The 57671-nt window shown below is 44.6% G+C and carries 49 protein-coding genes (1 of these 49 running past the window's edge); 17 read left to right on the plus strand and 32 right to left on the minus strand.

Features of this window, described 5'->3' with window-relative positions; translation table 11 throughout:
* Positions 1-378 precede the first annotated feature (378 nt).
* From ispH to murJ, 6 genes are all read right to left on the minus strand, one after another.
* Positions 379-1344, minus strand: a complete 966-nt coding sequence (gene ispH, locus ACQEXR_RS04110) for a 4-hydroxy-3-methylbut-2-enyl diphosphate reductase (protein ID WP_171052205.1) — start codon at positions 1342-1344, stop codon at positions 379-381.
* A 24-nt stretch (positions 1345-1368) separates the two neighbouring features.
* Positions 1369-1800, minus strand: a complete 432-nt coding sequence (gene fkpB / locus ACQEXR_RS04115) for an FKBP-type peptidyl-prolyl cis-trans isomerase (RefSeq protein WP_138972108.1) — start codon at positions 1798-1800, stop codon at positions 1369-1371.
* Positions 1801-1941: 141 nt separating this feature from the next.
* Complete coding sequence (lspA, locus tag ACQEXR_RS04120; protein ID WP_331427579.1) at positions 1942-2451, minus strand: signal peptidase II; 510 nt, start codon at positions 2449-2451, stop codon at positions 1942-1944.
* A 74-nt stretch (positions 2452-2525) separates the two neighbouring features.
* Positions 2526-5354 (minus strand): isoleucine--tRNA ligase, encoded by a 2829-nt coding sequence (ileS, locus tag ACQEXR_RS04125; RefSeq protein ID WP_427019796.1) that lies wholly within the window; start codon positions 5352-5354, stop codon positions 2526-2528.
* 55 nt (positions 5355-5409) lie between these two features.
* Positions 5410-6354 (minus strand): bifunctional riboflavin kinase/FAD synthetase, encoded by a 945-nt coding sequence (gene ribF / locus ACQEXR_RS04130; RefSeq protein WP_138972111.1) that lies wholly within the window; start codon positions 6352-6354, stop codon positions 5410-5412.
* Between the two features lie 85 nt (positions 6355-6439).
* Positions 6440-8008: a murein biosynthesis integral membrane protein MurJ gene (murJ, locus tag ACQEXR_RS04135; protein ID WP_427019797.1), complete on the minus strand. Its 1569-nt coding sequence runs from the start codon at positions 8006-8008 to the stop codon at positions 6440-6442.
* Positions 8009-8255: 247 nt separating this feature from the next.
* Here murJ and rpsT point away from each other — a divergent pair, with 247 nt between their 5' ends.
* Positions 8256-8516, plus strand: a complete 261-nt coding sequence (rpsT, locus tag ACQEXR_RS04140; protein WP_038206410.1) for a 30S ribosomal protein S20 — start codon at positions 8256-8258, stop codon at positions 8514-8516.
* 98 nt (positions 8517-8614) lie between these two features.
* On the opposite strand, the gene ACQEXR_RS04145 is transcribed toward rpsT, so the two are convergent.
* The gene (locus tag ACQEXR_RS04145; protein ID WP_331417597.1) at positions 8615-8911 is read right to left on the minus strand and encodes a metalloregulator ArsR/SmtB family transcription factor; all 297 of its coding nucleotides are present in this window, start codon (positions 8909-8911) and stop codon (positions 8615-8617) included.
* Between the two features lie 174 nt (positions 8912-9085).
* On the minus strand, positions 9086-9976 hold the full coding sequence (nhaR, locus tag ACQEXR_RS04150; protein ID WP_138972114.1) for a transcriptional activator NhaR: 891 nt from the start codon (positions 9974-9976) through the stop codon (positions 9086-9088).
* Between the two features lie 410 nt (positions 9977-10386).
* On the opposite strand from nhaR, the gene ACQEXR_RS04155 reads away from it, so the two are divergent.
* Both ACQEXR_RS04155 and ACQEXR_RS04160 read left to right on the plus strand, forming a co-directional pair.
* The gene (locus ACQEXR_RS04155; protein ID WP_331417577.1) at positions 10387-11532 is read left to right on the plus strand and encodes a Na/Pi symporter; all 1146 of its coding nucleotides are present in this window, start codon (positions 10387-10389) and stop codon (positions 11530-11532) included.
* A gap of 121 nt (positions 11533-11653) precedes the next feature.
* On the plus strand, positions 11654-12802 hold the full coding sequence (locus ACQEXR_RS04160) for a flavohemoglobin expression-modulating QEGLA motif protein (RefSeq protein WP_427019798.1): 1149 nt from the start codon (positions 11654-11656) through the stop codon (positions 12800-12802).
* 64 nt (positions 12803-12866) lie between these two features.
* On the opposite strand, the gene ACQEXR_RS04165 is transcribed toward ACQEXR_RS04160, so the two are convergent.
* Genes ACQEXR_RS04165 through rppH form a run of 5 tightly spaced genes read right to left on the minus strand, consistent with a single transcriptional unit; the run spans position 12867 to position 18175 of the window.
* A complete protein-coding gene (locus ACQEXR_RS04165; protein WP_426951087.1) occupies positions 12867-13718 on the minus strand; it encodes a thymidylate synthase in 852 nt (283 codons plus the stop codon).
* A gap of 9 nt (positions 13719-13727) precedes the next feature.
* A complete protein-coding gene (gene lgt, locus ACQEXR_RS04170; RefSeq protein ID WP_269377394.1) occupies positions 13728-14549 on the minus strand; it encodes a prolipoprotein diacylglyceryl transferase in 822 nt (273 codons plus the stop codon).
* A 58-nt stretch (positions 14550-14607) separates the two neighbouring features.
* Positions 14608-15372, minus strand: a complete 765-nt coding sequence (locus ACQEXR_RS04175; protein ID WP_427019826.1) for a sulfite exporter TauE/SafE family protein — start codon at positions 15370-15372, stop codon at positions 14608-14610.
* Positions 15373-15407: 35 nt separating this feature from the next.
* Positions 15408-17654 carry a phosphoenolpyruvate--protein phosphotransferase gene (gene ptsP, locus ACQEXR_RS04180; protein ID WP_426951088.1) on the minus strand — a complete coding sequence of 749 codons (2247 nt, stop codon included), beginning with the start codon at positions 17652-17654 and terminating at the stop codon, positions 15408-15410.
* Positions 17655-17656: 2 nt separating this feature from the next.
* On the minus strand, positions 17657-18175 hold the full coding sequence (rppH, locus tag ACQEXR_RS04185; RefSeq protein WP_138972120.1) for an RNA pyrophosphohydrolase: 519 nt from the start codon (positions 18173-18175) through the stop codon (positions 17657-17659).
* 632 nt (positions 18176-18807) lie between these two features.
* On the opposite strand from rppH, the gene mutH reads away from it, so the two are divergent.
* Entirely contained in the window at positions 18808-19473 is a 666-nt protein-coding gene (gene mutH / locus ACQEXR_RS04190; RefSeq protein ID WP_427019799.1) for a DNA mismatch repair endonuclease MutH, read from the plus strand.
* Here the strand turns inward: mutH and ACQEXR_RS04195 are convergent.
* Positions 19470-19781, minus strand: coding sequence for a DUF6482 family protein (locus ACQEXR_RS04195; protein ID WP_138972122.1), 312 nt, complete (start codon positions 19779-19781; stop codon positions 19470-19472). The genes mutH and ACQEXR_RS04195 overlap by 4 nt on opposite strands.
* Positions 19782-19909: 128 nt before the next feature.
* Here ACQEXR_RS04195 and ACQEXR_RS04200 point away from each other — a divergent pair, with 128 nt between their 5' ends.
* Entirely contained in the window at positions 19910-20944 is a 1035-nt protein-coding gene (locus tag ACQEXR_RS04200) for an NADP(H)-dependent aldo-keto reductase (RefSeq protein WP_427019800.1), read from the plus strand.
* A 37-nt stretch (positions 20945-20981) separates the two neighbouring features.
* On the opposite strand, the gene ACQEXR_RS04205 is transcribed toward ACQEXR_RS04200, so the two are convergent.
* The 5 genes from ACQEXR_RS04205 to brnQ form a co-directional block, all read right to left on the minus strand.
* On the minus strand, positions 20982-21233 hold the full coding sequence (locus tag ACQEXR_RS04205; protein ID WP_138972123.1) for a DUF1127 domain-containing protein: 252 nt from the start codon (positions 21231-21233) through the stop codon (positions 20982-20984).
* Positions 21234-21735: 502 nt separating this feature from the next.
* Positions 21736-23070: a cyclic-di-GMP-binding transcriptional regulator VpsR gene (gene vpsR / locus ACQEXR_RS04210; protein WP_426951090.1), complete on the minus strand. Its 1335-nt coding sequence runs from the start codon at positions 23068-23070 to the stop codon at positions 21736-21738.
* 305 nt (positions 23071-23375) lie between these two features.
* Entirely contained in the window at positions 23376-24893 is a 1518-nt protein-coding gene (gene lysS / locus ACQEXR_RS04215; RefSeq protein ID WP_138972125.1) for a lysine--tRNA ligase, read from the minus strand.
* Positions 24894-24931: 38 nt separating this feature from the next.
* Positions 24932-26030 (minus strand): peptide chain release factor 2 gene (prfB, locus tag ACQEXR_RS04220; protein ID WP_138972126.1). Its coding sequence is split into 2 segments (ribosomal slippage): positions 24932-25954 and positions 25956-26030, totalling 1098 coding nucleotides; the frame shifts between segments, so codons are not numbered across the junction.
* Positions 26031-26191: 161 nt separating this feature from the next.
* Complete coding sequence (brnQ, locus tag ACQEXR_RS04225; protein ID WP_138972127.1) at positions 26192-27505, minus strand: branched-chain amino acid transport system II carrier protein; 1314 nt, start codon at positions 27503-27505, stop codon at positions 26192-26194.
* Between the two features lie 316 nt (positions 27506-27821).
* Between brnQ and ACQEXR_RS04230 the strand changes: the two genes are divergently transcribed.
* A complete protein-coding gene (locus ACQEXR_RS04230) occupies positions 27822-28529 on the plus strand; it encodes a tRNA1(Val) (adenine(37)-N6)-methyltransferase (protein WP_427019801.1) in 708 nt (235 codons plus the stop codon).
* 89 nt (positions 28530-28618) lie between these two features.
* Positions 28619-29857 carry an ATP-dependent RNA helicase SrmB gene (gene srmB / locus ACQEXR_RS04235; RefSeq protein WP_138972129.1) on the plus strand — a complete coding sequence of 413 codons (1239 nt, stop codon included), beginning with the start codon at positions 28619-28621 and terminating at the stop codon, positions 29855-29857.
* 303 nt (positions 29858-30160) lie between these two features.
* On the opposite strand, the gene prfC is transcribed toward srmB, so the two are convergent.
* The gene (gene prfC / locus ACQEXR_RS04240) at positions 30161-31750 is read right to left on the minus strand and encodes a peptide chain release factor 3 (protein WP_138972130.1); all 1590 of its coding nucleotides are present in this window, start codon (positions 31748-31750) and stop codon (positions 30161-30163) included.
* A 211-nt stretch (positions 31751-31961) separates the two neighbouring features.
* On the opposite strand from prfC, the gene ACQEXR_RS04245 reads away from it, so the two are divergent.
* Positions 31962-34013, plus strand: a complete 2052-nt coding sequence (locus tag ACQEXR_RS04245) for a putative bifunctional diguanylate cyclase/phosphodiesterase (protein WP_426951093.1) — start codon at positions 31962-31964, stop codon at positions 34011-34013.
* A gap of 7 nt (positions 34014-34020) precedes the next feature.
* Here the strand turns inward: ACQEXR_RS04245 and rimI are convergent, their stop codons facing one another.
* Positions 34021-34464 carry a ribosomal protein S18-alanine N-acetyltransferase gene (rimI, locus tag ACQEXR_RS04250; protein WP_427019802.1) on the minus strand — a complete coding sequence of 148 codons (444 nt, stop codon included), beginning with the start codon at positions 34462-34464 and terminating at the stop codon, positions 34021-34023.
* Positions 34465-34466: 2 nt separating this feature from the next.
* Complete coding sequence (locus ACQEXR_RS04255; protein ID WP_426951095.1) at positions 34467-34865, minus strand: DNA polymerase III subunit psi; 399 nt, start codon at positions 34863-34865, stop codon at positions 34467-34469.
* A 55-nt stretch (positions 34866-34920) separates the two neighbouring features.
* Between ACQEXR_RS04255 and ACQEXR_RS04260 the strand changes: the two genes are divergently transcribed.
* Positions 34921-35370, plus strand: a complete 450-nt coding sequence (locus ACQEXR_RS04260) for a hypothetical protein (RefSeq protein WP_427019803.1) — start codon at positions 34921-34923, stop codon at positions 35368-35370.
* A 58-nt stretch (positions 35371-35428) separates the two neighbouring features.
* Here the strand turns inward: ACQEXR_RS04260 and glmM are convergent, their stop codons facing one another.
* The 4 genes from glmM to rlmE all read right to left on the minus strand — a co-directional run bounded on the left by glmM (position 35429) and on the right by rlmE (position 40399).
* Positions 35429-36769 carry a phosphoglucosamine mutase gene (glmM, locus tag ACQEXR_RS04265; protein ID WP_269377414.1) on the minus strand — a complete coding sequence of 447 codons (1341 nt, stop codon included), beginning with the start codon at positions 36767-36769 and terminating at the stop codon, positions 35429-35431.
* A gap of 30 nt (positions 36770-36799) precedes the next feature.
* A complete protein-coding gene (gene folP / locus ACQEXR_RS04270) occupies positions 36800-37630 on the minus strand; it encodes a dihydropteroate synthase (RefSeq protein ID WP_269377415.1) in 831 nt (276 codons plus the stop codon).
* 66 nt (positions 37631-37696) lie between these two features.
* Entirely contained in the window at positions 37697-39661 is a 1965-nt protein-coding gene (gene ftsH, locus ACQEXR_RS04275) for an ATP-dependent zinc metalloprotease FtsH (protein WP_426951099.1), read from the minus strand.
* A gap of 108 nt (positions 39662-39769) precedes the next feature.
* Positions 39770-40399 (minus strand): 23S rRNA (uridine(2552)-2'-O)-methyltransferase RlmE, encoded by a 630-nt coding sequence (gene rlmE, locus ACQEXR_RS04280; protein WP_138972137.1) that lies wholly within the window; start codon positions 40397-40399, stop codon positions 39770-39772.
* 113 nt (positions 40400-40512) lie between these two features.
* Between rlmE and yhbY the strand changes: the two genes are divergently transcribed.
* Positions 40513-40809 carry a ribosome assembly RNA-binding protein YhbY gene (gene yhbY / locus ACQEXR_RS04285; RefSeq protein ID WP_138972138.1) on the plus strand — a complete coding sequence of 99 codons (297 nt, stop codon included), beginning with the start codon at positions 40513-40515 and terminating at the stop codon, positions 40807-40809.
* A gap of 88 nt (positions 40810-40897) precedes the next feature.
* Here the strand turns inward: yhbY and greA are convergent, their stop codons facing one another.
* Positions 40898-41371: a transcription elongation factor GreA gene (gene greA / locus ACQEXR_RS04290; protein ID WP_138972139.1), complete on the minus strand. Its 474-nt coding sequence runs from the start codon at positions 41369-41371 to the stop codon at positions 40898-40900.
* Between the two features lie 546 nt (positions 41372-41917).
* Here greA and ACQEXR_RS04295 point away from each other — a divergent pair.
* Together ACQEXR_RS04295 and dacB are read left to right on the plus strand one after the other, a co-directional pair.
* Positions 41918-42949 (plus strand): porin, encoded by a 1032-nt coding sequence (locus ACQEXR_RS04295; RefSeq protein WP_427019804.1) that lies wholly within the window; start codon positions 41918-41920, stop codon positions 42947-42949.
* 104 nt (positions 42950-43053) lie between these two features.
* The gene (gene dacB, locus ACQEXR_RS04300) at positions 43054-44484 is read left to right on the plus strand and encodes a serine-type D-Ala-D-Ala carboxypeptidase (RefSeq protein WP_427019805.1); all 1431 of its coding nucleotides are present in this window, start codon (positions 43054-43056) and stop codon (positions 44482-44484) included.
* On the opposite strand, the gene ACQEXR_RS04305 is transcribed toward dacB, so the two are convergent.
* Positions 44463-45308, minus strand: coding sequence for a magnesium transporter (locus ACQEXR_RS04305; protein ID WP_427019806.1), 846 nt, complete (start codon positions 45306-45308; stop codon positions 44463-44465). The genes dacB and ACQEXR_RS04305 overlap by 22 nt on opposite strands.
* Before the next feature lie 425 nt (positions 45309-45733).
* Complete coding sequence (gene tyrS / locus ACQEXR_RS04310) at positions 45734-46921, minus strand: tyrosine--tRNA ligase (protein WP_138972143.1); 1188 nt, start codon at positions 46919-46921, stop codon at positions 45734-45736.
* Between the two features lie 129 nt (positions 46922-47050).
* On the opposite strand from tyrS, the gene ACQEXR_RS04315 reads away from it, so the two are divergent.
* Positions 47051-48337, plus strand: coding sequence for a peptidoglycan DD-metalloendopeptidase family protein (locus ACQEXR_RS04315; protein WP_426951104.1), 1287 nt, complete (start codon positions 47051-47053; stop codon positions 48335-48337).
* Between the two features lie 32 nt (positions 48338-48369).
* Here ACQEXR_RS04315 and ACQEXR_RS04320 read toward each other — a convergent pair whose 3' ends face one another.
* The 3 genes from ACQEXR_RS04320 to erpA form a co-directional block, all read right to left on the minus strand.
* A complete protein-coding gene (locus ACQEXR_RS04320) occupies positions 48370-51486 on the minus strand; it encodes an efflux RND transporter permease subunit (RefSeq protein WP_138972145.1) in 3117 nt (1038 codons plus the stop codon).
* An 11-nt stretch (positions 51487-51497) separates the two neighbouring features.
* Positions 51498-52580 carry an efflux RND transporter periplasmic adaptor subunit gene (locus ACQEXR_RS04325; RefSeq protein ID WP_427019807.1) on the minus strand — a complete coding sequence of 361 codons (1083 nt, stop codon included), beginning with the start codon at positions 52578-52580 and terminating at the stop codon, positions 51498-51500.
* A gap of 252 nt (positions 52581-52832) precedes the next feature.
* Positions 52833-53174 carry an iron-sulfur cluster insertion protein ErpA gene (erpA, locus tag ACQEXR_RS04330; RefSeq protein WP_006878298.1) on the minus strand — a complete coding sequence of 114 codons (342 nt, stop codon included), beginning with the start codon at positions 53172-53174 and terminating at the stop codon, positions 52833-52835.
* Between the two features lie 252 nt (positions 53175-53426).
* Here erpA and hemL point away from each other — a divergent pair, with 252 nt between their 5' ends.
* The 4 genes from hemL to ACQEXR_RS04350 all read left to right on the plus strand — a co-directional run.
* The gene (gene hemL / locus ACQEXR_RS04335; protein ID WP_331427537.1) at positions 53427-54719 is read left to right on the plus strand and encodes a glutamate-1-semialdehyde 2,1-aminomutase; all 1293 of its coding nucleotides are present in this window, start codon (positions 53427-53429) and stop codon (positions 54717-54719) included.
* A gap of 257 nt (positions 54720-54976) precedes the next feature.
* Complete coding sequence (locus ACQEXR_RS04340; RefSeq protein WP_426951107.1) at positions 54977-56062, plus strand: AI-2E family transporter; 1086 nt, start codon at positions 54977-54979, stop codon at positions 56060-56062.
* 79 nt (positions 56063-56141) lie between these two features.
* Complete coding sequence (rsmC, locus tag ACQEXR_RS04345) at positions 56142-57164, plus strand: 16S rRNA (guanine(1207)-N(2))-methyltransferase RsmC (protein WP_427019808.1); 1023 nt, start codon at positions 56142-56144, stop codon at positions 57162-57164.
* Positions 57165-57373: 209 nt separating this feature from the next.
* A protein-coding gene (locus ACQEXR_RS04350) for a response regulator (RefSeq protein ID WP_427019809.1) crosses the window boundary here: on the plus strand, positions 57374-57671 show its start. The gene runs 3089 nt beyond the window's last position; the window shows 298 of its 3387 coding nt (coding positions 1-298); its start codon is at positions 57374-57376; the stop codon falls past the right edge of the window.

Below are 57671 nucleotides of genomic sequence, written 5' to 3' on the forward strand. Positions count from 1 at the left end.
TCACCGTCGATAGAAATATAACATGGAGTTGGCATAGTAAAATCCTTAGAGGTTGTGTGTAATAACACTAACTCTTAATCAAAAAGCGTGCCAAAATGAAAATGTATATATTTCAACAATTTAAGCATTTGTTAATATACGAGCTGGGCAACTTTTTGCTCGAATCGAGCAAGATCTTGCCCAGATCGAGCAAAAAGTTGCCCGGAAGCAAGAAATGCACCGAGGAGACTGTGAATTATCACAAATGATGAAAAATCAGAAAATACCCCACTGCTATAGAGGGGTCGTTCGCAACAGTATGGTTTGCTATCCAGTGTGTTGCGAACACGTTAAGTGATAGGAGTTACTGTGACCGGTGGCTTTTTGTTGTTGTGAACATTAATCGATTTGCTTAATCTGTAGCTCTTTCGGTACTTCAAAGAACATATTCTCTTCACGCCCTTGAATCTCTTCTACCGAGCGAGCACCGACCAACTCTTTTATTCGGTCTAGGATTTGGTTGACCAACTCCTCTGGAGCAGAAGCACCCGCGGTCACCCCGACTTTCGTTTTGCCTTCAAACCATTCCGACTTGATGTCTTCCGTGCAGTCAGTGAGGTAGCCCGGCGTTCCTAGCTTTTCTGCCAGTTCTTTAAGGCGAGTAGAATTTGAAGAGTTTTTAGACCCGACGACAATCATAACATCCACATCCTCTGCCATTTCGCGCACCGCGTCCTGGCGATTTTGCGTTGCATAACAGATGTCATCCTTGCGCGGACCCTGAATGTCAGGGAAGACACGACGCAGCTCGTCAATGACATCTGCAGTCTCATCCACTGATAGCGTTGTTTGGCTCACATAGTGCAGGTGGCTTGGATCACGCACCTTATCTTTAAGAGCGATTACATCCGCTGGCGTTTCCACCAAGTACATACCGCCTTTATCACTGGCGTATTGCCCCATTGTACCTTCAACTTCAGGATGTCCAGCATGACCAATCAACACGACTTCCATATGCTTACGGCTCGCACGAGCTACTTCCATGTGCACTTTAGTCACTAAGGGACAAGTTGCGTCAAAAACGGTGAGAGCACGCTCTTTGGCCTCTTTGCGTACTGCTTGAGACACACCATGAGCAGAAAAAATAACGATATTGTCATCTGGAACTTCATGCAACTCTTCAACAAAGATCGCACCACGCTGCTTGAGGCCTTCCACGACAAAACGGTTGTGAACCACCTCATGGCGTACGTAGATTGGTGGTTGGTACATTTCTAATGCACGTTCAACAATGCTGATCGCACGATCAACACCGGCACAAAAACCGCGAGGGTTGGCTAATAGAATTTTCATTTCATTGCTCATGGCGTTGTTTTCTTCTTTGGGCGGTTATTCTACTGACAAAATCTCAACTTCAAAAGTCACATCCTGTCCTGCTAGCGGATGGTTGAAATCTACGGTCACAGAGTCGCCAGCTATTTCGGTAATAATGCCAGGAATTTCCATTCCGTCTGGACCAGAAAAAGCCATGATGGTGCCCACTTCCACTTCCGCGTCACCAACAAACTTAGCACGGTCCATATGATGAATATTGTCTGGATTTGGCAAACCAAACGCATCTTGAGCTTTAAGTTCAATGGCCTTTTGGTCACCTGAGTTAAGACCCAGCAAACACTGTTCAAAGTTTTCACTAAGGCTACCATCACCAATCACTAGTTTGGCTGGTTTGCCCATGTTATGGGTACTGTCGGCAACAGACCCGTCTTTCATTTTGATCGTAAAGTGCAAAGTTACTGCTGAATCTTGGGCGATTGTAGTCACGTTACTGCTTCCTTGGTGTCGTTATTGTTTTAATAGAGGTGTCGCCGTCAAATTGGCGCTCGGATTCAAACTAGACGGGTATACTAAAAAGCGCCATCGTAATCAACCGACAGCGCTTAGGGTTATTCAATTCATCACGAATTAAGCTTTGGCGTCGTCTTTTTTACGAAAGCCATCTAAGATAATCATCGCAGCACCAATACAGATAGTAGTATCAGCCAGATTGAATGCTGGCCAATGATAATTACCCCAGTAAAAGTCGAGGTAATCGACCACAAAACCATGGACGACACGATCGAAGACGTTACCTACCGCACCACCAATAATCATAGCGTAGGCGATATTGTTCCACTTTTCGGCCGCTGGAAGTTTACTCATCCAGTAAGTCAGCATTGCGGTGACTGCAAATGCAATCCCAGTAAATAGCCAACGTTGCCAGCCAGCCTGATCGCTCAGGAAGCTAAACGCAGCGCCGTAATTATGAACATAAAGGAAATTGAAGAAAGGCAGTACCTCTATTCGATTTGCCCATCCATAACCCATATTATCCATCACAAACAGTTTAATACCGATGTCCGCAAGGAAGATAACCAACGCTAGCCATAGCCAACGTACACCTGATTGTTTAAGAGTTAATGTTTGCTCGTTCATACAGTTCCTAAAAGTAGCCCCAGTAAATACTGGGGCTATTTAATTTCTGAAAAGTTCAGTTACGCTACTGCGAATTATGCAAATTTACGTACTTCGCCTTCACCATCTACGTTCGATACACAACGACCACAGATCTTCTCATGGCCTTCGATCGTACCAACGTCTGGAGTATGGTGCCAACAGCGGTCACACTTCTCGTTTTCAGTCGCTTTAACTTCAACAAACAGACCTTCAACATCAGTCGCTTGTGCTGCTTGAGATTTTTCACCTAGAGACTTAACCAATGCGGTTGATGTCAGTAGTGCAAAACGCAGTTCGTCTTCTAGCTTACCTAGCTTAGCCAGTAGTGCATCGTCGGCATATAGCGTGACTTCAGCTTGTAGAGAGCCACCGATTGTCTTGTCTTTACGAGCGTCTTCTAGCAGCTTGTTTACGCTACCACGAATCACCTGAATCTCAGCCCAGAACTCGTTGTTCAGCTCTTCACCTTCAGTCAATCCGAACAGGCCGTCGAACCATTCACCAGTGAAAACAAACTTATCGCGCTCACCTGGCATTTCATTCCAGATTTCATCCGCTGTAAACGACATGATAGGAGCCATCCAACGTACCAACGCTTCTACGATGTAGTAAAGCGCCGTCTGACAGCTACGTTGAGCATGTCCGCCACGTTTTGCTGTGTACTGACGGTCTTTGATCACGTCTAGGTAGAATGAACCCATCTCAATCGAACAGAAGTGCATCAAGCGCTGAGTCACTGCGTGAGTGTTGTACTCGCCGTATGCTTTAACAATTTCTTCCTGAGCCGCTAGTGCGCGACCAACAGCCCAACGATCAAGTGCAACCATTTCTTCTGCAGGAACAATATCCGTTGCAGGGTTGAAACCACTTAGGTTCGCAAGGAAGAAACGTGCTGTGTTACGGATACGACGGTACGCATCAGCAGAGCGCTTAAGAATTTCATCAGATACCGCGACTTCGCCAGTGTAGTCTGTTGATGCAACCCATAGACGCAGAATATCTGCACCTAGCTTGTTCGTGACATCTTTCGGTGCAACTACGTTACCAATCGATTTCGACATCTTACGACCGTGACCATCTACAACGAAGCCGTGCGTTAACACTTGCTTGTATGGCGCTTCACCTTTCATCGCGATAGATGAAATCAATGACGACTGGAACCAACCACGGTGTTGGTCAGAACCTTCCAGGTAAAGATCTGCGCTGTTGCCGTTGTACTCTTCACGAGCGTCAACCACTGAATAGTGAGTAACACCTGAATCGAACCATACGTCTAGAGTATCAAGTACTTTCTCGTATTTATCAGCGTCATCACCAAGTAGATCTGAAATTTCTAGATCCCACCAAGCTTGGATACCTTTTTCTTCAACAAGTTGAGCAACTTTCTCAACCAGTTCAATTGTGTTTGGATGAAGCTCTGCAGTTTCTTTGTGAACGAATAGAGCGATCGGCACACCCCAAGTACGTTGGCGTGAGATACACCACTCAGGACGACCTTCAATCATACCTTCGATACGACTTTGACCCCACTCAGGCATCCACTCCACACCTTTGATTGACTCTAGTGCTTTAGCACGTAGACCTGCTTGGTCCATCGATACAAACCACTGAGGTGTTGCACGGAAGATGATTGGAGTCTTATGACGCCAACAGTGTGGGTAGCTGTGCTCATAAGCGTGGTGATGAAGAAGCGCGCCTTTTTCTTTGAGCGTTTCAACGACCGCATCGTTCGCTTTGAATACGTGTTGACCAGCAAACAACTCAGTATCTGGTAGGTAAACGCCATTTGAACCTACAGGGTTAGCCACTTCTAGGTTGTATTGGTTACCTACTGCGAAGTCTTCTTGACCGTGACCTGGCGCGGTATGGACAACACCTGTACCCGAATCAGTAGTGACGTGATCACCTAAGATCGCTGGCACGGTAAAGTCATAGAATGGGTGATTGAACTGAAGCAATTCAAGATCGCTACCCTTAGCAAAACCTAGGTTGTGGAAGTGCTCAATACCAGCACGATCCATGACATCTTTCGCTAATTCAGACGCAACGATGATGCGCTCTTTAGACTCACCTTCAATTTGGACAAGTACATACTCTAGATCACCGCGTAAACATACTGCGCGGTTTGCTGGCAGTGTCCACGGTGTCGTCGTCCAGATAACAATTGAGATATCACCTTCGCCTTCATGACCTTCAATAAGATTAAACTTCGATAGTAGAGCCGCAGCATCTGTCGCTTTGAAGCGAACATCAATCGAAGGAGAAACTTTGTCTTTGTACTCTACTTCAGCCTCAGCAAGTGCCGAACCACAGTCCGTACACCAATGAACTGGCTTGAAGCCTTTCAGTAGATGACCATTGTCAGCGATTTTACCTAACGCGCGGATGATATTTGCTTCGGTAGCAAAATCCATCGTGCGGTAAGGCTTATCCCACTCTCCCATGATACCTAGACGCTTGAAGCTCTCTTTTTGACCTTCAACCTGACCTTGAGCGTATTTACGACACTCTTCACGGAACTCTGCCGCAGAGATCTTTTGGCCTGGTTTGCCTTTCTTCTTCTCTACCATTAGTTCAATTGGTAGGCCGTGACAGTCCCAACCTGGAATGTACGGTGCATCAAAACCAGAAAGTGTTTTGGATTTAATAATAATGTCTTTAAGAATCTTGTTTAGTGCGTGACCAATGTGAATGTCACCATTCGCGTATGGAGGACCATCGTGTAGAACGAAAGATTTTTTGCCTTTCTTCGCTTTACGGATTTCACCGTAAAGGTCTTCTTTGTACCAACGCTCAAGCATCTCTGGCTCACGATTGGCCAGATTGCCGCGCATCGGAAACCCTGTTTCAGGAAGGTTCAGGGTATCTTTATACTCACTCATCGATTCTTAATTCCGTTGTGTTGGGTGACAGTTAGACATTATGCCAAGCAGCGAACTAAACCGCTTGGTCTTTACGCTGACGCAGCCACACCCTTGCTGCTTCAGCATCCAATTCAATTTGTTGTTTCAAAGCTTCGAATGACTCAAATTTATGCTCATCTCGAATCTTATCTAAAAGTACGATTTCCAACTGTTTGCCATATAAATTGGCTTTAAAGTCGAATAAATGTACTTCTAGTTGCTGACGTACACCGTTAACCGTCGGTCGGTTACCAATGTTCGCCACACCTCCAATAGGCCCATCATCAAGACCTAATGCCTCAACGGTATAAACACCTGACACTGGAGATACGCAACGTTTTAGTGGGATATTTGCCGTAGGGAAACCAATGGTTCTACCCAATTTACGACCATGAGAGACTCGACCACTAATACTATAATGACGTCCTAACATTTGCGCAGCTTCATCAAGCTTATCTTGCGCTAATGCCCGACGTATTGCAGTGCTGCTAACCCGCAACTCAGCTAAGCGAAAGCTTTGTGTGCTGACCACTTCAAAGCCGTACTTTTTTCCTGCTTCTTGCAGCATCGCAAAGTTCCCCTTACGACCATGACCAAAGCAGAAATCATCGCCTACGACGAGAAACTTAACACCCAAACGCGCTACCAACAAGTCACTAATAAATGCCTCAGGGGTTTGATTGGCGAACTTAAGGTTAAAGTTTACACAAAGCAACCTTTCAATATTCAATTTACTCAGTTGAACAAACTTATCTCTGAGGCGTGTCAGCCTCGCTGGTGCTTTATCTTTAGCAAACAGTTCCAATGGCTGAGGGTCGAATGTCATTACCGTCGAGGGCAGACCTAATTCCTTAGCCTGTTCAGACACTTGTCGTAATACTTCCTGATGTCCAAGATGAACACCATCGAAGTTTCCGATCGTCAATACACACCCTTGATGGTGGGGTTTGATATTGTGAATACCTCGAATCAATTCCATTGGGGACTGCTAAAAACCTATCTATTGGCTATAAATACTGTCTAAAAGAGTAAACATTGCGTGAAACTGACGGATTATATACTAATCAGGTTCGCTCTGTCGCTGCTTTTAAGTCTTTTAAACGTATACCCATAACCAGAAGTGCCACCAAATAAACGCCTGCACCTAAACCAATCAGCATAGACAACCACATCACGCGATGAGCTAAACTCCAGCTCAGCCAAATACTCATCTCTTCCAACTGCCACATGATCGCTGTGACCATTAAGCCACCCGCAATAATTAGCTTGCCAACAAAGATGAGTGTTTTGCGTGTTAACTGGTAAACACCTGCGATATGCAAACCTCTATATAGTAGAGTCATGTTGACCAAAGCCGATAGTGCCGTCGCAATAGCCAGACCGACATAGCCATAAAAATAAGCGAAGATAGCATTGAAGACCATGTTCGTTACCATTGCGATAATGCCGTACTTCACAGGCGTTTTTGTATCTTGGCGAGAATAATAACCAGGGGCGAGAACTTTAATCAGCATAAAGTTGAGTAAACCAGACGCATAAGCCATCAATGACATCGAAGCAAACTCGACATCTTGTGGCGTAAATTCCCCACGCATGAACAGCACCATCAACATAGGTTTTGCTAGCACCATCAAGCCCAACATCGCGGGAATACCCAGTAGTGTCACCATGCGTACGCCCCAGTCCATTGTCTGGGCAAAACCTTCGTTGTGAGCATCGACGTGTTTGCGTGACAGCGCGGGTAGGATGACTGTCGCAATGGCTATACCAAATAAGCCAAGAGGAAATTCAAGCAGGCGGTCTGAGTAATAAAGCCAACTGATCGATCCCGTTTGAAGGAAGCTGGCGATAAAAGTGTCAAACAGCAAGTTTATCTGACTCACTGATACGCCAAATAACGCTGGAATCATTAACGTGCGAATTTTGACCACACCAGGATCTCGCCATCCCCACTGAGGTTTAACCATCACTCCTGCTTTTATCAAAAATGGGATTTGAAAAAGGAACTGGACTAAACCACCGAGGAACACACCAATCGCCAAACCAATTTCTGGTTGAGCTAGCTGAGGAGCAATAAACCAGGCCGATAAAATGATCATCACATTGAGGAACACTGGGGTAAATGAAGAAACGGCAAATTTCCCCATGGTGTTAAGTATTGCCCCAGAAAGAGCGACAAACGTGATGAACCATAAATATGGAAAGGTAATTTTGAGCATCAGGCTGGCCAGAACAAACTTTTCTGCCGACGGGCCGCCATGCATCCAATCTAAAAACCAGCCAAAACCAAATAGAGCCGTCACGATTCCCGAACCTAAGACACCAAACAATGTCACTATCGAGACAAGAACCCCTAAGGTACCTGCGGCCCTCGCAATAAGTTGGCGAGTTTTATCCATATCTCCCGCAGCATGATACTCAGTCAGAACAGGAACAAATGCCTGAGAGAATGCACCTTCAGCAAATAAACGCCTGAGGAAGTTGGGAATTTTATTGGCAAAGAAGAAAACATCAGCGCTTGCACCCGCCCCCATCAGGTTGGCAACAACAACATCTCGCACTAGGCCAAGTACGCGAGAAATCAGGGTCATGGCACTCACTATCATGCCAGACTTGAGTAGGCGTTTACTCACAATTACCTCGGGAATCAAAAATTTCGCTCTACTTTACACTAGGAATGTCATAACCAGAGCAGATTAGTATTAGCATTGAAAAAAAAATACTGTTAGAATCCCCGCCATCTTAACCGTGAAGACCTTTCAATCCAAAATTTGTTTGGCTCGATTGGTTTTTGCACAAATTATTTGACATTTAAGAGCAAATAGGGGATATTCCTCGCCCTTAAATTGTCACTGAACTAAGTTTTTGGGAGTTAGACCCTTGGCAAATAGTAAATCTGCTAAGAAGCGCGCTATCCAGGCTGAGAAACGTCGTCAGCACAACGCTAGCCGTCGCTCAATGATGCGTACTTACATGAAGAAAACTGTTGCTGCTATCGAAGCAGGCGACAAAGCTGCTGCAACTGAAGCTTTTGCTACAGTTACACCAATCCTAGACCGCATGGCTACTAAAGGCCTTATTCACAAGAATAAAGCTGCACGTCATAAGTCTCGTTTCTCTGCTGCAATCAAGGCTCTTTAATAGAACTCTGATTATACAGTGAAAGAAAAAACCGGCCTTGGCCGGTTTTTTTATATCTGCTATTTGTAAATGAGTAATTAATTGCTCATCACCTGTTCTTAATTATCACAGTAAAGCTCGTGTAGTAACTGAATCATAGACTTCACTTCTTCACTGCTTAATGTGTAATAAACCATTTGAGCTTTTTTTCGAGTATGAACCAGTCCATCTCTTCTTAACCAAGCCAAATGTTGCGACAACGCTGACTGGCTCAATTCCAGTTTGCAGCACAACTCTCCAACGGATAGCTCTTGGTTATGGAGCAGGCACAAAATCTGAAGACGTCGTTCATTCGCCATCGCCTTGAGTAGCACCACTGCCTTTGCAGAGTTTTTTTCCATCTCTTGTAAATCCATCACCAATGACCTCTTGATACAAGCATAACTTTGACAAAAATTTTCAGCCTTACAGAAATAACTAACCTTCTGTACTAACCAGATTCGCACGATTAATAATTATGTTTAAGCGAATCATTCAAATATTAATTCAACTGAGAAAAATAATCTATTCAGTTTAATTAACCATCTGGTTTAATTAAATAAACTCGTAAAATCTACATCACAAACATTCTTTACAGCAGGGTGTTGAATCATCCTTTCAGCGAATATCACATAATACTCTTCTTTCAGTTCATCAATATGGCCTATCAACTGCAATGGGAGATCACTTTCTACTTCTTTAACGTAAATAGACGGCGCTAAGAAGATGACATCATGATGGTAACGGGCAAATGCTTTCATTAATGCCACATCATCAAACTCACCAAGGATATTCGCTTGAAGACCCTGTCGATCAAACCACTGTAATACTTTGCGGCCCATTGCGGTACGACTACCAGGAATAAGCAATTTACGCTGCTCTAATACAGCAGGAAAACTGACACTATCCACATTACCTGAACAGAAGAAACTCATATTGCACTCACCAAGTTTCTTACTATAGAGGCCAGGGCTTTGGCTCGAGTCAACCGGACAATCAGATAAAATCATATCCAGCTTATGCTGGGAAAGCTGTTCAAGTAGCATTTCATGAGTCGACTCAAAACACCGTAAATGGATGCTATTATCATCAGGCACAGTGGTTAACAAAATTTTGCTCACCAAACGTTTAGAAAGCGCATCAGCCACACCAACATCAAAGAGTATGTTGGCTCGTTGGCTGTAATTAACGATGTCGAGCATCTCATAACTTAGGCCAAACATTCTATCGGCATACTTAAATACCAATTGGCCAAGCTCTGTAGGTTCAATACTGCGACCATTGCGTTTCGTTAACTTACCGTCCATTCGATCTTCAAGCGCTTTAATTTGGCCAGTAACCGTCTGCGGGGTCAAAAACAGAGCATCGGCCGCTTTTGTTACAGAACCTTGCTTGCAGACCATCCAGAAGTAATAGAGGTGGTTGTAATTTAAATGCGACATCGCGATGACTCTTTTGGTTCGAATGGATAAGGTTATAACAAATGCTGAGCATGACAACAATAACTCGGAAAAACTTACACATTTACAGATTACCGTATGTTTTACCGAGCTTTTAAATTCAATTATTACAAACCAATGTAATAAATGATTCACCAAAAGGATTTTTTCTCCTTTTTTTTTGATTTTTCTCACATTGAACAACCACTAACGGTCTAAGCGAAAATAACTTTAAAATCAGAATCTTACATAAATTGTAAAGTTCAAAATACAGCTATATTCGTTTGTAATGATGAAAAACAAAGCGGTTACACGGAACTGTAATATTACTGAAATATTTCATCTCTACCATCAGCCTCAGTTTCAACAACAGACCAAAACAAAGACATTAACGGTCCACGGAGAAAATGATTATGAACCAAGCTACTACTACAGCGGCGCCAATTTCGAGCACTACTCGCTGGTTGCGCTGGGCTAACTTGGCATTCATGTTGTATCTGCTACTTCTAGCGGTATCGATGGTTGGCAGTGGTTTTAAATGGGCGACTGGCGATCAAGCTAAAGTTCTATTTGAATTTGCCTCTCACCCTGTAGCAGGTTTGATGATCGGCTTAGTCGCAACAGCACTGATCCAGTCTTCAAGTACAGTAACTTCAATTATCGTGGGCCTCGTTGCCGGCGGTCTTCCGGTAGAAACAGCTATCCCTATGGTGATGGGTGCGAATATCGGCACAACAGTGACAAATACGCTTGTTTCATTAGGACACGTTCGTTGCAAAGAAGAGTTTAAGCGCGCTTTTGCCAGTGCAACTATTCACGACTTCTTTAACCTTCTTGCGGTTGCGATCTTCCTACCTCTTGAAATGATGTTTGGTATTTTAGATAAGATTTCTCATTGGTTAGTTTCTCCGTTCCTAGCAACGGGTGATATGAGCATCAAAGGTCTTAACTTCATCAAACCAATCACTAAACCCGTTGTTAGCGCAGTGAAAGAACCGCTAAGCACATTTGGTGACACGATTGGTGGTGTCCTGCTTATCGCACTGGGTATCGCAACTATCTTCGTCGCAATTACTGTAATGGGTAAGTTGATGAAGAGTCTAATGGTTGGCCGTGCGCGTGAGATCCTAAAAAATGCGATTGGTCGTGGTCCAATTCACGGCATCACGTCTGGTTCAATTGTTACTGTGCTGGTTCAGTCTTCATCGACAACAACAAGCCTGATGGTTCCACTGGTTGGTACTGGTGTACTAAAAGTTCGTGATGTATACCCATTTACACTAGGTGCTAACATCGGTACTTGTATTACCGCTCTACTAGCAGCAACAGCAGTATCTGGCGAGTTCGCAGTATTCGCTCTTCAAATTGCTCTGGTTCACTTAGTATTCAACATCATGGCAACAGTATTAATCTACGGAATTCCATTCCTACGTGAAATTCCTCTTAAAGGTGCTGACTTCATTTCTGATATGGCAGTTAAGAATAAAACGGTCGTTATAGGTTACTTACTATCCGTATTTATCTTGCTACCTGGTGTGATTCTGGCAATGACTGCATAATCAGCCAATACGATTTCTGAAAGGAGAGCCCATGCTCTCCTTTTTTGTTATTTATGGATCGGTTTTCATTGGTAAAAAATCATCAGCTGATACACACTGAAGAAAAACAGCGACGTACACTATGATGGACCATAAAGAAAACGAACAACTACTCGCCGTGGCAGGGCAAATAGATCAACAACTGTCATCACTCGTTGAAGATATCGATATCTTAAGCAGCGTAACGCCACAAAATTATGCCGAAGAGAGGCAGCGTTTTTTCGATAATCGATTTTCTATCGAGCCTAACTTTGTCTATAAAGAGCAGACGTTTGATGTTCATCAAGCCAAGCGAGATCTTTACTCTCTTCCTATCGAAAACATCGATAATGAAAAACTCCGTTCACTCTATGCTGAAGTGATTCAATCCTATGCCGATAAGCTTGATCAGCTCAGTTCTATTGGTTGTGCGGACTTCTTGTATAACTCGCTACGCTATTTTGGTGAGCCAAGCAGTAAGGACGTGCGAAATGCGCATTTCTTGCTACATCTGCCCATTGACGAAGATACTTCTCCACGCCACAACAGTGAAGAGATTGCCGCGTTTATGCAGCAGTTTTGCTTCCAGCATGGCTATTCAGGGGAGATAGAAATCAACGATAGCATGATCGCCAATGCATTAGTGTCAGGCACCAAAGTAAAAATTAATGCGTCGGCAAGCATCTCTGCGAATGAACTTCACGCCCTCGCCCACCATGAATTAGGTGTCCATCTGTTAACCACTTTGAATGGTCAAGCACAACCACTGAAGTTGCTGAGTCTAGGTTGTCCTGTCAATACGACTACTCAAGAAGGGCTGGCTATCTTATGTGAGTTTCTTTCTGGTCACTTTAGTCTGCAACGCCTCAGAACATTGGCACTTCGTGTTGTCGCAGTAGAATCGATGATCGTTGACCGCGATTTTAGAAATACCTTTATGCTACTTAAAGAGCAGTATAAAGCGGACGATATGACGGCATTTACGATTACAAGCCGTGTATACCGTGGCGGAGGCTATACCAAAGATTACCTCTATCTCAGAGGGTTTAGAGAGATTCTCAACGCCTATGAGCAACTCGGTGAGGATTTTAATTTGCTGCTGGCAGGTAAAACGGAGATACGCTATTTCTCTACCATAAAATCTTTAGTCGAGGACGGTATCCTTATTCCTCCTAAGTTTATTAGTCCGGCTATCGCTAATCCTGCGCTTACGGATCCTATCTACAAGTTTGTCGCCAACGCGCTGAAATAACCATCTGAAAAACAAAAAAAAGGGCTCTTGGAGCCCTTTTCTCATTATTCAAAATTAAACCGTGTTACACCGAAAACGGATATTGAATCGGATCATGGTACTCATAACCTTCAACCCAAAAATCATCCAGTGTCACCCAAGTTTCTAAATCTTCTAGACTCTTAATCTCAGGGTTAATATGGAAGCTCGGCGCTTTTAGTGGCTCACGTTTTAACTGCACATCACGCATCAACTCCAATTGGTCTTCATAGATATGTGCGTTAACAATCTTATGATACGCCTGACCCGGCTTCTTATCGGTAATTTGCGCCATAATGGCTAAAAAGACGTAGACCTGAACCATATTGAAATTAAGCCCAAGAGGAACATCACAGGAGCGTTGAGTACTGTTTAAATAAAGCGTATCACCCAGTAACGAGAAGTGATGACTGTACATACAAGGGCGCAAGCAACCCATATGGAACTCACCAGGGTTGTAGAAGTTTAGAATTTCACCGCGATCATCAACACCACGAGTCAGATCATCTACAATTTTACGCAGTTGGTCGATATGACCGCCATCAGGTTTGGCCCATGCTCGCCCCTGAACACCGTAAACGCGCCCCATATCATCGTCACCTTTACGGTAAGGGTTATTTAGCCAAGCTTCATTCAGATTCGCATTTGCATCCCACGTTTTCGTACCTAGTTTGCGAAAGTCCTCAGCGTTATCGTAACCACGAATATAGCCAAGTAGCTCAGCAACGGCGGCCTTCCAGAAGCTTTTTCGCGTTGTCACCAATGGAAACTGGTTATTTGCCACGTTGTACGTTAGATCCGCATTGATAACTGTCAGGCAACGTTTGCCAGTACGTTCGTTTTCAATCCACTCACCTTGGTCAACGATTCGCTGACAGAGATCTAAATACTGTTTCACACCAATTCCTTACTTCGCTTGTTGTGGTAATTCATCTTTGTAATGGCCACGTTTATACGCCCAAACCATCATCAGAATCCCGATAATCACCATAGGTAGTGAGAGGATTTGTCCCATTGAGATAAATCCACCAAATAGACCTAAGTGGGCATCCGGTTCGCGCACGTATTCTACAAGGAAACGGAAGGTTCCGTAACCCGCGAGAAACAATCCAGACACCGAACCGAGCGGGCGAGGTTTTTTGATAAACCAGTTTAAGATGAAGAACAGTACCACACCTTCCAACGCCATCTCATAAAGCTGAGACGGATGGCGAGGCAAAGGACCACCATTAGGGAAGACAAACGCCCATGGCACATCGGTTACACGTCCCCACAGTTCGCTATTCATAAAGTTACCCAAGCGTCCCATACCTAAACCAAATGGCACTAACGGCGCGATAAAGTCAGCGACACCAAAAAAGGTTCGGCCATTTTTCTTTGCGTACCAGAACATGGCGCTAATCACACCAAGGAGACCACCGTGGAACGACATTCCCCCCGTCCAGACCTTAAATAAATAAAGTGGGTCTTGAAGGAAAAGGTCAAAGTTATAGAAAATTACATAGCCAACACGGCCACCGATCACAACCCCTAAGAAACCAGCAAATAGCAAGTCAGATACCTGCTCTCGCGTCCAGCCACTATCGGCTTTATCAGCTCGTCTATTGGCAAGCCAGAGCGCGAAAGCAAAGCCGACTAAATACATCAATCCATACCAACGGATAGATAGCGGTCCAATGGAGACAAGCACTGGATCAATATTTGGAAAAGTTAGATATCCCTGAGACATAGGATTAATACTCTTTATAAAGTTCAGATTATTTCGAAACGTATAAGATGAGAGCGCGTTATAGCAACATAGTTCCGGCAACAAACATTAAAAATAGTGCAAAGATTTTTTTCAATGTAGGTGTAGGTAATGAGGTAGCAAGCTTAGCACCAATGCGCGTGGTGAGCATAGAGGTGGATGCAATTGCGATTAAAGCAGGTAGATAAACGTAACCAATGCTATACGCTGGCAAATCCTCAATCTTGTAACCATGGAGAATAAAGCCGACCATTCCTGAAATGGCGATAAGGCAACCACACACTGACGACGAACCCACTGCTTTGCGCATTTCGATACCATGGCGGTTTAAGAACGGAACCGAGAGAGAACCGCCACCAATACCAGCGAGACTCGAAATAACACCAATACCCGTGCCATAAAACATAGTGGCAGTGCTGCCTGGCATGCTCTTAGATGCTTTACCATGAATAGAAAATAACATCTGAATAGCCAGTAACAATACGATAACCCCGAAGACTCTCGGTAAGTGTTGAGACGGAATCCATTCGGCGACATTCGCGCCTAAAAACCCGCCAACAACCACGCCTGGCATCAACCACTTGACCACGAACATATCGACATTACCAAGTCTAAAATGATTGAGTGCAGATGAACCAGAGGTCGCAATAATACTCGCTAATGACGTAGCCAGAGCAATGTGCATACTAATATTTGCATCGATACCGGCCGTAGGGAGCATGAACAATAAGGCTGGAACAACAATGAGCCCACCACCAATCCCCAACAAACCAGCCATGACGCCGACCACGGCACCGAGAGCCATAAAAGACAAAAGTAATTCTATCGACACATTGAACCCTATTTGTTACCTGCTCGAATAAAGCCTGCGAAGCCCTTATCCTCAAAAAATGACTGCATCATAGTATAAATGTTATGGCCATAAGGTTGCATCAGAGCTTTGTCAGCCAGTTGTTGCAATTCTCCAGTTTCGGTATGACGCAACAAGTACTTCACCTTAGCAACGTTTGAGGTATTCATACTTAGACTTCGGTAACCTAAACCGACCATCAATAAAGCGCCAATTGGGTCACCGGCGAGCTCTCCACAGATACAGACTGGAATATTTAATTCCTGACAGGTCGAATGAATATGCTTAAGGGCCATGATCACCGAAGGGTGCATTGACTCATAAACATCCGCTACACGTGAGTTGTTGCGATCAACCGCTAGTAGATACTGAGTTAAGTCATTAGTCCCGATAGAAACAAAGTCGACTTTATTGGCAATCAACGGCAGCAGATAGATCATCGATGGAACTTCGATCATCACTCCGATTTGTGGCATACGAATGCGTTCATCTAATAGCACCACTTCTTGGTGAGCGCGTTCTATTAGAGCAATCGCATCATCAAGCTCTTGAGCCCCAGAAACCATAGGTAACAAGATACTTAAATTCTGATGAGTGGCACTCGCACGCATCATAGCGCGGATCTGCATCAAGAAAATATCTGGATGATCCAATGTAAAACGAATCCCACGCCAGCCTAAAAATGGGTTGTCTTCCTCAATGGGTAGATATGGCAATGCCTTATCACCACCCACATCCAAGGTACGCATCACCACACGTTTATCTGGATAGGTGTCTAACACAGCTTGATACTGCTGAGTCTGCTCTTCTTCTGACGGAAACCTGTGTTGAAGTAAGAAAGAAATCTCGGTTCGATAAAGCCCTACGCCGTCGACACCTTGGTTAATCGCAATATTGGCATCAGCACTCAAACCCGCGTTCAACATCACCTCAATTCGCTCACCGTCTTTGGTAAAAGCGGGGTCTTCGATGCGTTGATTAACCTTGTTAGCCAATTCACGCTCTTCATTAGCTAAAGCACGGTACTCGCGTAGTAACTGTTTGTTTGGTGAAATCAGTATTTTTCCGCTGTAACCATCGACGATACCCAACTTGCCTTTTATCGCTTTAGGGTTAAGGTTAGCCCCCATAACCGCGGGAATGCCTAATGCACGTGAAAGAATCGCAGCGTGAGAATTGGCCGCTCCTTCCAGTGAGATAACCGCGAGTAACTTATCTTTGGGAATCGAAGCGAGCAAACTTGCTGTCAACTCCCTCACGACTAAAATAACGGGTTTATCAATGACCGTTCTATCTTGATCCGTGTTGTACAAGAAGAACAATAACCGTTGCCCCAATTCGCGGATATCCTGAGCTCGTTCTCTGAGATAAACATCCGACATACGAGCAAAACGGTTAGAGTAGGATTCGACCACTTGACGCAATGCCCAGTCCGCTCGGTCTCCCTTGTGAATCTGCGCCTTTAAATCTTTACGCAACATAGGATCATTAAGCAGGTGGGTAAACAGATCGAAAATCGCTAGCGCATCTTTATTGATCTCGTTATCAAGTCGCTTACGCATTCGGCGAAAATCATTCAACGCCTCTTCGATCGCCAACAGTAACCACTCTTGTTCGCGCTCAATATCCAACGTCGATGCAGGATAAACATTCGTCAGATCAGGCTGGGTGTCATCCCACCAAAAATCACCTATCGCTACCCCTGATGAAGCGGGTACGCCACGTATTGCTTGCTGTTTTTTCTCAAGACGCCAATGCCCCTGAGTTTGGGCATGCGCAATGATAACCGCAAGCTGAGCAGCCAGCGTGACTAGGAATGACTCCTCCATCTCATTAAATAAGCGAGGCGTTTTTTGCTGAACCACCAATACACCGAGAACTTGCTTACGATAGATAATTGGCGTGCCAAGGAAGCTTTGATAAATCTCTTCACCAAGCTCAGAAAAGTACTTGAAATCGGGGTGTTTTGAGGCTTCAGCAATGTTAAGAGGTTCGGCACTACGCTTAACCAAACCAACGAGACCTTCACTAAAGCGAATGTGGATTTTGTCGCCTTTGAAACGCAGGCCTTGAGTCGCCATTAACTCTAAGCGCTGCATCTCTTCATTGGCGAGATAGACAGTGCAACACTCAGTGCTCATCGCACTGCATGTTTGTTTAACCAAGATATCTAAAGCCTGATGAACTTCATCGACTTTAGAAACTTGTTCAACTATTTCCCTTAGTTGAGAAAGCATGTCTATCCTCTTTTGTGTTTACGTTTGCCTTTCACTCTGCGTTCTTTAAATGGCATTGCCATTGATGCAAACTCTTTCATTGCCCGACGATAAACATCGCGCTTAAAAGAAACCACTTGTCTGACTGGATACCAATAACTTACCCAACGCCAACCATCAAATTCAGGGGAACTACCACGTTGCATGTTGATCCTTGATTCATCACAATCTAAACGCAGTAGAAACCATTTCTGTTTTTGGCCGATACAAACAGGCTTAGAATCCCAACGAACTAGCCGCTTAGGTAACTTGTACCTCAGCCAATGACGACTCGTCGCTACGATTTTTACGTCTTTTTTGCTAAGACCAACCTCTTCATATAACTCCCTGTACATTGCTTGTTCAGGGGTTTCACCTTCATCAATCCCTCCCTGAGGGAATTGCCAAGAGTGTTGTCCGTATCGTTTTGCCCAGAAGACCTGACCATGGCTGTTACATATTACAATACCCACATTTAAGCGGTAACCATCGCCATCTATCACTGGCCAACCTCTATTAAATTCTTAATTACAGTGATTTTTCCACATATCCCCAATATGAGCAAACTTACTAGTGTGACTAACACAGAAAATATTACTTTGGACACCCAAAATGGATAACTTTTAATCAAACCAAAGGTTACTCACACAGTTGTGAGACATAGCCCACATTTATTCACCTTTTCTGTGTATAAGTATGTGAAGAATCAATGAGAAAGTGATCAATAAGCATACAGATTGAGAAGGAAACACATAAAAAACATGAAAATAATAGAAATAAGTAAAATAAAAACAACAACTTAAATATTAAAACCAAATATCATAAAGGCCTATCGTTAGAGCAATTCATCTTCATGATCAGATCGGTCAAAGATCCACCAGCAGTGCATTTATCCACACCACTATCATCAATAGTCACCATCCGAGCCAAAACTCAAGCTATTTTGTCTGCCTAAACCCCTGTTAATTCATACATACTTGCAAAAAAATCACTTTTTTTCGTCATCACCTGTGGATAACTAGTTGAACGTTGATCTTTTCACCAATTTTTCGAACTGTTCGATCTTTGCTTGTTGGTCGTAATTTGAAAGTAATTCGCTACAATAAGCACATTAAACCAATCGACACCAACCGATATGAAATCAGAGCCTAAGTCCGAGCAAGAGTTACTCTCCAGAGCCTGCGATATTGCGGGGATGTCCTTTCAAGAGTTAGCAGCAGAAGCCGACATTGATGTGCCACCCGATCTTCGCCGAGATAAAGGATGGGTTGGACAACTATTGGAGTGGCATCTAGGAGCAACCGCAGGCAGCAAGCCACAACAAGATTTTGAACAGCTGGGAATTGAACTAAAGACAATCCCGATCAGCTATACCGGAAAACCACTCGAAACGACTTTTGTTTGTGTCGCTCCGCTGATCGGTGTTCACGGCCTGACTTGGGAAACCAGCCACGTGCGTAATAAACTGTCACGCGTGCTTTGGGTGCCAGTTGAAGGAGAACGAGAGATCCCCCTTTCGGAAAGGCGAGTGGGCTCTCCTCTTATCTGGTCCCCAACGGAGGAAGAAGAACAGCAACTGCGCACTGACTGGGAAGAATTAATGGAAATGATCGTGCTCGGTCGTGTTAAACAGATCACCGCACGCCACGGAGAAGTACTACAACTTCGTCCGAAAGCAGCAAACAGTCGTGTTCTAACAGAGGCCTATGGTGCCAGTGGAAAGCCAATAAAAACCCTGCCGCGAGGTTTTTATTTAAGAACCCAATTTACGGCAAAGATTTTGGAGAACAACTTCATTTAGTGGGTTGTGATCAATATCTCTTGATCATGATACGAAGGGCCATCACCTAAACCACATTCATCATAAGCATTGTGTAAACGAAGATATGCCCTCTCCACTCCCAAACGATTGAGTTCATCTTTGACTTGTTCTAGTGAGTCAAAGTGAACGGGGTCATCGTCGATTCTTATTGGTTCGAGTTTGTGCTTGTATTCAACTGCGAGCAAATATTGAGATAGGTCTGAACAGCTTATAACAAACACCTTAGGTGGTTGGTAACTTTCTTTGTGCTCACCATGAATCCACTTATGTAATTGAGTTTTTTGCATTCTTCACCTCCAGTATTCAATAGTAGTCAACTTGCGCAATTTTGCGAATTTGTTAGCTGTCCCCTTTTCTATTGATACTCGATTCCCCTATAGTGGGATCATATCTCTCTTTACAACAAGGAAGGTCGATGCAATACAACAAGCTACCTCACTCCACATTGGAGATTAGTAAGATCTGTCTTGGCACGATGACATTTGGTGAACAAAACACCGAGCAAGAAGCATTCAGCCAACTGGATTATGCATTGGAACGTGGTGTGAACTTCATTGATACCGCTGAAATGTATCCTGTTCCACCGCAAGGACAATCACAGGGTCTAACGGAGCAATTCATTGGTAATTGGCTAGCGAAATCCGGAAAAAGAGAAAAAGTCGTCCTCGCAACAAAAGTCGCAGGCCCGCGTAATGTTCCCTACATCCGCGAAAATATGAGCTTAGATCGTCGCAATATCCACTTAGCCATCGACGATAGCTTAAAACGTCTGCATACCGACTATGTTGATCTTTACCAACTGCATTGGCCACAACGAAAAACTAACTGTTTTGGTCAGCTGAATTACCCTTATCCTGACACACAGGAAGAAGTAACGCTAATAGAGACACTTGAAGCGCTAGCTGAGCTAATTAAGGCTGGGAAAATTCGCTATATCGGCGTATCGAATGAAACGCCTTGGGGTGTGATGACATTGCTGAGGCTAGCGGAAAAGCATGAGCTTCCGCGAATCGTATCAATTCAAAACCCTTACAACTTGCTCAATCGTAGTTTCGAAGTTGGCTTATCAGAAATCAGCCACTATGAAGGTGTTCAATTGCTCGCCTACTCACCATTGGCCTTCGGTTGCTTAAGTGGAAAATACCTAAATGGACATAAACCAGAAGGGGCTCGCTGTTCTTTGTTCGAACGCTTTGTCCGCTATTTTACTCCACAAGGTATTGAAGCCACTCAAGCATACGTAAATCTGGCGAGAAATCATGGCTTAGATCCTGCTCAAATGGCGTTAGCTTTTGTCAATCAAAGACCTTTTGTCGCAGCCAATATCATTGGTGCGACAAACTTGGATCAGCTTAAATCAAATATTGATAGTTTAGATGTCGTTTTAACCGATGAGTTGCTTCAAGGTATTCAAGAAATTGGGACGACTTACTCCAATCCTTGTCCATAGTATTGAGTCGGGCAGGCGAAGCCACCTGCCCTTTTGATTACGTCGGTATTCGCGCGCTTAGCACACGACGAAGATGACGAATGCGACGTTCGGCTTTAACACTGTCTGGCTCAGAAAAGCCGATTGGGCGTCCATCTAGCTCAAGACCAATATCACGTAACAAATGCTCATTATTCCATGGAATATCGAACGCACTGCGACGTAATTTGCGTTTCCATTGCTTCTCTTCACGACGTAGATCAGCTTTTACCAATAGCGTTGCTAGTTTTAGATATACAGAATGACTCATGAGTTTTCTCCAGTTGAGTTTGGTAGCTGGGAAAAGATCAACGAACCGATAAAGATCAATAGGGTGTTTTAATTCGCTGCTTTCCCGCAGCCAATTAAAAAATGTGGATACGGACTAATTACATTAGGTCAGTTAGTTTTCGATCGGCGCCAAACGCACTGCATTTGAAGTCAGCCATCTTAGAGATGGTTAGATCGATAGAGACACAAATAAATGATTTAACAGTGATATGTTTCATTGTGTGCCTCCTAGCTAATGTAATAATCCAAAGTTTGATGGGTATGAGCTCTAGCTCATGGTTAAATTCTAACCATGAAGGTTATAAATTCAACCCTTTTTTGTCGATAAGATTAAAACAATTTTTTAACCCAAAAATAACCAAAATGGATGGTTAGATATAATATATTCAACTTAGTTATATCTGTATGACAGAGCATTATCCGTGCCAAATAAAAAAGCCACACTCGGGAAGAGTGTGGCTTTTTATTTACAAAACAAACAATTAGACAGTAATGTCAGAGATCAGGTTATGTTTGTTCAACAAACGATACATTGTTGCACGTGATACACCGAGCTCTTTGGCTGCCATAGACACTTGCCCTGCATGCGATTCAAGAACCAAAAGTAGTGCATCTCGCTCGCTGCGCTCACGAATGCTCTTGAGGCTACGGCGGCTATCACTGCGCTTTGGTAAATCGAGGTGAACTTCATCTAACATCACGGTATCCGACATTAGCACCACTCGTTTAATCTGGTTCATGAGTTCACGAACGTTACCAGGCCAATGGTAGCGAGTTAATGCACGGGTCGCTTCTTCAGTAAAGCTGCGGGCCTGAGCATTGTACTCTTTCGAGTACTCCTGCAAGAAATGGCGAGCCAAAATTGCAACGTCTCCTGCACGCTCTTTCAGGCTAGGGACATTAATGCGCAATACATTGATATAGTGATAAAGCTCTTCATTGAAGTCACCATCAATCAATGCTTTTTCGATATCGGCTGAGTTAGCAGCTAAAACACGCACATCGACCTCTTTACGGCCTGATGCTGTATCAACCATACCTTCTTGAAGGAATCTGAGCAGATTGAACTGCTGAGATTTCGGTAAAGTCAAAATATCATTAAGGAGGATCGTTCCTCCGTGCGCTTTTTCAAGAATCGAGGGTTCACTTAAATCATCACGATTGATACCAAATAGATCGCTCTCAATACGGCGCTCTGACATCGCTCGACAGTTCACAGAGATGAATTCTTTGTTTGCTCGGGCAGACGTTCGATGAACAGCTCGAGCCACCGTCTCTTTTCCTGTACCACTCTCACCATATATAAGAATGCTGACGTCAGTTGGACCAATACGTTTAATCTGATCACGGAGACGTTTTACTGGGATAGAATCACCAATCATTCCCATGTCACTTTGATTGCCATAATGAGGCCATACTTTCTTCTCTAGCTTGAGCATTCCAAGCTGGTGTCCGATTGTACTAAGAAGCTGCGCATCTGGAATTGGTGCAGTAAAAAAGTCGATACAGAAGTTAACAATGAACTGACAGATAGTATCTGAACTCAATTGAGACTCTCTGATAAACGCTAACCAGCGAACTTGCTTATGTTTGCTAACTAGGTTTGCTATACCGTTAAGACTAAACTCATCATGGCTTAGATCGACGATGCCAATACAAGGGCCTGTTTCAGTAAACAACGCATCGGCCTTTCGTAAATCTCCACACTGAGTACATCTCCAACCTACCTGCTCTAACACTGAAAGCCACGGTTCGTAGGTCCCTCCCACTACGACCAAAGAACCCGGAATGGAATCCATTCGGAATTGACTACCCATGAAGCATATTCCTTATTATTGATAATATGAATACAATGTGTGCTTAGGCACATATAAATCTATTTGGTTACATTATAGAGACTCTGGCAGAGAATCTGTCTCAATAATAAGACTAGAGGTTGAATCGCCTTTTTTCCATACATTGTGAGAGTAGATTCAAACTATTTTACCGCCATAAATAAAATTTCATTATCTTACCGAATGGCATCCTTCCCTATCTCTGAATCACTTAGCGACAGAAAATCACCAAACTGGCGATAGAAATAAAAAAACCACCCGAAGGTGGCTTTTAAACTAATTGGTACTTACGCTTGAGGACGCATCGCAGGGAATAAGATTACGTCACGGATCGTATGAGTATTGGTAAATAGCATCGCTAGACGGTCGATACCAATACCTTGACCAGCTGTTGGTGGTAGGCCGTGCTCAAGAGCGGTGATGTAGTCTGCATCGTAGTACATAGCTTCATCGTCACCAGCATCTTTTGCATTTACCTGAGCTTTAAAACGCTCATCTTGGTCTTGTGCATCGTTAAGCTCAGAGAAGCCGTTTGCTACTTCACGACCACCAATGAAGAACTCAAAACGGTCAGTAAAGAACGGATTATCATCACTACGACGAGCCAACGGAGAAATGTCAGCTGGGTAACCAGTAATGAAGGTAGGTTGAATTAGCTGAGGTTCTGCTGTTTCACCAAAGATCTCTTCAAGTAACTGACCACACGTCCAGAAAGTTTCCACTTCAACATGAACAGACTTGGCAATCGCAACCATCTTGTCGCGATCTTGAAGATCCGCTTCGGTTAGAGCTTGAATTTCTGCATGCTCAGGGTTGTAATGTTTGATCGCTTCAAACATGCTCATTCGAGCGTATTTACCACCAAACTCAACCGTTTCATCACCGTAAGGCATTGATGTCGAACCTAGCACGTCCATCGCAACCGTACTTAACATCTCTTCAGTCAGATCCATCAGATCTTTGTAATCAGAGTATGCTTGGTAGAATTCCATCATAGTAAATTCAGGGTTATGACGTGGAGATAGACCTTCGTTACGGAAGTTACGGTTGATCTCGAATACGCGATCAAAACCACCAACAACTAAACGCTTTAGGTATAGCTCAGGCGCAACACGCAAGTACATGTCGATGTCGAGTGCATTATGGTGAGTAACGAATGGACGAGCCGTCGCACCACCAGGAATAACATGCATCATTGGTGTTTCAACTTCTAAGTAGCCTTTTGAGCTCATAAAGTTACGAATCGCTGAAACCAGTTTAGAACGAATGATGAATGCTTCACGAGAATCTTGGTTAACAATAAGATCAACATAACGCTGACGGTAACGCATCTCTTGGTCAGTCAGACCGTGGAACTTCTCTGGAAGTGGACGAAGTGCCTTAGTTAGCAATTCGTATTCTTCCATGTTCACGTAAAGATCGCCTTTACCAGATTTATGTAGCGCACCTTTAACACCAACGATATCGCCGATATCAAGACCTTGGTATTTGTCTTTTAGAACTTTTTGAACGTCTTTATCTGCGTAGGCTTGGATACGGCCAGACGTTTCTTGAATCACTAGGAACGGACCACGCTTAGCCATGATACGGCCTGCAACCGCGACGACATGGTTTAGCTCTTCTAGCTCTTCCTTGGTCTTTTCACCGAACTCTTTTTGAAGGTCGCCCGCTAGCGCGTCACGACGGAAGTCGTTTGGGTGGCCGTTTGCTTTACAGCTCTTACGGATCTCGTCCAATTTAGAGCGGCGTTCTGCAATCAGCTTGTTTTCTTCTTGTACGTTGTCGTTTTGAACAGCATCAGTCATTTTCGATGTATCCTGTTTCGTAAGTGTCGGTGAAAAGCTTAAAGACCTGATTTCAGGCTAGCTTCAATAAATTTATCTAAATCGCCGTCAAGAACCGCTTGAGTATTACGGTTTTCAACGCCAGTACGTAAATCTTTAATGCGAGAATCATCCAATACGTAAGAACGGATTTGACTCCCCCAACCAATGTCAGATTTAGCGTCTTCGTTCGCTTGTTTTTCCGCATTTTGCTTCTGAATCTCTAGTTCAAAAAGCTTGGCGCGAAGCTGCTTCATTGCTTGGTCTTTGTTCTTATGTTGAGAACGGTCATTCTGACACTGCACAACCGTATTGGTTGGTACGTGAGTAATACGTACCGCAGATTCTGTCGTGTTGACGTGCTGACCACCAGCACCAGATGCACGGTAAACATCAATACGCAGATCAGCAGGGTTAATGTCGATCTGGATGTTGTCATCAATCTCAGGATAAATAAACGCAGAAGCAAACGAAGTATGACGGCGGCCACTTGAATCAAATGGCGATTTACGAACTAAACGGTGAACACCTGTCTCGGTACGTAACCAACCATAAGCGTACTCACCAGAAATCTTAACCGTCGCGCCTTTTAGACCTGCAACTTCGCCTTCTGATACTTCAATAACCTCAGTTTTAAAGCCTTTTGCTTCAGCCCAACGCAAGTACATGCGCAGCATCATTGAAGTCCAATCTTGCGCTTCTGTACCACCAGAGCCTGATTGCAAATCAATGTAGCAATCCGAAGCGTCATGGTCTCCAGAGAACATGCGACGGAATTCTAGCTTTTCTAACTTAGATTCAAGCTCAGCAAGTTCAGGCTCGATCTCATCAAACGTTTCTTGATCTTCTTCTTCTACAGCCAGCTCAAGTAGCCCTTCAACATCTTCCACACCTTGAATGAGAAGGTCGATAGTTTCTACAACCGCTTCCAATGATGAACGCTCTTTACCTAGTGCTTGAGCACGTTCAGGTTCGTTCCATACATCTGGCTGTTCTAATTCTGCGTTGACTTCTTCTAGACGCTCTTGTTTTGCGTCATAGTCAAAGATACCCCCTCAGGATATTCGTGCGCTCAGACACATCCTTTAGGCGGTTTTTAATAGGATTGATTTCAAACATGTTTGCTCAACATTTATGAGTAGAATTTAACCGAGGAATTGTACTCAAAAGTGTGATGAAGATACAGGAATTTTTTATCGCTGCATAAAAACTCAAATGCAAAAAAAATCCCCTGTCACGCCTTACGCGACAGGGGATTGTTAACTAGATAAGATGAGAAATTATGCGTTCTCTTCCGCCAATACTGGCTGTTCAACTTTGCCAACAAATAGCATTGCAACCATAGCCACAACCGTTGGTAGTAACCAACCCATACCGATATCAAATAACGGCAACATGTTTAGTGCTGACACATCAACACCCGCAACCTTCGCAGCGTCGATCAATGCAAACAGTAAAGAAACAAGGATCACCACACGGTATGCCGCTTTAGGGTTTGGTAATTTCTTGCGAAGGAAAGTCAGTGCAACCAACGCAATAGCAACTGGGTATAGTGCGAATAGAACTGGTACCGACAGAGCGATCAGTTGTGACAGACCCACATTAGCAACAACCGCACAGGCTACACCGTTGATAATAACCCAAGTCTTGTATGAAATTGGCGTCAGTGAACTAAAGTAATCTGAACACGCTGACACAAGACCAATAGCCGTTGTCAAACACGCTAACAATACAATCACAGAAAGCACAAGCTGACCGTAAGGACCAAACAGAGACTGCACATAGAGGCTCAAGATCACGCCACCGTTATCTGCACCTGATGCAACCGTTGCACTTGTTGCACCAAGATAGAACAGAGATACGTACACAAATGTCAGGCCAGCCGCAGCAATACAAGCTGCACTGATCAAGTACTTAGACGTTGCTTTTTGCTCTGTAATGCCTTTCTGGCGAAGTGCATCAACAATCAATACACCGAACATTAATGAGCCGAAGGTATCCATGGTGTTGTAACCTTCAAGGAAACCTTTTTGCAACGGATGAGTAAGATATTCGCCCTGAGCCGCGATTAACTGACCTTGTGGATCAATGAATACCGCAACAGCCAATACGATCAGACCTAGGAACAAGACAGGTGTTAGAACTTTACCAATCACATCAATCAGCTTGCCTTGTGACCATGCAAAGAACATAGCAACAGCAAAGAAAAGGATTGAAAATAGAGTCAGATGAGACTGCGCCGCGTCAGCAAAGAAAGGTTTCACCGCCATTTCGTATGCAACCAAGCCTGTACGTGGTGCCGCGAATGCTGGGCCAATGATGATAAAAATCAACACAGCCATAATCATGGCGCCGCGTTGCGGAAGATCCTTGGTCAGATGCTCCCACGAGCCTCCGGCAACTGCAATAGCAACGATAGTAATAAGAGGTAGACCTACTGCAGTTAGAAGAAAGCCTGACATTGCAGGAATAACGTTTTCACCAGCCAATTGACCAGCTAGAGGTGGAAAGATGATGTTACCTGCACCCAAAAAGAAAGCGAATAGCATAAAGCCTACCGCAAGAATATCTGTTAATTTTAAAGTCTGATTCACTGTCGACCCTTTACTTATAATCTAATGAATGTTGTGTTTGTTGGATGGTCAATAATTGCCGTCCACTCTTTAAATTAAGGCGCGCATAATGACGAAAACCTCATCAACTCGCAACCCAAAGGCGAAAAACACCATATAAATTTATAATCACAAGTAAAAAGCAGCATATATCACTACATCAAACAGATTGAACAGTCGTATAAACTAGCCAAAAACCATTACACACCGAGAACAAACAGCACAATAAACCACACAAATTATTAACAACAGATCAATTAACTCAAAAAACAATCAATTGACGATAAAGATAAAATTAATGAATAAAACTAAAAGCTTTGAGTTCAAACAATTTAAAATTGATGGCGGCTATTCTGGCATGCCAGTAAGTACTGATGGAGTCTTACTTGGTGCGTGGATGGATCTTAGCGAGTGCGCATCACTACTCGATGTGGGCACGGGAACAGGTCTACTAAGTTTGATGTGCGCTCAACGTAAACCGACATTGTCTATCGAAGCGATCGACATAGAAAAAAATGCCATTGCAGCCGCGAATTTTAACTTCTTATCTTCGCCTTGGTCTGATCGAATAACACTCCATCATAACGATGTTCTCAAACATCAATTTGATCGTAAATTCGATGCCATCATCTGTAATCCACCTTACTTTAATAATGGAGAACAAGCAGTAAATAGCGCTCGGGCCTTGGCGAGACACACCGACAGCTTAAATCACACTCACCTCATTGAGCGCTGTTGGTCACTGCTAACCCCGGCAGGTTGTGCCAGTTTTGTTCTACCGATTGTTGAAGGTGAACACTTTATCGCTATCGCGCTATCGCTCGGTTGGTCTATAAAAAGATGCTGCTCCATCAAACCAACCGCTAACAAGCCGGTGAGCCGATTATTATTTGAACTGAGTAAACAATCGGTTGCGACCCAATATCAAAACCTAACAATTCACCAAGCTACTGGCTATTCCAGTGAGTTTATTGACCTAACCAAAGACTTTTATCTCAAGATGTAAAAAATAAGGTGTGATCCTTATCACCGATCACTCTATAATACGTCCCCTTAAATTATTGCTCACACCAACTCGCTTGTGGAGACATCATAGTGATCAGAAATTTTGCTGAATTAGAGTTAGATCCTAATCTACTCCTCGCAATTGAAGAAATGGGTTATGACCGCCCGACACAAATTCAGGCTGAAGCGATCCCACAAGCTTTAGATGGCCGTGACGTATTGGCTTCTGCACCTACTGGTACAGGAAAAACAGCAGCATTTGTGCTGCCTGCATTGCAGTTTTTGCAAGATTTTCCGCGTCGTAAACCAGGGCCAGCGCGTGTTCTTATCCTGACCCCAACCCGTGAGTTGGCAATGCAAGTAGCCGATCAAGCACGAGCGCTAGCGAAGCACACAAGCCTCAACATATTTACCATTACTGGTGGTGTTCAATACCAAGAACACGCAGATATTCTTGCAACAACTCAAGATATCGTGGTTGCGACACCAGGCCGTTTGATGGAATACATCGAATCTGAGCGCTTTGATTGTCGCGCGATCGAATGGTTAATTCTGGATGAAGCAGATCGCATGTTAGACATGGGCTTTGGTCCAACCGTTGATCGTCTCTCATCAGAATGTCGTTGGCGTAAACAGACCCTACTCTTCTCTGCCACATTAGAAGGCAAAGGTGTTGAGGGCTTCACAGCCGATCTACTTAATGATCCAGCAGAAGTTGATGCAGAGCCATCGCGTCGCGAGCGCAAGAAAATTTCTCAGTGGTACCACCGCGCAGACGATATGTCGCACAAACTGGATCTCCTGAAGAAGATCCTTACCGAGCAAGCAGAACGCTCCATCGTGTTCTTGAAAACACGTGAACGTCTCGCCGAGCTGCGTGTCGAGCTGGAAAAAGCACAAATTGCTTGTGCTTGGATCCAAGGTGAAATGCCACAAGATCGTCGTAACAATGCCATCAGTCGCTTCCGCGATGGAACGGTAAACGTATTACTAGCAACTGACGTTGCCGCTCGTGGTATCGACCTTCCAGATGTGAGTCACGTCATCAACTTCGACATGCCACGCAGTGCTGATGTTTACTTACACCGTATTGGCCGTACTGCCCGTGCCGGTAAGAAAGGCAACGCAGTTTCTCTAGTAGAAGCCCATGACCAACCAATGATGGATCGTGTAGCACGTTACGTTAAAGAAGAGATCAAAGAGCGTTTCATTAAAGAGATGCGTCCTAAACATAAAAAACCTGTGTTTAAGAAAAAGAACAAAAAGAAAGACGACAAGAAAAAAGTAGCGGCAAAAGGTAAGAAGAAAGTCGCTAAGAAAAAGAAATAGTTTCGAGTTTCGAGTTTCGAGTTTCGAGTTTCGAGTTTCGAGAAAAGTTTGAAGGGTTGGCACTTAGTGCCAACCCTTTTCTTTTAAAGTCAGATAATTAGGCTCAAAAAAGAACTAAAAGCTAGCGACTAACTCGATTCTCGGAGCGAAGCGTTCTCGCAGGGCGAAGCCCGATCTCGACTCTAAAAATAGTTGGAGTTCTGGCAAGGCAATGAACAAATCCGGCCCCATGAGCATAGTCCACTATGTGATTGGGGTGAATTTGCGAAGTTAACGCAGTTATCACCCCAAATACGACGAAGATTAGTGTTCGCGTGTTGCGCGGAACTCCACATCTGGGAAACGCTCTTTCGCCAAATTCAGATTGACCATAGTTGGGGCGATGTAAGTCAGGTTGTCACCACCATCAAGTGCTAAGTTTGACTGGTTCTTACGCTGGAATTCATCCAGTTTCTTACCGTCTGTACACTCAATCCAACGTGCTGTTGCTACGTTAACGCCTTCATAAATCGCTTCCACGTTGTATTCTGCTTTTAAGCGAGCAACAACAACATCAAACTGCAGCACACCAACCGCACCAACGATAAGATCGTTGTTTTGTAGTGGACGGAAAACCTGTACCGCCCCTTCTTCTGAAAGCTGAACAAGTCCCTTTAGCAACTGCTTTTGCTTCAAAGGATCTTTCAAGCGGATACGACGGAAGAGTTCTGGAGCAAAGTTTGGAATACCAGAGAACTTAAGTGTTTCACCTTGAGTGAAGGTATCACCAATCTGGATAGTACCGTGGTTGTGAAGACCAATGATGTCACCCGCATAGGCATCTTCTGCACGTGAACGGTCACCTGCCATAAAGGTCACCGCATCAGAAATATTCACCTGCTTACCAATACGTACATGGTTCATCTTCATACCTTGCTTGTAGGTACCAGAGACAATACGCATGAACGCGATACGGTCGCGGTGCTTAGGATCCATGTTCGCCTGAATCTTAAATACGAAGCCAGTGAAGTTCTCTTCACTTGCTTTCACTTCACGTTCATTAGCCTGACGTGACATCGGAGCTGGTGCCCATTCAGTTAAGCCATCCAACATGTGGTCAACACCAAAGTTACCTAGCGCGGTACCAAAATATACTGGCGTCAATTCACCCGCCAAGAACAGCTCTTTATCAAATTCAGGGCATGCGCCAATAACCAACTCGAGCTCTTCACGTAGCTGCTCTGCAAGATCGCTACCAACGGCTTCATCAAGTTCTGGATTCTCCAACCCTTTAATGATGCGAGACTCTTGGATGGTATGGCCCTGACCCGTGCTATACAAAATGGTTTCGTCGCGATGGATATGGTAAACACCTTTAAACTCTTTACCGCAACCAATTGGCCATGAGATAGGTGCACAAGACATCTTGAGTTCACTTTCAACTTCGTCTAGCAGATCCATTGGGTCGCGGATATCACGGTCCAATTTATTCATGAAAGTAACGATAGGTGTATCACGTAAACGTGTTACCTCCATCAGTTTGCGAGTACGGTCCTCGACACCTTTCGCAGCGTCGATTACCATCAAACATGAATCGACAGCAGTAAGCGTGCGATAGGTATCTTCCGAGAAGTCTTCGTGTCCCGGTGTATCGAGTAGGTTAACGAGGCACTCATTGTAAGGAAACTGCATAACAGAGGTTGTTACCGAGATGCCACGCTCTTTTTCCATTTCCATCCAGTCGGACTTAGCGTGTTGAGCAGAACCGCGACCTTTAACTGTACCCGCTGTTTGGATCGCGCGTCCGAACAATAGTACTTTTTCTGTAATAGTTGTTTTACCCGCATCTGGGTGCGAGATGATTGCGAAAGTTCTACGCTTAGAAACTTCGCCAAGAAAAGGGGTATCTGACATGAGAGAGTCTTCTTCTGTCTATAAGCTAAAGAGGGCTATTACTCTAGCCCTAGCGGTTCGATTCAATTTTGCGCGGTATTCTCGCTTATATTGAACTGGGGAGCAACTTCATCAATGAAAATGAGCAAAAAAGCACTTCAAATTAGTTACAAATTAAAATATCAATAAATATGAGCTATAACTAAAGGAGTAGAGGGAACTGATCTGAACTATGGCTAAAAGCAAAAAAATTAACTCATTGGCTTTTCGGCAAGCTAAAACCGTTTTCTTGGTATCGGTGATATTGGGGATCTGTTTTAGCTTGTACCATATTTTGGTGGATCTCCATCAGGAGCAGAAGCGAATTCAAGAGCATTATCAGTTCAAGTTACTGCAAAATTACTCCAATGCGAGTCAAGCGGCTTATCACTTGAACCAGTTGCTTGCTGAACAGGTAGCTTCCAGCCTGATGATGGATAATGCCGTATATAAAGTGCAAATTGTCGATGACTTTGGTGATACCTTAACTCAGAAAGAGCGCAATATTTCTCTGCAAAGCAAATTCACAGAAGCGCTATCCAGTTACCTAACACCCACTGCTCCCGTTTTTACTACAGACCTACATCAACCGAACTCTCATGTTGTGGTAGGTTCATTAAGCTTCTCAGTCAATGGCGCCTACATCGCGAAAAATTTCATTGCAAAGACAACGCAAATTCTACTGTTTGACCTGTTCCGTAACATCTTGCTGACCTCTATCTTGCTGATGTTTTTCTATCAGAAGTTGTCTAAACCTCTCGTGACACTTATTGAATGGGTCAGATCACTGCAAGACAATAAGAGTGATCTCCCGCCTCCAACTCAGTATCGCGATGATGAACTAGGTCAACTTGCTCAAACCTTCCATACACTTTGGAAGGACAGAGAAGCGGCCGAGGTTAAACTCAATCAACTCGCTTATTACGATTCATTGACTGGCCTTGCTAACCGCAGCCTGCTGTTACAGCTTTTGAGTAAAGCCATCGACGATGCCAATGGCAGTAAACAAGCTGGGACACTGTTCTACCTCGACTTAGATCGCTTTAAGACTATCAATGACTCTTTGGGGCATACCATAGGTGATAACCTTATCAAAGCCATCTCAAAACGCATTGAAGCTTGGTTGAAGACGGACTTCACGGCTGCGAGAATCGGCGGGGATGAGTTTGCCCTACTGTTACCTCACACAAATGCAGAAAAGGCTCACGAACTGGCTCAGCAATTACTGGCACTCGTCTCTAATCCTTATTCTATTGATGATCACCAACTTTACTGCACCGTTAGTGTTGGTATCGCCGTTTTCCCTTCGGTGGGCAGCACGAATATCGATGTTTTGCGTCAAGCTGATACCGCACTCTACCGTGCCAAAGTCGCGGGCCGTAACAAATACATGTTTTACGAACCAGAGATGCAAGCACAGGTCGAGTCGTTTCTGGAAATCGAAAAAGGATTGCATGAAGCAATCAATAAAGGACAACTGGAACTCTATTACCAACCACAGGTTGATGAAAAGCATCATATCGTTGGTGTCGAAGCGTTGATCCGCTGGAACCACCCAGAAAAAGGGTTGTTGCCCCCAGGGGTGTTTATGCCGATAGCGGAAGAAACTGGACAAATATTGCAGATCGGTAACTGGATTATCGAACAGGCTTGCTATCAGTATGCCTCTTGGAAAAAGCAGAATATTCTGCCTGAGACATTCCGCCGATTAGCCATCAATATCAGCCCTTTACAGTTTTCACAAAACTCCTTTGTAGAACACATCGTCGATTCTCTGACACAAGCTGGCATCAGTGGTGAGCATATTGAGTTGGAAATCACCGAGAATTTGCTGCTAGAAAATGTCGATGCTGCGATTCAAAAAATGACGGAGCTTAAAGAGCACAACTTAAAGACATCGATCGATGATTTTGGTACGGGTTACTCATCTCTGCGCTACCTGAAACACCTATCCGTCGACGTCCTTAAAATAGATCGCTCATTCGTCACCCAACTGCACTTAGATGAGAGTGATCAAGCGATAGTTGATACCATCATCATGACGGCTCAAAGATTAAAACTGGAAGTCATTGCAGAAGGTGTCGAAGACGCTTACGAGTTACAAGCGCTCAAACAGTTGGGCTGTGCTCAGTTTCAAGGCTATTTGTTTGATAAACCCCTCCCCGTAGCAGAACTGACAGAGCGCTTCGAGAGAAACCACTACCAAATCGACGAGCCGACTCCGGTAAAAGCCGTACAAAAGTAATCAGGGCCTAAAAGAAGATGTAGCTCATGATAATTGCATCTTCTTTGCCTGATGCTGTTGGGTAGTAGTTCCGGCGACGGTCGACTTCGTTAAACCCGATAGACTCATACAAACCAAAAGCATTGTGGTTGCTTTCTCTTACCTCTAACCATGCGCTGTCAGCGTGTGCTTGTTCGCACATATCGAGAAAAGCTTGCATAAGTTGTTTGCCATATCCTTTCCCTTGATAAGCGGGAGAAACGGCAATATTCAGCAAAGTGACTTCGCCTACAATGTTTTGCGCATAAAAATAGCCAACCACCTGATTATCATCGCACAACACATGGTGGCAACCACCACGACTATTGATATCTCGAACCATGTTTTCTGACCATGGATGAGAGTGTGCCTGACGTTCAATGTTCCAAACTTGATCTAAATGTTCTAGCTGTAATGGGGAGATTTTTAACATGGCTATTTGTACGAACAGATTTGTTGCCACAGCGCTCGGCGCTGATCGTTATTACCATCAACATCACTGAGCAAAGGAGAAGATAATACCTTCCCTTGCACATCAGGCTGTACTTCACAGCCCGCAAACCAAGCCCACTCTAACGGGTGGTCAGGTAACTGACTCACTTGGTGAGGAAAGATGTGTTGTGCTTGTTCCAAGTTTAGATTGATGCTTTTCAATACCCTTTCAAACATAATTGCTGTCTCATTTTTCGGATATTGGGGTGAGATCAGCACAAGTTGACAAGACTCTTGCAAAACGATGCGAGGGGCTTGATAGCCTTGCAATCGTTCTGGATGGGTCAGCTCATAGCACTGAATACCCATTTCTTGTAAATACTCTAGCTCGTGTTGTGGCATAAGGATTCGTCACTGGTTTGAACGAGGCAATCGTAACATAAAACAAAGAGGCACTATGAAACATTTCATCACCCTTTTGCTTTCCTCACTGATTATCCTTATCGCTCCACAAACTTTCGCGCAAAGCAGCGATGACTGGGTAATGATCAGCGATAAAGTGGTCAACTACAAATCTGAAACTGATATCGTAGAACCCCTTGCGTACGTCAGCCAGCGCAACTTTAGCAAACTAAAGATTAAAGTGGTCCAAGGTACCGTTAACTTAAAGAATATCGTGGTGACTATGTCTGATGGTAGTCGCAAAGAACTTCAATCTATGGGCACGTTAACCAAAGGTATGTCAACCAGAGTCTGGACTCTGCCTGGCGGCAAAGATGCCAAGTTTAAGAAACTTGAGATGACATACGATAGCTGGGGAAGTACAACTCTAAGTGCAGTCGGCCTCAGTAAGAAAGCAAAGATCGAAGTTTGGGGTAAAAAGCGTACCGAAGAAGATGAAGAATAGCGTCCTGCGATAAACAAACGCCACCGATATCGGTGGCGTTTTTGTATTGGATTTGCCGTTAGAAGCTCGCTTTCACTGCCGCGGCAATTTTAAGTGCCGAAGATTGAACCAGTTGTGCATCCTCGCCTTCAACCATCACTCTGATCAAAGGCTCTGTGCCTGATTTACGCAATAAGACTCGACCTTTTTCGCCTAGCTCAGCTTCAACTTCAGCCGTCGCTTGCTTGACGGCATCAGCATCTAGTGGATTAGAATCTCCTTGGAATCGAACATTTTCCAGTACCTGAGGGTACAATGTCATTCCCTGAGATAAGTCATGTAGCGACATATCGCTGCCCACAACTGACGCTAAAACCTGTAGTGCCGCAACAATAGCGTCTCCCGTCGTTACCTTGTCCAACAAGATAACGTGACCAGAGTTTTCTGCACCGATTTTCCACCCTTTTGCAAGAAGCTGCTCCATCACATAACGATCACCAACAGCCGCGCGGACAAATGGAATACCCAGTTGTTTCAGGCCATTTTCCATACCAAGGTTAGTCATTAGCGTACCAACAACCCCCCCCTTTAACTCACCACGACGCATGGCATCACGAGCGATGATATACGCGATTTGGTCACCATCCACTTTATTGCCTAAATGGTCAACCATGATGATACGATCGCCATCACCATCAAAAGCCAGACCAAGTGCTGCACCTTCCTCTACAACTCGCTTTTGCAGAGCACGTACATCCGTCGCACCAACTTCATGGTTAATGTTCGTACCGTTTGGTTCTATGCCCATCGCCACAACATCCGCACCTAATTCGCTAAATACTGCTGGTGCAATATGGTAAGTTGCACCATGAGCACAATCGACAACGATTTTAAGACCCGCCAAACTTAACTCTGATGGGAAGGTGCTTTTACAAAACTCGATGTAACGGCCCGCAGCATCGTTTAAACGAGAGGCTTTACCTAGCAGGGCTGACTCAACACATTCGATATCTTTATCAAGTTCGGCTTCAATCGCTAACTCGATATCATCAGGTAACTTAGTACCTTCAGAAGAGAAAAACTTAATACCGTTGTCATAATACGGGTTGTGAGATGCAGAAATCACAATCCCCGCTTCTGCGCGGAAAGTTTGCGTCAGGTATGCGACAGCAGGCGTTGGCATTGGGCCCGTAAAGGTTGCTTTCAGTCCCGCGGCTGCTAAACCCGCCTCTAAAGCAGATTCAAGCATATAGCCAGAAATACGTGTATCTTTGCCAATAATGACCTTCTTCGTCCCCTGTTTAGCCAGTACACGGCCCGCAGCCCATCCGAGTTTAAGGACAAAGTCTGGTGTAATCGGGTATTGGCCAACTTTGCCACGTACACCATCGGTACCAAAATAGCGTCTCTTATCAGACATAGTGAATCCTTTTTATAATCATTTTTCTGCTCAGTGGTTTTGACTGACCATTGAGACAATCTTCATAGCATCAAGCGTTTGTTCAAAATCGTGGACACGGATGATTTGTGCGCCTTTCATGGCTGCGATTGTAGCGCAACTGACACTGGCTGCAATACACTCATCAGGTGCTTTATCAAGCAACTTAAACAACATAGATTTACGCGACATTCCCGCTAGGATCGGCAAACCAAATTGATGGAACTGTTCTAAATGCGCCAACATATGATAGTTGTGCTGTAAAGTTTTGCCAAAACCAAAACCTGGATCAAGAATAAGCTGACTACGCTGGATACCGACCTTTTCACACGCTTCTATACGCTCTTGCAAAAACTCACCCACTTCTTTTAGTAAATCTTCGTAGTGAGGATTCGACTGCATCGTCCGTGGCTGACCTTGCATATGCATAAGACAAATTGGCAACCCAGATTGAGCCGCGACATCTAGCGCCCCTGGCTCTTGTAAAGCACGGACATCATTAATGATATCCGCACCAGCTTCAATCGCTTGGCGCATCACTTCAGCTTTGCTGGTATCGATAGAAATCCAGACATCGTGATGCTTTCTAATCGCTCGAATAACCGGAATCACACGTTGCAACTCTTCTTCTAACGCGACATCAGGCGCACCTGGGCGCGTCGATTCACCACCGATATCGATGATGGTTACCCCAGCTTCAATCATTCGCTGCGCCTGAGCGAGCGCATTATCTAGTGAGTGGTATCTACCGCCGTCAGAAAAGGAATCAGGGGTGACGTTTAGAATTCCCATAACCTGTGGTTGTGACAGGTCCAGTGATTTATTGTTTGCTTTCAGAATCATACTTGGGCTCTTGACCTTTAAATACAAAAACCCCGAGTTGCCTCGGGGTTTCTTTTAAAAGCTTAGTTACTCAGAGTCTTTTTTCTCTGCTGCTTCTGTTGATGCTGTTTCTTGAGAAGTCGTCGGCTCTTCTGCTTTTACTTCAGAATCTTGCGCTTCACTTTTCTCTTCAGGTTCAGACTTATCTTCTTGCTTGCTATTAGCGTTACTTCCCCAACCAGCAGGCTCACGAATTTCTGTCTTACGCTCCATCAGATCATCAATCTGACCAGCATCGATCGTTTCGTACTTCATCAGTGCGTCTTTCATCGCATGCATAATATCCATGTTTTCTTCAAGGATCTTACGCGCTCGATCGTAGTTACGGTCAATGATCTTACGGACTTCGTCATCAATGAGTTTCGCGGTATCGTCAGACATATGTTTCGTCTGAGTAACGCTGCGGCCTAGGAACACCTCGCCTTCTTCTTCTGCATAAAGAAGTGGACCAAGTTTCTCGGAGAAGCCCCATTGCGTGACCATTTTACGCGCGATATCAGTCGCACGTTCGATATCGTTAGAAGCACCCGTAGACACTTTATCGGCACCGTAGATCAGCTCTTCTGCCAAACGACCACCGTACAGACTTGAAACCATTGACTCCAAGTGTTGACGCGACATACTTACGCGATCTTGTTCTGGTAAGTACATAGTGACACCAAGCGCACGACCACGTGGAATGATAGAAACTTTGTACACTGGGTCGTGTTCAGGAACCAAGCGACCAACAATTGCGTGACCCGCTTCGTGATAAGCCGTTGATTCTTTCGTTTCTTCAGACATCACCATTGAACGGCGCTCTGCACCCATCATGATTTTGTCTTTAGCCAGTTCAAACTCAACCATTGAGACATTGCGTTTGTTACCACGAGCTGCGAATAGCGCCGCTTCGTTAACAAGGTTAGCAAGGTCAGCACCAGAGAAGCCTGGAGTACCACGTGCGATAAGAGAAGGCTCTACGTCACCCGCAAGAGGAACTTTACGCATGTGAACTTTAAGGATCTGCTCACGACCACGTACATCAGGTAGACCAACGACAACCTGACGGTCAAAACGGCCAGGGCGAAGAAGCGCTGGGTCTAGTACGTCTGGACGGTTAGTCGCCGCAATCACGATAATACCTTCGTTGCCTTCAAAGCCATCCATTTCAACCAGCATTTGGTTTAGTGTCTGTTCACGCTCATCGTGACCACCACCAACACCAGCACCACGTTGACGGCCTACTGCATCAATCTCATCGATAAAGATAATACACGGCGCAGCTTTCTTCGCTTGTTCGAACATGTCACGTACACGCGATGCACCCACACCAACGAACATTTCTACGAAATCAGAACCAGAAATAGTAAAGAATGGAACTTTGGCCTCACCAGCAATCGCTTTAGCAAGTAAGGTTTTACCAGTACCAGGAGGACCAACCATCAAAACACCCGTCGGGATCTTACCACCTAGCTTTTGGAAGCGGCTTGGATCACGAAGATAATCAACCAGTTCTTTGACGTCTTCTTTTGCTTCATCACAGCCAGCGACATCACCAAACGTGGTTTTGATTTGCTCTTCGCTCATCATTCGAGCTTTGCTCTTACCGAAAGACATCGCGCCTTTGCCGCCACCGCCTTGCATCTGGCGCATGAAGAAAATCCATACACCAATCAGTAAGATCATTGGGAACCATGAAATGAAGATAGTACCTAGCAGGCTTTGCTCTTCTGGAGGTGTACCTTGTACTTTCACATTTTGATTAATTAGGTCATCAAGTAGCTTCTGGTCGTAGACTGGCATGTAAGTAACATAACGCGCGCCGCCGCCACGACGTGTGAAAGAAATTTCACCGTCTTTAAAAGTTGCTTCCTGAATCTGGCCTTGGCCAACTTCCTGTACAAATGTGGTGTAATCCACCGCTCTGCCATTGCTTTCTCCAGGGCCAAAGCTCTGGAAAACCGACATCAAGACGACGGCGATAACAAGCCACAGAATTAAATTTTTTGCCATGTCACTCAAGGTGTAAGCCTCTCGATAACTAATTGTAATTAAAGGTAGGGTACTACAGTTTATAACCTGTAGCTATAGTGTTAACCTGCCCAGCAAGGGGCAAAATAGTTAACCTTTGTAACCAGTGGCTACAACAAAGACTTCTCGTGAGCGAGCTCGCGATGAGTCTGGTTTTCTGACTTTGACGACTTTAAAAGTATCGCGGACTTCTTTAACAAACTGATCGAAGCCTTCCCCCTGGAAAACCTTTACAACAAAGCTACCATTAGGGGCTAGAACTTGTCGACACATATCTAAAGCCAATTCAACTAAATACATTGCTCTTGGCTGGTCTACAGAGTTATTACCAGCAATATTCGGAGCCATGTCAGACATCACAACGTCAACCATTGATGGTTGGATTCTGTCCAGCAGAGCTTCTAGTACGGCTTCTTCACGGAAGTCACCTTGGAGGAAGCTTACCCCTGCAATAGGATCCATAGGTAACAGGTCACAAGCAATAATTTGCCCCTCCTCACCTACAATCTTAGCAGCATATTGCGACCACCCACCGGGTGCTGCACCTAAATCGACCACAGTCATACCAGGTTTTAGTAATTTATCTTTGGTTTGGATCTCTTCCATTTTGAAATAAGCTCGTGAACGATAGCCTTTTTTTCGCGCTTCGTTGGCGTACTTATCGTCAAAATGTTCTTTCAACCAGCGACCCGAGCTGGCCGAATGTTTTTGTTTACTCATTCGATACCTAACAGATAGAGGGAGCAACTAACCCAATAAATTATAGTCTTCACGGTTAGATGGCGTTAAAATGGTATTTTTCAACCCTTATAGTAAAGAAAATTGGCCGCGTAATGAACCTAAGCACTAAACAAAAGCAGCATCTCAAAGGCCTAGCGCACAGTCTAAAACCTGTTGTGCTTATGGGCGCAAATGGACTTACTGAAGCTGTTCTGGCGGAAATTGAAATTGCTCTAAATCACCATGAGCTAATCAAAATCAAAGTAGCCTCTGAAGACCGTGAGACTAAAGGTCTTATCATTGATGCTATTGTACGTGAAACTGGCGCTGAAAAAGTACAAGTAATTGGTAAAACTCTTATCCTGTACCGTCAAACTGAAGATCGCAAAATCGAGCTTCCACGTAAATAATGGCTAACCAATAGCAACATCAAAAAAGGTCGCGACTGCGACCTTTTTGCTATCTCTGTTCTAAAGAAATGCTCTCACATCACTGAACTTAGATATATTCAACTTTATCGATTTCGAAATCACGGTCGCCGCCTGGTGTAGAAATAACGACTTCGTCACCTTCCATCTTACCAATCAAACCGCGTGCAATCGGTGAACTTACAGAGATACGACCAGCTTTAATATCCGCTTCGTCTTCACCGACGATTTGGTAAGTTTTCTCTGCTTCAGTATCACAATCGATCAAAGTCACCGTCGAACCGAAGATAACCTTGCCAGTATTGTCCATCTTAGTCACATCGATTACCTGTGCGACTGACAGTTTGTATTCGATATCACGAATCTGAGCCTCACAGATACCCTGCTCTTCACGTGCAGCATGGTACTCAGCGTTTTCTTTAAGATCTCCAAGCTCACGAGCTTCAGCAATCGCTTCAGAAATCTTTGGGCGAAGCTTCAATAGTCTTTCTAATTCTTCACGCAGCTTCTGTTCGCCACGCAACGTCATTGGGACTTTTTCCATTATGTACCTCATTCCAAAGCAATCTTTGGACAAAACAAAACTACCCAATCCACAGGATTAGGTAGTGAGTTAACTAATCAATTTCTCTTAGTGTAAACAAACTTCGAGACTAAATCATCTTAAATCCACTAGTGAAAAGAATCCCTGCCTTCAGTGCGCTTTTAACTCAAATTTTGTAGCATTTTTCGCCATATAAAATTACTTAACCATTCAGATAGTTAATAAAAAAAACTAAAACTTTCCCTATTAACAAGCAATTCAACAAGCAATTAAAAACAATACAAATCAACACTTTGATATTTTTTAACTCGAAATAAAACACTGTTCGAAAAGCTGTTTTATATTGTTTTACTACCTACTCACGGAACTTTAGCGGTACAACAATGCTCACCAATTACTCGCTTCATGAAAACAAAGCGTTACGTATTTATGACAGAAGTCTTACATATGAGCATTGATTCATGAAAGCAATAGTAAGAGGATGGACTCAAGTGAGTCATCACTCGCATAACAACTATTTATGGACAGTAAATTAGGACTAATAAGATGAACAAAACTCTGATTGCTCTAGCAGTTTCAGCTGCAGCAGTGGCAACTGGCGCAAACGCGGCAGAAATCTACAGCCAAGACGGTAACTCTATTGAAATGGGCGGCCGTGCTGAAGCGCGTCTTTCTCTTCAAGATGGCAAAGCTCAAGACAACTCTCGCGTACGTCTAAACTTCCTAGGTAAAGCACAGATCACTGATGGCCTATACGGTGTTGGTTTCTACGAAGGTGAGTTTACTACTTCAGACTACAACGCTGACGGTTCTAAGAAAGACAGCGGCACCGACACTATCGATAACCGTTATGCTTACGCTGGTATCGGTGGTGACTTCGGTGAAATCACTTACGGTAAAAACGATGGTGCACTAGGCGTTATCACTGACTTTACCGATATCATGGCTTACCACGGTAACTCTGCAGCATACAAAATTGCAGTTGCTGACCGTACAGACAACATGATCTCTTACAAAGGCCAATTTGCTGACCTAGGCGTTAAAGCAAGTTACCGCTTTGCTGACCGTATTAAGACTACAGATGGTCAAAGTAATGATATCTACTCAGATAACAAAACAGACGGTTACTCTCTATCTGCAATCTACGCAATCGGCGACACTGGCGTTAAGCTAGGTGGTGGCTATGCAGACCAGAACACTGGTAACAACAAGTCTTCTGACCAGTACATGCTAGCTGCGTCTTACGCGATCAACGACCTATACTTCGCAGGTACTTTTGTTGACGGTCAAGATAAAGACGGCAGCACTAAGACTGACAACACTGGTTACGAATTCGCAGCTGCTTACACAATGGGTCAGACTGTATTCACAACGACATATAACTACCTAGAAGAGAAGACTTCAGGCAATAAGGAAGATGCTAAAGACAACATCGCTGTTGATGCAACTTACTACTTCAAACCTAACTTCCGTGGTTACGTTTCGTACAACTTCAACCTTCTTGATGACAGCAAGTCTTACATCTCTAAAGCAGATGCTGAAGACGAGCTAGCTCTAGGTCTACGTTACGACTTCTAATTTCCTGACCTTAAGTCAAGAATCTAAGACGCCCGCTCTATAGCGGGCGTTTTTTTTACTCGCTATACTCTTCTTCTGGCTCACGACTTGCGATACCCATTACTATGCAACGCTCAATTTTTTTCTCATCCCTACTATGGGTTTTAGGTCTATTTTCTTCGCAAGTATCGGCTTATGCGCCATTAAACGAATTACCTTCAGGTAGCCGAGCGGCATTGCGCGTCGAGAGCTTACAGAGTCAAGAGAGCTACCAAGGTTCAGCAAACCAAGATCAACTGTTTCCACCAGCCAGCACATTAAAAATAGTGACCGCTCTTGCTGCAAAACTCGAGTTAGGTGATCAGTTTCGCTACCACACCACAATAGAACAGGCGGGTAAGGATGTTGTGATTCGTTTTAGTGGCGATCCAACCTTTACCACAGATAATCTGAAACAACTCTTATCTCAGGCTCGTAGCAAAGGCATAAAGCGAATCGAAGGTGATCTGTGGTTAGATAATAGTGCTTTTACAGGTTACGAACGTGCGGTTGGCTGGCCTTGGGACATTCTTGGCGTTTGCTATAGCGCACCAGCGAGCGCCATCTCACTTGACGGAAATTGTGTTCAGGCTTCTATATACACTCAGCAAGACGGCAAAACTCGCGTCTATGTCCCCGAGCATCAACCTATTTATGTCACCACACTAGCAAAAACCGTTTCTAAAGCTGAACAAGATAGCACTCAGTGCGATTTAGAGCTGCTCTCATCACCAGACAACCACTATCAGTTACAAGGGTGCCTACAAAGCCGTAGCCAACCTCTACCGCTCAAATTTGCCGTTCAAGATCCAGCTCTTTACACGCAGCGTATACTCCATACATTGCTCAGTCAGTTAAACATTGAACTTATTGGCAACATCAAAGTGGGAGTTCCTCAGCGCCAAGGTCAAGCATTAGCAAGCCATCAATCTTCTCCACTCCCTGAATTGCTCGAAACAATGCTCAAACAGTCAGATAACCTGATTGCCGATAACCTAACGAAGACTCTTGGTAGCAAGTTCTTTGTTCAGTCAGGCAGTTTTGGTAATGGGACTGAAGCAATCAAACAGATCCTCTTCGCTAAAACCGGCATCGACTTACAACAAACGCCAATGGCAGACGGCTCAGGCTTATCACGTAACAATCGCTTTACCAGCCAAAATATGGCCGCCGTTTTACGTTATATCTGGAAACATGATGATCAACTGGGACTGATCGACTTAATGCCAAAGGCAGGAACTAACGGCACGCTAAAATATCGCCGAAGTATGCGCCAGGAACCGATCAAAGGAGAGTTGATTGCCAAGAGTGGATCCCTTTACGGAAGCTACAATATGGCGGGTTACGGTTTAGATAATAGCGGTAAGCCTAGCACCTTGTTTGTTCAGTTTGTCGCTGACTATCATCCACCAAAAACGAAGAGCGACGCTCAACCGACCGTCGCTCCTATCACTAAGTTTGAAACATTGTTCTACCAAGATGTGGTGAAATTTAGTCAGGCAATGCCCAAAAAGTAGTTCACGACAGTGAAGTAGATCCACATCCCCGAGATATCAACAATTGAGGCAAGAACTGGACTCACCAAGACCGCTGGGTCCAGTTTAAATGCTCTGGCAAGGATCGGTAATAAACCACCTAAAGTCGTTGATAGTGTCACTTGAATAAACAGTGCGACAGCAATCGCCAACGCAATGGTATTGATCTCGAACCCACCGGCACTCATAGGGTCACTGAAAAGAACAATTCGACCGACAATTACCAGCGAGATCGCTAACGCTAAACAGAGCGCTACTCGGCTTTCTTTCCAAAACACCGCTAACCACTGACGCTTTCTTAGTTCTCCCGTGGCTAACGCACGAATCACTAACGTTGCAGCCTGTGTCCCAGTATTACCTCCAGCCGCTGCTATGACTGGCATATAAATAGCCAGTAATACCAACTGACTTAAGGTATCTTCGTACTGGGCGATAATTAACCCTGAAACGATTCCTAGCAAAGCCAGAGCAATGATCCAACCGATACGCTGCTTTACATGCCCAGCGACGGAGGTATCAAGGTAACTGCTTGATGTTTCAACTTCTGAATGGATAAAACCAAGTTGATGCGCATAATGACGTGCCAACTTGTCATGTCCTTCAACCTCTAAAGCCGATATCAATCCCTGTACATAACCGATAGAACAGTGATGCAAGATAGCGACCGCTTCTTCAACAGGCATCACCGTCAATAGGTGCACCTGCTGCTGTTGCTCGTATTGCAGAAATGCATTGCGAGCTGCACCGATCTCTTCACGAGAAAAGTGCGGTGTATTTTCAATGTAAGTATTGCTCATTACCGTCATGGCGAATCTCCCGATTGGCAGTAGGTAACGACCATCAAACACAGTGGTGTACAAGCACAAAACGCCGTCTCGCCAGCCCAAAGAAGCTAGAGAGATACTGTGTTGATTCTAGAATTTAGAGGAGAAAAACGTGAGGATACAGTTCAATAGAAAGGATGCTCTACCACTTAGGTAGAGGCGTGAGACGACAATACCGAAGCGGTTTATTTTTCCCCTCTCATACTAGGAGGATGGTCGATATTGTTCATAAAAGTCTCCGAATAAGCTGCCATACTGGCAGCGTGCGCATAGTACCAGAGTCATCAAAGAAAATCAGTCATTTTTAAACAAAAACGCATAACATTTGAGCTGGCTATAAGTTTGATAACAAACATAAAAAAAGCGCCTAATAAGGCGCTTTAATTCACGATAATTTCAGGCAGTGACTATTTAATTGTCACGCGAGCGAACTTACGCTTACCAACTTGGAACACGTAAGTTCCTGCTTCAGGTGTAAACTTAGCGTCTGCCACTTTTTCGCCATCCATCTTAGCCGCACCTTGCTTAACCATACGCATTGCTTCTGAAGTTGAAGCGCACAATGCCGCTTCTTTCAGTAAGTTGCTCACTGGCAGGCCAGCTTCAAACTCAAACTCTGGCATCTCATCAGGAATTTGGTTTTTCGCAAAACGGTTAACGAACTCTTGCTCAGCCGCATCTGCATCTTCTTGGCTATGGAAGCGAGCGATGATCTCTTTTGCCAGAGCAACTTTCACATCACGTGGGTTTTTACCCGCTTCAACACCCGCTTTCAGTTCGTTGATTTCTTCAAGCGGACGGAAAGAGAGCAGCTCGTAGTAGTTCCACATCAATTCATCAGAAATCGACATGATCTTACCGAACATCTCACTTGGTGCTTCGCTAATACCGATGTAGTTGTGCGCAGACTTAGACATTTTCTTCTCGCCGTCTAGACCAACAAGAAGAGGCATAGTTAAAACAACCTGCGGCTTCTGACCGTGTGCTTTTTGCAGCTCACGACCCATCAGCAAGTTGAACTTCTGGTCAGTACCACCGAGTTCAACGTCTGTTTCCATTGCTACTGAGTCATAACCTTGTAGGAGTGGATACATAAACTCATGAATAGCAATTGGCTGACCACCAGTGTAACGCTTTTTAAAATCATCACGTTCCAGCATACGAGCAACCGTTTGATTTGCAGCAAGGCGAATCATACCCTCTGCACCTAGCTCAGAAAGCCATTCAGAGTTAAATTGAATCTTAGTTTTCGCTGGATCAAGAATCTTAAACACCTGCTCTTTATACGTTTCTGCGTTACGCAGTACGTCTTCGCGAGTTAGAGGTGGGCGAGTTGTGTTCTTACCTGTTGGGTCACCAACCATACCAGTGAAATCACCGATTAAGAACGTCACATCATGGCCAAGTTCTTGGAACGCACGTAGCTTGTTCAAAATAACCGTGTGGCCTAGGTGGATATCAGGAGCCGTTGGATCGGCACCCAGTTTGATGCGAAGAGGACGCCCCTCTTTCAACTTAGCAATCAGTTCTTCTTCTGGAATCAGTTCATCAACACCGCGCTTAATCTCCGCTAGTGCAGCTTCAATGCTCGCCATTCTTGTTCACTCCCACAGATTTGGCAAAAATTTGTTAGTTTGCCATCTTACTTGAATAGCGATGCTTTTTGAAACCAGTTAGACTAAACAGCTGAGCTTTTTTACTGAATTTTTTAGAACGGACATACGATGTTGTCTCTTTTTGCTCGACTACCTTGGATTCATCGAGCCCTTATCGCCTTTTTCAGCGCCTTTATTGTCATCGCGCTATTTCTGCCTACCCCTAACGATCTCCGCCAGGAAGAGAGCAACTATCAAGTGGGTAAAGCTTACCCTTTAACGCTGAATATCGATCAACTTACTCAGCAAGAGTCCATTTCCCCACTTGCCGTTTTACGTTGGGAAAAACACACCATTGGATCTGGTGACAGTATGGCTCTGCTGTTTCAACGTGCTGGGCTATCATCTCGTTTGCTTTATCAACTGACCTCGACCAATAAGGACATTGAGACGCAACTGACTCGAGTGAGACCGGGAGACACCTTCGAGCTGGGCTTTGACGCCGACAATGAGTTGATACAGATTAAACGAACTCTCAGCCCTTATGAGAGCTTTCTAGTAACTAAATCCGAAGCAGGTTATCGATCGTCATTCGACAAAAAAGAACTGTTTTACCAATACAACTACGCTGAAGCGAATATCACCTCAAACTTCTGGAATGCAGGCGTCAATGCCGGTTTAACCGCAAACCAAATTATGGAGTTAGCCGGTATTTTTGGCTGGGATATCGACTTTGCGTTGGATATTCGTAGTGGTGACAACTTTAAGATTCTCTATCAAGAGAAGGTAGTTGAAGGAGAAGTCGTCGGAAGAGGAAAGATCATTGCAGCAGTATTTACCAACCAAGGGGATACATTCAAAGCCATTTTGGATGATAAAACGGGCAACTACTATGACGAAAATGGCCGTGCAATGAAGAAGGCATTCTTGCGCTCTCCCCTAGATTTCCGTCGTGTGACATCTAACTTTAACCCGACTCGACGCCATCCAGTGACGGGCAAAGTCGTTGCCCACCGAGGAACAGACTATGCGGCACCTGTCGGAACGCCTATTTGGGCTGCGGGTGACGGTATTGTGCAAAAATCTAGCTACAACCAGTTCAACGGCAACTACGTCTTTATTAAGCACAGCAATACTTACATCACTAAGTATCTCCACTTAACAAAACGTACCGTGAAAACCGGCCAGAGGGTTAAGCAAGGCCAGACAATCGGCACCCTTGGAGGCACAGGTCGTGTCACTGGTCCACACCTACACTATGAGTTTCTAGTTAATGGCGTCCACAAAAACGCCAGAACGGTCAAATTGCCACAGTCTAAATCACTCACAGGTTCAGACAAGGCGACCTTCATTGCCAACGCCAAGATCAGATTAGATAAACTGAATCGCTACGGTGAGTTACTTGCTACACCATAAGTCAAAGGCCCGGATAATCCGGGCCTTTGTCATTAATCGGCTTCAATAACTCTATTACCCTGCTCTTCCACTTTATGCTCTTTGCCCAGCATTAATAGACACGGAGTCAATACTAGAGTAAGCACAGTGGCAAACGCTAGGCCACCAGCAACCGCCGTGGCGAGTTGCGACCACCACTGGGTACTGGGTGCACCAAATTCAATTTTTTGGTTGATCAGGTCGATGTTCATTTCGAGTACCATCGGCAGTAAGCCAAGAATCGTCGTTACCGTCGTCAGCATCACCGGTCGCAGACGTTGGACTCCAGTTCGCAGTATTGCTTCTCGCTTATCTAAGCCACGATGACGCAGTTGGTTATAGGTATCGATTAAAACAATATTGTTGTTGACCACAATGCCAGCCAACGCAATAACCCCTATCCCAGACATAATGATACCGAATGGCTTCTGGAATATTAGCAAGCCAACAAACACCCCAACGGTTGAAAATAGTACCGCACTTAAAATTAACAATGCCTGATAGAAACTATTGAACTGAGTAATCAGAATAAGCGCCATCACCACCAATGCCACAAGAAAGGCATTTTGTAGAAACGCAGAAGAGTTTTCTTGCTCTTCATTCTGCCCACGAATTTTAAACTCAACACCATCAGGTAAACCAAGATCAGCGACCGCTTGATTTATTTTGGGCAACTCGAGAGCCAAGTTATAACCCTCTTTCATATCCGCCATAATATTGGTGACCCGATGCCCATCAATGCGTCGTATCGTGTCTTGTTTGTGCTCAGGTACGATAGTCGCAAAGTTAGTGATAGGAACTAAGCCAGCTTGAGTTTTGACTCGAAGCTGATCAAAACGACCTATGTCGCGCTTGTCCTGCGGATAACGAACTAAAATGTCGACTTCTTCATTGGCATCATCAGGCAGATAATCACCGATTTTCAGACCATTCGTCACAAACTGGACGGTATTGCCAACTAAAGTCGCATCGGCAGCAAAACGAGATGCGTCATCACGACGAATGTCGATCTGCCAATCTATGCCGTCTTTACTTGACGTATCACTGAGATTGGTAAAAGCCGGATAATTGTCAGCCCACTGCCTAACTTTTTTAGCCGCCGCGTCCAATTCAGTAGGGATCCGAGCCGATAATTCTATCACCAGATCATGTTCAACCGGTGGACCAGCATCAGGGAATTTATACTCAATTTCGACACCCGCATAACCATCCGTTTGGAGCTTGAGTTCCTCAATTATCTCTTTGACCTTACGGCGATACTGCCAATCAACAGGAGTAATCTGAATCTGACCAATTTCATCATCACCACCAGTGCGAGTGTAAACACTCTCAAACTCATCATGATTGAGCATTACCGCTTCAATATCACGAATAATCACGTCTTTCTCATCCAAGGAAAGATCACCATAAGATCGAACTTTAACCGTGAAAAATGGTGGATCTACCTCGGGGAAAAACTCCGCCCCCAAACCTGCTTTGGCGTAGGTAAAACCAACGCCAATCGCAAGCAAAATAGCGCTAATGAGGATTTTGAACGGGTGCTTTATCGCAATGTCTAAGGTATGGAAGTAAAGCTTAGTGATACCCGTTGCCTTAGAAAAATCGCCATCATGTAGCGCAACCATTTTCTCTCGTTGCGCCTTAGTAACATGCTGAGGTCGTCCTATTAAACTGCCTAAAACAGGCACCAATAGTAGTGCCATCGCTAGTGATGCGCTCAAAGTAGCAATGAGAGTCAGCGGCAAATACTTCATAAATTCGCCCGTGACGTCTGGCCAGAAAAGCAAAGGAGCAAAAGCCGCTAGTGTGGTCGCCGTGGAGGCGGTAATCGGCCATGCCATTCGCTTGGCGGCATCACGATAAGCTTCCCTTCTTGGCGTGCCTTCTTGCATACGTCGATCGGCAAATTCAGTTACAACGATAGCGCCGTCAACCAACATACCTACCGCCATAATCAGTGAAAAGAGCACGACAATATTGATGGTTAGACCAAAAACAGACAGAACCAGCAAACCGGTTAAGAATGAGCCAGGAATCGAAATGCCCACCAACAGGGCAGTACGAACACCAAGAATGGCAATGATGACAATCACAACCAGAATGATCGCTGACAAGATATTGTTCTGTAGATCGCTGAGCATCATCTCAACATCTTTAGACTGATCCCAAGTGTATTTGACCATCAGGTTATTCGGCCAATCTGGACGCGTTTGAGCTTCTGCCAACACCGCTTTTATTAACGCAACAGTCTCGATGATATTCTCGCCAGCGCGTTTTTTCGCATCCAGTACAACGGCAGATTTTCCATCTAGCCGTGCGTAGCTTTCTGGATCTCGGAATGCCCGTCTAACGGTTGCCACATCACCAAAGGTAATGACCTGCTTACCATCAACCTTTACAGGTAATTCAAGCACATCTTTCAGCGAATCGAAGACCGAAGGAACCTTAACCGAAAAGCGCCCATACCCGGTATCAACGAAACCTGCGGCAACCACTCTGTTATTTAGTGCGATCAGGTTGTAGATATCCCCCTGATCTAAGCCATAACTTTCCATCAGTAGTGGATCAACAATGATCTCAACAATATCCTCGCGATCACCTGCAATATCCACTTCTAGGATTTGGCGGTAACTTTCCAGCTTATCTCTTAACTGACGCGCTATCTGCACAATGGTCCGCTCAGGTACCGTACCGTAAAGCACGATTGAAAGCGCAGGTTCCTCCGACGCTAAAGTCACTTCATTGACCGTCGGTTCATCGCTGTCGCTGGGTAATTTGGGTTTTGCCAAATCAACCGCTTCACGCACATCAGCCATCGCTTTGTTCAGGTCGACACCAACACTGAACTCAAGCATGACTGAGGCATGACCTTCAGAAGCGGTAGAGGTCATCTCTTTGACCCCTTCAATGGTTCTCAATTCTTGCTCAATCGGGCGAACAAGCAATCGTTCGGCGTCTGATGGCGATATACCCTGATGGCCTACCGACACATAAATAATCGGAATTGTAATGTCAGGGCTAGATTCTTTAGGAATGGTGATATACGTTCCCGCACCGGCGAATAGAATAAAAACCAGAAGCACCATCATGGTTCTAGTACGAGATAGAGCCGCATCAATCAATGCATACATAGTGTCGGCTCCTATCTGTTTTGCTCAATCGCAATGACACTATCACCATCGCGCACAAATCCCTGCCCGGTAGTGATGATATCGACTTGCTCACCGAGTCCCGTTAACCAAACCCCATCCTGTTCCGCTTTAACCAGCTTTATTGGCACAAATTTAACCTGATTAGCGACCAGTGTTTTGACACCTAAGTTGCCCATTTCATCCAGAGCCAGCATTGCAGGGGTAATTTTAATTGCCAGCTGGTCTTGAAGGTTGAGTTTCACTTCAGCACTGACACCCGCAGGGATTTTCTGCCCAGGGTTTGCCAGTTCAATTTCAATTGGGAAAGTATTGGTTGCAGGAGAGGAGACTCGTGATATGTAACGCACCTCCCCCATGGTTTGGTCACCATTAATAAAACGAACACTCGCTTGCTGATTAAGCTCTAACGCTTGAATGTGTCGCTCACTCACATCTGCTTCAATCACTATCTTGCTTAAATCGAGTAATGTCGCGACAGGATCACCTACTCCAACAAAATCACCCGTTTCAATAAACAGGTGATCCACTACGCCTGTAAACGGGGCTTTTACCGAGGTATTACGCAAAGCGATTTGAGCATTGCTCACCATCGCTTTCGCTTCGACTAAACCTGCCTGAGCAGTAGTAAATGCTACCTCACCTTGCAAGCCTTTACTTTTAAGAGACTGTGCGGCTTTATATTCCTTCTCTTTCACTTTCAGCAAGGCTTCGGCACGCTGCAACTGACTCTCTAAATCGCCCTTATCAATCAGCGCAATCACCTGCCCCTGTTTAACACTTTCACCCTTGTTTACCTTTAACTGGACAATTTTGCCGGCAATTTCTGCCCCGAGTCTGGCCTTTTTATTCGGCGCAGTCCGTCCGTAAAGCTCAATGGTTTTGTGTGTTGATTCGGCGACAAAGGAGGTGAACTGAACTTTGGCTAATGGAATGTCTTCACTCTCTTGGTGAGGCGCGGTGTCTTGTGCTTTCAACATTCCTACCCCTAACCAAAGAGAGAGGAGTAATACCAATATCAGTGACACAAGATAAGGTCTAACCGCAAGAAAACGCAGAGGAGAAATACTCGCCATAACTATCCTTATTATTTCTATATCACATCCAAAATAAACAACAGTAGCGATTTACGGCTACACGTTGTGGATATAGCAATTCACAGTGTTCTACTGCGAATGTATCAATTAGGATATAAATTAACCATCTAAAAATAAAATGACATTGATAACTATTTATCTGGGATCTCAGTTTCTGGATAAATAAGGAAGGAAAAGCCAATAGTAGATAGGCGATAGGCTGCAGAGGGACTGCAGCCTAGAAAGAGATATTTAAACGCTGAATGAAGCACCGCAGCCACATGTTGTGGTCGCATTTGGGTTATTCACAAAGAAACGCGAGCCCTCAAGCCCTTCAGTGTAATCCACTTGGCCACCCACTAAATATTGAAGGCTCATAGGGTCAACCACCAAAGTCACACCACTGTTGACAATGGTTGTGTCTCCTTCATTCACGTTCTCGTCAAAAGTGAAACCATATTGGAAACCACTGCAACCACCACCAGTAATGTAAACTCGCAGTTTCAGGTTCGGGTTCTCTTCTTCAGCAATCAATGCACCTACTCGCTGAGCCGCTGCATCTGAAAATGTTAGTGGAATATTTACTTCGCTCACGATGATCTCTCTCAGTCGTTTGGCTCCAGAATGACTGAACTTTCTGGAACTTCATCTTTTAATATTAGGGGGATTATCTAATACCTGAGTGAAGCGTTCAAGTATTCACCACTTTTGAAGCAACTTTTTATGCCAATTCTTCTTTATTTGCTGTGAAAGTACGCAGAATGTGCAGCAAAGCGTTTTATTGTATGGGAATCGACAGGTACAATGCGTCCCAAATTGGTCCGAGCAATCAAAAGAGGATATCCCATGACCAAATCCGCAGATCTATTTGAGAAAGCACAGCAAACCATTCCTGGTGGCGTGAACTCTCCTGTACGTGCTTTTAACGGCGTTGGTGGCGCACCGATTTTCGTTGAACGAGCTGACGGCCCGTTGATTTTTGATGCTGACGGCAAAGCGTACATTGATTATGTGGGTTCTTGGGGTCCGATGATTCTTGGTCACAACCACGCGGTAATTCGTGAAGCGGTTATTGACGCAGCGCAGCGCGGCTTGAGCTTTGGCGCACCAACCGAAATGGAAATTGCGATGGCTGAACTGGTTTCAGAACTTGTCCCATCGATGGAACAGATTCGTATGGTGAGTTCAGGCACTGAAGCAACCATGAGCGCAATTCGTCTTGCTCGTGGTTACACAGGTCGTGACAAAATCATGAAGTTTGAAGGTTGTTACCATGGTCATGCAGACAGCCTGCTAGTTAAAGCGGGGTCGGGTGCTCTGACGCTTGGTCAACCAAGTTCACCAGGTGTTCCAGCGGATTTCGCCAAGCACACACTAACGGCAACATTTAACGATCTAGACTCAGTGCGCGAACTCTTTGCGGCAAACAAAGGTGAAATCGCATGTATTATCGTTGAACCTGTTGCTGGCAACATGAACTGTATTCCGCCAGTGGAAGGTTTCCATGAGGGGCTACGTCAAATCTGTGATGAAGAAGGCGCGCTGCTGATTTTTGATGAAGTAATGACAGGTTTCCGCGTGGCTCTAGGTGGTGCTCAGGCTTACTACAACATCAAACCAGACCTAACAACATTAGGTAAAGTTATTGGTGGTGGTATGCCAGTGGGTGCGTTCGGTGGTCGCAAAGAAGTGATGCAGTACATTGCACCTACAGGCCCTGTTTACCAAGCGGGTACTTTATCAGGTAACCCTGTAGCGATGGCGGCAGGTTTCGCTTGTCTGAACTTACTCAAACAAGAAGGTAACGAAAAGCGCCTTGCTTCTAAAACTAAACAGCTAGCAGATGGCTTTAAGCAACTAGCAGACAACCACGATATCCCTCTTGTCGTCAATCAAGTTGGCGGAATGTTCGGTTTCTTCTTTACCGATCAAGAAAGCATCACCAGCTACGAAGACGTGACTAAGTGCGACATCGAGCGCTTCAAACGTTTCTTCCACCTAATGCTGGATCACGGCGTTTATCTTGCGCCATCGGCTTTCGAAGCGAGCTTTACTTCTCTGGCACACGGCAGCAAAGAAATTGAAGCAACGCTGGAAGCGGCAGATCGCTGTTTTGCTATCATCGCACAACAAGCTTAACCTCTACTGCATATGGAAAAGGCTGCATTGAGCAGCCTTTTTATTGCCAGTTAAACAAGACTAACAAAACCAATCCTGCCATTACCAAGGCAAACCAAGGTATAGAAGGTTTGCTTTTTGATGCTGACTTGCAGCCTTTGTCATTATTACAGCATCCCATGTTTTGACTCACCTCTGATACAAATCTGATTCTTGATTGATAACTGCCTGTTTTAAAGCCATTATACTGATACATCGTCAAACAATTGGACAAGATTGTGTCAGATAAAATTAAAATCACCTCCAGTCACTGGGTACTAGTGATAGCCCTGTTGGCTGCAGCGTTCGCGTGTTTTTTATTGGTAGAGCCTTACATCAATTCGATCGTAATGGCGTTTATCATTTCGCTGTTGATGTTCCCTATTCATGATTGGATTGAGAGCAAACTGCCAAATCATAAAAATGTTGTTTCTCTGCTCTCCTGTATTGTGTTGACCTTTATCATTGTCGTCCCACTGTTGTTTGTCTTTGCTGCTATCGTTCAGCAAGGCTCTGCATTTTCTCAAAACGTTTATCAATGGGTCACTCAAGGGGGCATCCAAACACTCTTCGAACACCCTTGGGTTGTGAAAGGTTTGTCTTTAGCGAACACTTACTTACCTTTCGATAAGGTAGAGCCTCAAGAGATTGCTCAGAAAGTCGCTCAGTTTGCCACGAGTTTTGGCAGTAATCTGGTCGGTATCAGCGCGAAGATTTTAGGTGATGCGACTAACTTCCTAATGGACTTTTTCCTGATGTTATTCGTGCTATTTTTCTTACTTCGAGATCACGATAAGATCATCAGTGCTATCCGCCATATCCTTCCTTTGTCACGCAGCCAAGAAGATAAACTACTGGATGAAGTTGAGCAGGTGGCGAAATCTGCCGTCATGGGTTCATTCCTGACTGCAATTGCTCAAGGTATCGCGGGTGGACTCGGTATGTGGCTCGCCGGATTCCCAGGTCTATTCTGGGGAACCATGATGGGCTTTGCTTCATTTATTCCGGTTGTTGGTACTGCGCTCATTTGGATCCCAGCAGCAATCTACCTCTTCCTCATAGGGGATACTACGTGGGCTATCTTCCTGACCGTTTGGAGCGTAGCTGTGGTAGGTTCGATAGACAACTTGCTCCGTCCATTCCTAATGCAAGGTAGCGCTGGAATGAACACGCTAATGATCTTCTTCTCTTTGTTAGGTGGTCTACACTTATTTGGCTTAATTGGCCTAATCTACGGCCCGATCATCTTTGCTGTGACCATGGTATTGTTCAACATCTATGAAGAGGAGTTTCAAGGCTTCTTAGATCAACAAGATCGCAGCTAAACAGCAAAACGGTTTAATACTTCAAGATGAGGGAGGATTGTGCGAAAATCCCCCCTCATTTTTTTCTACTGAGTGCTCTATGTCTGCCTATATCGCGCCAAGTCAAATTGCCGAGCGACAACTTGCTTACTTCGAAGGTAAACACGTTCTTGTTGCTGGTGAAGCTGAAGACCTATTTCCTGTTGAACTGGTGAAACACTGTCAGTCTGTAACAGTATTTACCACTAACTATGGTTATCATCGTCAGCTTGAATCCTATTCGCAAATTACCCGTGTCTTTGGTGCAGAGTTCACACAACAAACTCAGGCAGATTTGGTCCTGCTCTACTGGCCAAAAGCGAAAGCTGAAGCCGAGTATCTGCTGGCCATGTTGATGTCCAAACTAGGAACCGGAACTGAAATCGTGGTTGTGGGTGAGAATCGCTCTGGTATTAAAAGCATTGAGAAAATGTTTAAGGACTATGGCCCGATTACCAAATACGACTCCGCACGCCGTTGTTCTTTCTACTGGGGGCAATGTACTCAGACACCCGCAGCTTTCCAACTAGATGAATGGTATAAAACCTATCAGGTTAGCTACAAAGAGCGCACTCTGACCATTAAAAGCTTACCGGGCGTGTTCAGTCACGGAGAGTTTGATATTGGCAGTAAACTGCTGCTCGATACCCTACCCGATCTGACTGGCAAGGTTTTAGACTTTGGCTGTGGAGCGGGCGTCATCGGCAGCGTGATGGCGCTCCTTAATCCAGACATAGAGCTAGAAATGTGTGATATCAGCGCACTCGCGGTCGCGTCTAGCCAAGCCACACTCGAAGCTAACGGTTTGACTGGTCGTGTGTTTGCCTCTGATGTTTATTCAGATACCAGCAAGGATTACAACTTCATTATCAGTAATCCTCCTTTCCATGCTGGTCTCGATACTAGCTACAGCGCAACGGAGACGCTGTTGGCAAAAGCACCACAATATCTAAACCCACAGGGACAACTATTTATCGTTGCTAATAGTTTTCTTAAATATCAGCCGATTATTGAGCAAGCCTTCAGTAATTGCGAGACGCTAAATAAGACCAATAAATTCGCAATTTATCACGCTAAGAAGTAGTCGACTTGCCCAATTCTTGCCAAGGATTGGGCAACATCTCCCCTGCCAAAGTAAAAACTGCGCTTTTCTCCACGCTTTCCTTGCAACTTACTTGTCAAAGTAAAAAAACTCGTTAATTTTGTCACTATAGGAAAATAACGTTTTTATCCCGCTTACAGGTTTTTAGGCCCCAACCTTTAAGCCGAACTCTTGGAAACTCTAGTTAGATCATGTTTAAGTTGTATCGGAAACAGAAATTTAAGCGTCTTCAAAACACTCTGATGCTGGCATTTCTGGTCTTAAGTATCACGCCTCTTACCGTTATCGCTATCTTCTTCTTGCAGTCACACACCACTGACTTACAAGAGCAGAGCACATTGCATTTGGTTTCTGTTCGCGATAGCAAGCAGCAGCAAGTCGTTGACTACCTATATGCGAAAGAGTCGGAAGTCATGGGGTTTGTACGCTCAGAGTTAGCGTATGCGAGTGGTGGTCGATTCTACGGCTTGGTCAACGCATTTGGCAGCT

The sequence above is a fragment of the Vibrio sp. TRT 2004 genome, assembly GCF_050113735.1.
In the GTDB taxonomy this organism is placed as follows: domain Bacteria; phylum Pseudomonadota; class Gammaproteobacteria; order Enterobacterales; family Vibrionaceae; genus Vibrio.

Excerpts from the sequence above, each read along its gene's own strand:
- glmM (WP_269377414.1), bottom strand. The coding sequence starts at position 36,769 with ATGTCTGATAAGAGACGCTATTTTGGTACCGATGGTGTACGTGGCAAA.
- lgt (WP_269377394.1), bottom strand. The coding sequence starts at position 14,549 with ATGTCTCAGGGATATCTAACTTTTCCAAATATTGATCCAGTGCTTGTC.
- ACQEXR_RS04295 (WP_427019804.1), top strand. The coding sequence starts at position 41,918 with ATGAACAAAACTCTGATTGCTCTAGCAGTTTCAGCTGCAGCAGTGGCA.
- prfC (WP_138972130.1), bottom strand. The coding sequence starts at position 31,750 with ATGTCAGATACCCCTTTTCTTGGCGAAGTTTCTAAGCGTAGAACTTTC.
- ACQEXR_RS04160 (WP_427019798.1), top strand. The coding sequence starts at position 11,654 with ATGATGGACCATAAAGAAAACGAACAACTACTCGCCGTGGCAGGGCAA.
- ACQEXR_RS04195 (WP_138972122.1), bottom strand. The coding sequence starts at position 19,781 with ATGCAAAAAACTCAATTACATAAGTGGATTCATGGTGAGCACAAAGAA.
- vpsR (WP_426951090.1), bottom strand. The coding sequence starts at position 23,070 with ATGGGTAGTCAATTCCGAATGGATTCCATTCCGGGTTCTTTGGTCGTA.
- yhbY (WP_138972138.1), top strand. The coding sequence starts at position 40,513 with ATGAACCTAAGCACTAAACAAAAGCAGCATCTCAAAGGCCTAGCGCAC.
- mutH (WP_427019799.1), top strand. The coding sequence starts at position 18,808 with ATGAAATCAGAGCCTAAGTCCGAGCAAGAGTTACTCTCCAGAGCCTGC.
- ACQEXR_RS04320 (WP_138972145.1), bottom strand. The coding sequence starts at position 51,486 with ATGTATGCATTGATTGATGCGGCTCTATCTCGTACTAGAACCATGATG.
- ACQEXR_RS04325 (WP_427019807.1), bottom strand. The coding sequence starts at position 52,580 with ATGGCGAGTATTTCTCCTCTGCGTTTTCTTGCGGTTAGACCTTATCTT.
- ACQEXR_RS04205 (WP_138972123.1), bottom strand. The coding sequence starts at position 21,233 with ATGAGTCATTCTGTATATCTAAAACTAGCAACGCTATTGGTAAAAGCT.
- tyrS (WP_138972143.1), bottom strand. The coding sequence starts at position 46,921 with ATGGCGAGCATTGAAGCTGCACTAGCGGAGATTAAGCGCGGTGTTGAT.
- ileS (WP_427019796.1), bottom strand. The coding sequence starts at position 5,354 with ATGAGTGAGTATAAAGATACCCTGAACCTTCCTGAAACAGGGTTTCCG.
- nhaR (WP_138972114.1), bottom strand. The coding sequence starts at position 9,976 with ATGTCGCATTTAAATTACAACCACCTCTATTACTTCTGGATGGTCTGC.
- ACQEXR_RS04155 (WP_331417577.1), top strand. The coding sequence starts at position 10,387 with ATGAACCAAGCTACTACTACAGCGGCGCCAATTTCGAGCACTACTCGC.
- hemL (WP_331427537.1), top strand. The coding sequence starts at position 53,427 with ATGACCAAATCCGCAGATCTATTTGAGAAAGCACAGCAAACCATTCCT.
- ACQEXR_RS04245 (WP_426951093.1), top strand. The coding sequence starts at position 31,962 with ATGGCTAAAAGCAAAAAAATTAACTCATTGGCTTTTCGGCAAGCTAAA.
- ptsP (WP_426951088.1), bottom strand. The coding sequence starts at position 17,654 with ATGCTTTCTCAACTAAGGGAAATAGTTGAACAAGTTTCTAAAGTCGAT.
- ACQEXR_RS04255 (WP_426951095.1), bottom strand. The coding sequence starts at position 34,865 with ATGCCACAACACGAGCTAGAGTATTTACAAGAAATGGGTATTCAGTGC.
- ispH (WP_171052205.1), bottom strand. The coding sequence starts at position 1,344 with ATGAGCAATGAAATGAAAATTCTATTAGCCAACCCTCGCGGTTTTTGT.
- ribF (WP_138972111.1), bottom strand. The coding sequence starts at position 6,354 with ATGGAATTGATTCGAGGTATTCACAATATCAAACCCCACCATCAAGGG.
- rlmE (WP_138972137.1), bottom strand. The coding sequence starts at position 40,399 with ATGAGTAAACAAAAACATTCGGCCAGCTCGGGTCGCTGGTTGAAAGAA.
- ACQEXR_RS04200 (WP_427019800.1), top strand. The coding sequence starts at position 19,910 with ATGCAATACAACAAGCTACCTCACTCCACATTGGAGATTAGTAAGATC.
- ftsH (WP_426951099.1), bottom strand. The coding sequence starts at position 39,661 with ATGGCAAAAAATTTAATTCTGTGGCTTGTTATCGCCGTCGTCTTGATG.
- dacB (WP_427019805.1), top strand. The coding sequence starts at position 43,054 with ATGCAACGCTCAATTTTTTTCTCATCCCTACTATGGGTTTTAGGTCTA.
- greA (WP_138972139.1), bottom strand. The coding sequence starts at position 41,371 with ATGGAAAAAGTCCCAATGACGTTGCGTGGCGAACAGAAGCTGCGTGAA.
- rsmC (WP_427019808.1), top strand. The coding sequence starts at position 56,142 with ATGTCTGCCTATATCGCGCCAAGTCAAATTGCCGAGCGACAACTTGCT.
- ACQEXR_RS04145 (WP_331417597.1), bottom strand. The coding sequence starts at position 8,911 with ATGGATTTACAAGAGATGGAAAAAAACTCTGCAAAGGCAGTGGTGCTA.
- ACQEXR_RS04305 (WP_427019806.1), bottom strand. The coding sequence starts at position 45,308 with ATGACGGTAATGAGCAATACTTACATTGAAAATACACCGCACTTTTCT.
- ACQEXR_RS04230 (WP_427019801.1), top strand. The coding sequence starts at position 27,822 with ATGAATAAAACTAAAAGCTTTGAGTTCAAACAATTTAAAATTGATGGC.
- ACQEXR_RS04175 (WP_427019826.1), bottom strand. The coding sequence starts at position 15,372 with ATGGCTCTCGGTGCCGTGGTCGGCGTCATGGCTGGTTTGTTGGGGATT.
- lysS (WP_138972125.1), bottom strand. The coding sequence starts at position 24,893 with ATGACTGATGCTGTTCAAAACGACAACGTACAAGAAGAAAACAAGCTG.
- folP (WP_269377415.1), bottom strand. The coding sequence starts at position 37,630 with ATGATTCTGAAAGCAAACAATAAATCACTGGACCTGTCACAACCACAG.
- lspA (WP_331427579.1), bottom strand. The coding sequence starts at position 2,451 with ATGAACGAGCAAACATTAACTCTTAAACAATCAGGTGTACGTTGGCTA.
- ACQEXR_RS04315 (WP_426951104.1), top strand. The coding sequence starts at position 47,051 with ATGTTGTCTCTTTTTGCTCGACTACCTTGGATTCATCGAGCCCTTATC.
- rimI (WP_427019802.1), bottom strand. The coding sequence starts at position 34,464 with ATGTTAAAAATCTCCCCATTACAGCTAGAACATTTAGATCAAGTTTGG.
- ACQEXR_RS04260 (WP_427019803.1), top strand. The coding sequence starts at position 34,921 with ATGAAACATTTCATCACCCTTTTGCTTTCCTCACTGATTATCCTTATC.